Raw genomic sequence first — 42,163 nt, 5'->3', positions numbered from 1 at the left:
CTGGAAATCGGCACTCAATCAGTTTACGATCATCTTCGGCGACAGGATGCCGACTTATTAACCGACAAACCCATTTACACAAAATCCTTTACAGGCCCAGATCGCACGGACCAACCAGGAACTAAGAATCCATTTACGCGAAATCACAATACTGCTGCAACTGAATCAGTTGATAAATTCAGCCATGGAAGTCAGTGTCATGTTTGACCGCTGCCTGAATTTACTGCGCGATTTTCTCGGAAACTCCAATCTGGTTCTCTTCCTTTATCAACCGGAGACTGAAGAACTGACAGTGCGCAAAGTCGTTGGTGCAGAAGCAATTAAATACAGCGGTGCCTCTTTCAAGCTGAGTGAAGGGGTTGCCGGCAGCGCAGCACAAAGTAAAGAACTCCTTTATGTACCGGATGTCGAGAAAGAGGAGCGTTATCTCCATTACAAGAGCTCGGCCCGAGACCAAGGCTCACTGGTTGCGGCGCCGATCGTTGCTAATGGTCGTTTACTCGGTGTTCTCAACCTGCACAAACCGGAAATCGAAAATTTTAACAAAGTTGAACTCAATCTTATCCGGGCGACGACCAATCAACTGGCTATAGCCATCGAGAATTCACAACTACACGAAAAAATGCGCTCCCTCACAAATACCGATGAGCTCACCAACATCCCCAACCGTCGCTATTTTCATGCAATTCTCCGGCGTGAGCTTGCTCTGGCACAGCGTTATAACTCGGCTTTTAGCATCATCATGGTCGATATCGATCACTTAAAAGACTATAACAACACCTTCGGGCACTTGAATGGTGACCTTATTTTAACCGGGGTCGCAAATATTCTCTTGCAGAATACCCGTGGTGTCGATCTGGTGGCCCGCTTTGGCGGCGAGGAATTCATTCTCCTGCTGTCAAATACCAACAAAGAGGGGGCGTTCCTGGTTGCGGAAAAGCTGCGTAATGCCGTAGCTGAAAAGGAGTTTCTCCTTTCTGTAAATTCGGACAAAGGAGCAGGAATCACAGAAAAGGTCAAAATCTCTTTAGGGGTGGCCGTATATCCGACCGACAGCAATACAGTTGATGCTCTCATCGAAAAAGCAGACAGTGCCCTTTATGCCGCAAAAGCCGGCGGACGGAATTGCACGGTTTGCTGGAGAGAAGACCTGTAGCACATCCCCTCCCCTGCTACTCTATCTCCCCGCCAACAGTTCATTCCCATCCTTTTGTCGCTGGCATAAACGCAAGGCCTGACGAATCAAGGGTACACTCTCCGGCAAATGCCAAAGCAGTAGCGCCTTCTGCATCTGCCGTTCTTCGTGACCGCGCGGCACATAAATCTCTTTGCCGGTATACGGATCGCGACCGGTGTAATACAGACAGGTCGACAGCGTCCCCGGTGTCGGGGTAAATTCCTGGACCTGTTCCACTTTGAGCTTATGACGCACCAGATAAAGGGCCACATCGATCATTTGCGTCAGGGTTGTGCCCGGATGCGCCGCAATCAGATAAGGAACGACACCCTGCCTCTTGCCACACTCCTGGTTCAGCTGATGAAACTCCTTAAGAAACCATGAAAAAATATCCGGCGGCGCCTTGCGCATCGTTTGCAATGTAGCCGGAGCGAACGATTCCGGTGCCACCTTGAGCAGTCCACTGACGTGATGCTTGATAAGACGCTGGAAATAAGCGGGCTGCTGCGGCAGGAGGTCGAAACGCACGCCGGAGGCCACAAAGAGATGCTTGACCCCCGGTCGCTGTTGCGCCTGCGCAAGTAACTTCGTTGCCGCCTCATCACTGCAGTTGAGATGGGGACAACGGTGCGGCCACAGACAGCTGGGGCGACGGCATTGCTGCTGCGCCATGGTGTCGTTGCAACTCAATCCATACATATTGGCACTCGGCCCGCCAAGATCACTGATGGTACCGCGGAATTCCGCAGCCGAGGCAAGGGTGTCGACTTCGGCAAGGACCGATTGTTGGGAGCGGGACTGGATTGTCTTCCCTTGATGCATACCGATCGCACAGAAAGCACAGCCGCCAAAACAGCCGCGGTGGGTAGTTATTGAAAAACGGATCTGTTCGTAGGCGGGAATTTTTTCGCGATAGGAGGGGTGGGGACGCCGGAGAAAGGGCAGAGCGTAGAGTTTGTCGAGCTCAGTTGCTGTCATGGGCAAGGCAGGGGGATTGACAACCACGCAGCGGTTACCGTGGGGCTGCGCCAGTCTCCGTCCACTAAGGGGATTCAGCTCTGCCTCAGCGAGCCGGAAGGCTTCTCCGAAAGCTTTTTTATCAATAGAGACCTGATCAAAAGACGGCAGGTGAACGGCATTGACAGGGAGGGAAGCTGACAGGTAAGTGGTGCCGCGCAGATCATGGATCTGCCCGGGTAACTCGCCGCCGGCAACCCGACGAGACACCTCAAGAATAGCCTTTTCAGCCATCCCGTACAGGAGGAGGTCGGCTTTGCTGTCGAGCAGAATTGATCGACGCACCCTATCGTCCCAGTAATCATAATGAGCCAGACGGCGCAGACTTGCTTCGATGCCGCCGATGATGACCGGCAGGCCCCGAAACGCCCCCTTGACCGCCGCGACATAAGCGATCACCGCCCGATTCGGGCGGGCGCCGGCGCGATTCCCCGGCGTATAAGCGTCATCATTGCGCCGTTTTTTGGCAGCAGTGTAATGATTGACCATCGAATCCATCGCCCCGGCCGCAACCGCGGCAAGGAGACGCGGTCGGCCCATGCCGGTGAAGGCGTCCTTATCACGCCAATCCGGCTGGGCAAGAATGCCGACGCGATATCCTTCAGCTTCAAGAAGACGGGCTAATAGTGGCACCCCGAAGGCAGGATGATCAACATAGGCATCACCGGAGATAAAGAGGATGTCGAGTTCATCCCAGCCGCGCGCGACCATCTCGGCCCGACAGGTGGGGATGAAGTGCTCTGGCGTTTTCAGACAATTAATCCTTTAAAGCAACGCGATCTAGGGGAAGAGCGGGACAACTTCGAGCCCCTGTGTTTCCGGAAGGCCAAGGAGCAGGTTCATATTCTGGATCGCTTGGCCGGCCGCCCCTTTGACGAGATTGTCGATGGCTGAAACGACGACGACGCGATTGGTGCGGGGATCGACGACCAGGCCGATATCACAATAATTGGCGCCGCGGACGTAGGCGATATTCGGCAGCTCGTTCTCAGGAGCGATGCGTATAAAGGCTTCCCCGGTGTAAAATTTGCGGTAATGCTGTAAAAGAGCGGCGGTTGTTGTGTCCTGTCGTAGGGACGCATAACAGGTCGTCAGGATACCGCGATTGACCGGCAGCAGGTGGGGGGTGAAGCTGACGATGACCTGTTGTCCGGCTAGGTCACTCAAGGTTTGCTCAATCTCCGGAGTGTGACGATGATTGCCGACGCCGTAGGCTTTAAATCCCTCGTTGACCTCACAATAAAGGCTGCCGACCTTGGCAGAACGGCCGGCGCCACTTGTTCCAGACTTACTGTCGATGATCAGGGTGGCCGGGTCGATCCAGCCACCTTTAAGCAGTGGCGCCAGGGCGAGGGCAACACTGGTTGGATAACAGCCGGGATTGGCGATAAGCCGGGCGGTTGGAATCACTGCTCGGTAAAGTTCCGGCAGGCCGTAAACGGCTTCAGATAACAGCTCCGGACTGGTATGAGGTGCGTACCAGGACGCGTAAACATTCGGATCGCGCAACCGATAATCGGCAGAGAGGTCAACAACCTTACAACCGGCAGCGAGGAGACCGGGGATAACTGCCATCGCCGCTTGATGCGGCAGGGCGGTAAAGACCAGATCAGCGTTAGCAGTGACTGCCGACACATCGAGTGAAGAGCAAACCAGGTCAATGCGGCCGGCCAACGACGGGAAGAGGGTTGCCACTTCTTCGCCGGCATTCTGGTTGGCGGTGACACAGCTGATTGTGACATCAGGGTGATTCAACAACAGACGTAACAGCTCGACACCGGTATAGCCGCTGGCACCAACGACCGCAATTTTCATCATCGCAACAACCTCCTACAATGGCAAAAGGGGAACCGTATGCGGGTTCCCCTTTTGCTGATCCAGTAGTCTGTAAAAAACCGCGATTAACGCTTCGAGAACTGGAAGCTGCGACGGGCAGCTGCCTTCCCGTATTTCTTACGCTCTTTGATACGGCTGTCACGAGTGATAAATCCGGCCTTCTTGAGGACGGCGCGCAATTCCGGATTCACTTCCAGCAGAGCCTTGGTGATACCGTGCTTGACTGCACCGGCCTGCCCGGAAGGACCGCCACCGAGAACCGTCGCAACAACATCAAACTTTCCGACATTGTCAGTTAGTTCGAGAGGCTGGCGAACCACCATCTGCGAGGTCTCACGACCAAAATATTCTTCAACCGGACGGGTATTGACAATAATCGCCCCGGTTCCAGGTTTAATCCAAACACGGGCAATCGAAGTTTTTCTTTTACCGGTCGCGTAAAATTTCTGCTCGGCCATTCGCTTCTATCTCCTGATCCGCTAATTAAAGAGGCAGCGTTTTCGGCTGCTGCGCGGCATGGGGATGATCGGTGCCGGCATAGACCTTAAGTTTTTTAAACATCTGACGGCCCAACTTGTTTTTGGGGAGCATCCCCTTGACCGCCTTACGAATGACATCTTCCGGCTTGCTGGCCAAAAGTTTCTCCGCCGTAATTTCTCTGATCCCGCCGGGAAAACCGGTGTGGCGATAATACTTTTTATCAGCCATTTTGTTACCGGTCAGACAAACTTTTTCAGCATTCAGGATAATGACAAAATCCCCGGTATCAACACTTGGGGTATAGATCGGCTTATGTTTCCCGCGCAGGACACTGGCGATCTTGGTCGCAACGCGCCCCAAAACCTGTCCGTCGAGATCGACGATAAACCAGTTCCGATTGACCTCTGACTCTTTAGCCACTTCAGTTTTCATGGACTTCCTCTCTTAAATGGTTCCCTGTGAATTTTCGGGGCTCACAGAAGCCGCTAAAATATCTGCACAAGGCTGTGGTGTCAAGTAATTTCTGCGAAAACATTCATAAACGGAGCAGATTTTTCCGTCCCTCTGTTCCTGTCCTTTCAGCTGAGATCACGCTCAATCCGGACAAAACGACTGACATCACGAATCATCGGTGAAGTGTCGATCTGAGCCAATGCGCCACGGATATCGGCTTCCCGCGCCTCGTGTGTGACAAAGACAATCGGTACGGCTCCGCCGATCTGCCGTTCCGGCTGAATCATCGCCGCAATACTGATATTGAACTGGCCAAGAACCCCGGAAATATGAGCAAGGACACCGGCCTGATCAGTGGCGGCAAAGCGCAGATAATATTCGCTGACGATCTCATCCATCGGCTTAAGCGGCAGATCCCGCAGGGCTGCCGCATTCACCCCCAAAGCCGGAGTGCGCAGCACGGCTCCGACACGGAGATTACGGGCAATCGCCAGAACATCACCGAGGACGGCACTGGCCGTCGCTTCCATCCCGGCGCCCCGCCCGGAGAACATTACCGGACCGGAAAAATCACCGACCAGACGGATGCCGTTAAAGACGCCGTCGACATCGGCCAGAGGATGGTTGAGGGGGATCATCGTCGGATGAACCCGGGCCTCGATCCGTCCATCGTCATCGACCTTTCCGACCGCCAACAGCTTGATCTTGAAACCGAACTGACGGGCAAACTGGATATCAAGAGCCGAAATCCGACTGATCCCTTCGGTAAAGATTTCCTTGAGGGGGACGCGGGTGCCGAAACAGAGGCTGAGAAGAAGGGCCAGTTTATGGGCAGTATCGACCCCTTCAATATCGAAAGTCGGGTCGGCCTCGGCGTAGCCGTGCGCCTGCGCATCTTTAAGGACCGTCGCGAACTCGGCGCCTTCGTCGGTCATGCGGGTGAGAATGTAATTGCAGGTGCCGTTAAGGATACCGCAGAGACTGTGAAAACGATTGGCACAAAGGTTCTCTTTAATCGCTGAGATGACCGGGATGCCGCCGCCGACCGCCGCCTCATACATGACATCGACCCCGTGCTGCGCGGCAGCAGCAAAGATCTCTTCGCCGTGCACCGCTAAAAGGGCTTTGTTGGCAGTCACCACGTGCTTGCCGCTGGCGATGGCGCGTAGGACAAAGGTGCGTGCCGGCTCATAGCCGCCGATCAGTTCGATGACGATATCGATGCTCGGGTCACCCAGAAGGTCATCGATGCGGGTCGAGAGGATATCGGGAGAGACGGTAACGCCGCGATCCGTGGTGATATCAAGATCAACGACCCGGGCCAACTCCAGCTGCGCGCCGAGGCGTTCGACCAGCAGTTCCTGATTCTGTTGCAGCAGCTTGATGACCCCTGTGCCGATCGTCCCAAAGCCGATCAAACCCACACGAAAAGTTTTCATGATCTTTATACCCTCAAAGGATTCAGCCGGGTTGCCGGCAGGTACGGGAGATGCGATCAAGGATCCCGTTAATAAATGCGGGGGTCTCTTTGGTGCCGTAACGTTTGCCGATCTCCACCGCTTCATTAATAATGACATTAACTGGAATATCATGGCGATACATCAACTCGTAGGCACTCAGCCGCAGCAGGGCGAGATCAACGCGCGCCATGCGCTCCAGCGACCAGTTGGTCGAATAAGAATGCAGAGTCTCGTCGATCGTTTCGAGTTGATCATAAACGCCCCGCACCAACTCCTCGGCAAAGGCCCGCACCTCGGGCGACACGCTCTGATCGGCTTCTTCAAGAGCGTCTCCAAGGATATCGTCACGAAAACGGAAAGCCCGCCAGAAATCGTCAAGCGCAATTTGCAGCGACTGGTCCTGGTCAAAGAGGCTGTAAATCATCTTCAGGGCAATCTCCCGCCCCTGCCGTCTACTTCCTGCGCCCATATGCCTAGATCGCCTTTAACAAGTTGACCATCTCAATGACAGAGACAGCGGCATCAAAGCCCTTGTTCCCGGCCTTGGTCCCGGCCCGCTCAATCGCCTGCTCAATCGTCTCGGTCGTCAGGATCCCGAAAGCGATCGGCAGCCCACTTTCGAGACTGACCGTGGCAATCCCTTTCGAGACCTCGGAAGCGACGTAATCAAAGTGCGGGGTCGCACCACGAATGACCGCACCAAGGCAGATCAAGGCATCGTACTCGCCGGTGGCCGCCAACCGTTTCGCCACCAAGGGAATTTCAAAGGCCCCGGGGACGCGCACAGTGGTAATCGACGTCGGATCAGTGCCGTGACGATGCAGCGCATCAAGGGCACCTTCAACCAAACGCTCTCCGATAAAGCTGTTGAAACGGCTGACGATGATGGCGAAACGCAATCCGGAACCGTCCAGCTTCCCTTCCAAAGTTCTGTTCATGGTCACACTCCCTTAAGCTTAAATGTTTTCAAGAAGATGCCCCATCTTTTCCCGTTTGGTTTGTAGATAGCGGCGATTAGTGCAGGTGGATGGAACCTGAATGGAAACCCGCTCGACAATTTCGATACCGTAGCCTTGCAAGCCGACGATCTTCTTCGGGTTATTGGTCATGAGCCGGATCTTTTTCACCCCGAGTTCAGCAAGAATCTGCGCGCCGATGCCGTAATCACGGAGATCGGCATTAAAGCCCAGGGCTTCGTTCGCTTCGACCGTATCCTTTCCCTTGTCCTGCAGAGCGTAGGCCTTGAGTTTGTTAACAAGACCGATGCCGCGGCCTTCCTGTCGCATATAAAGGATCACACCATTCCCTTCCGCCTCAACCTGCGCCATGGCATTATGAAGCTGTTCGCCGCAATCGCAACGCTGCGAACCAAAGACATCACCGGTCAGGCATTCCGAATGGACACGCACCAGAACCGGCTGATTCGGATCGATTACCCCCTTGACCAGCGCCACATGCTCGGCATCATCAACATCATTATCATAAACAATTGCCGTAAAATCACCAAAAGCCGTCGGCAGAATCGTTTGTGCAACCCGCCGTACCAGCAGCTCTTTACGCATCCGGTAAGCGACAAGATCGGCAATCGTCACAATCTTGAGATCGTGGCGCGCGGCAAAGCTCGTCAACTCTGCCAAGCGGGACATGGTCCCGTCATCGTTCATGATTTCGCAGATCACTCCGGCCGGTTTCAAACCGGCAATACGAGCAAGATCGACCGATCCTTCAGTCTGACCGGTGCGGACCATCACCCCGCCTTTTTTGGCGCGCAGCGGGAAGATGTGGCCGGGCCGCGCCAGATCGGCGGCGGTCGACTCATCAGCAATAGCAACACGTATGGTCTGGGCGCGATCCGCCGCAGAGATGCCGGTGGTCACCCCTTTACGGGCTTCGATGGAGACGGTAAAGGCGGTACCGAAAGAGGAGGTATTATCGCGGACCATCAGCGGCAAATCGAGAAAGTCAGCCCGATCCTCCGTCAAAGTCAGACAGATCAAGCCGCGTCCTTCCTTGGCCATGAAGTTGATTGCTTCCGGCGTGACCAACTCAGCGGCCATGGCCAGATCGCCTTCGTTTTCCCGATCCTCGTCATCGACGAGAATCACCATCTTGCCATTACGAATATCTTCTAACGCTGCTTCGATCTTTGCAATCGGCATAAACCGTCACTTTCTAGAGGAGAATGGGCACAGGGCACACTGCCTGCCCGCAAAGAGGTGGAACTATCTCACAGAAAACCGTGCTTGGCAAGAAAGTCCAGACTCAGTGCCGGACGGTCGGCAGGCGTCGTTTCACGCCCTCCCGGGAAGAGCCGCAGCACATATTTGGCGATCAGGTCGGTTTCAATATTGACCCGTTGGCCGATCTTCATCATTGCCAGCGTGGTGTTCTGCAGGCTATGGGGGATAATGGCGACAGAGAAGCTGTCAACATCGACACTGTTAACGGTCAGACTGATGCCGTCAATCGCCACCGACCCCTTTTCAACGAGAAAACGATTGCAAACAGGATCCAGGGCAAAGGTCATACGCTGCGCATTGCCATCGTTACGGAGGTCAGCCAGAGTGGCAACGGTATCGATATGGCCGCTGACAATGTGCCCGCCGAGACGATCGCCAAGCCGCAGGGCCCGCTCAAGATTGACCTGCTGTCCCGCCTTAACGGTGACCAGAGTCGTACAATTCAGGGTCTCCGGTGAGACGTCGGCTTGGAAGCCGCCAGCACCGAAAGCAACAACAGTGAGACAGGCTCCGTTGACCGCAATACTTTCACCGAGGAGATAGGAATCATCGGCAAAAGGGGCAGAGACGCTGAGAATACCGCTCCCGGCGGTACGGCGCAAAGAGCGGACAACGCCAATACTTTCAATTAATCCGGTAAACATGATGACTCCAGCTCTCCATGCAGCAGCAGGTCGTCGCCATAACGTTCGACGTGCAGTTGCCGCAGGCGAAAGGCGTCCTTCAGATTACTAACGCCTGGACCACAAAAGACGGGAAGGCCATTCCCGCCAAGGAGCAGCGGCGCGACAAAGACGCAAAGGCGATCAACAATCCCGGCGTGCAGGGCGCCATGATGGAGCCTCCCTCCCCCTTCGAGAAGGATGCTCTGGATGCCGCGCGCCCCGAGTTGGCGCATGGCCTCGGCAAGATCGATCGCTCCGGGATGACCGGGGACGCGGAGGATCTCGACCTGCTCTGACCGCAAGCGCTCCGCATCGGCAGAGCTGGCGGAGGCGCTGGTCAGGATCAGGGTCCTTCCTGCTTGTGCCAGCAAAGACGACGATGACGGTGTCCGCAGGGTGCTGTCGACAACAACCCGCAAGGGATTCTTGCCCTCCCCTTGATCCAGACGGGTGGTGAGCCGGGGATTATCAGCTAAAACCGTCCCGATCCCGACCATGATCGCATCATGGGTATTGCGCAGATGATGGACAGCAGCCCGACTCTCGGCGCCGGTGATCCATTGCGACTCGCCACGGGCGGTGGCAACGGCGCCGTCGATGGTCATCCCGGCTTTCAGGGTAACATAGGGTCGTCCGGTGCGAATATGTTTGGCAAAAGGAGCAATAAGGCGCCGACACTCATCTTCGAGAATACCGCTCAGCACCTCAATCCCGGCTCCCTGCAACTGGGCAAAACCGCCACCGGAGACCTGGGGATTGGGATCGCGACACCCCGCCACCACCCGGACGATACCGGCAGCAATGACAGCCGTCGCACAGGGCCCGGTCCGGCCGCGATGACAGCAGGGTTCCAGGGTGACATAAAGCGTGGCTCCCTGTGCCGCGAGCCCGGCCTGACGCAGGGCAAAGATCTCGGCGTGCGGCTCTCCGGCAGCAGGATGGAATCCTGCACCGACAATGACGCCGTCCCGAACAATCACTGCCCCGACCGCCGGATTCGGCGCAGTGCGCCCCTCAGCCTGGCGCGCCAGCTCAAGGGCGCGGCGCATATAGCGCTCGTCCTCGCCCTGCAAAGCAACAACAGCAGCGTCAGCCACCGTTATGCCCTTCACCTTTGGCAAGGATCTCCTTGAGTTCGCTCATAAACTCGTTGATATCCTTGAACTGACGGTAGACCGAAGCAAAGCGGACATAAGCCACCTCGTCGAGATTGCGTAAAGCCGCCATAACCGCTTCACCGATCCGGCTCGATTCGATCTCCCGCTCACCACTCTCGAGAAAGGAGAGTTCAAGGCGATCGATAACCTTCTCGATCGCCTCACTCGACACCGGCCGCTTTTCACAGGCACGCTGGATACCGGCCAAAATCTTTACCCGGTCAAAGGGCTGGCGTCGGCCATCCTTCTTGACGACCAGGGGTTGCACCTCCTCAACACGTTCATAGGTGGTAAAGCGCCGTTCGCACTCGACACACTCACGACGCCGGCGGATATTATTCCCCTCTTTTCCCAACCGCGAGTCGATGACTTTGGTGTCAGTATAAGCGCAAAAGGGACACTTCATGGTTCTTTCACTTCCATATTCTCGACAATCAATCCGGCTTCGTCGAGCATCGCTTTTGCCAAGGGATCGGGATAGCCATCGGTGCAGACGATCCGTTTGACTCCCGAATTGATCAGCATCTTGCTGCAGATGATACAGGGCGAATGGGTGCAATACAGCACAGCACCGTCGATGTTGACACCATGTTTGGCCGCCTGAATAATGGCATTCTGTTCAGCATGGAGACCGCGGCAGAGTTCGTGGCGCTCGCCGGAGGGGACATTCATCTGCTGCCGCAGACAGCCGACTTCCGAACAGTGGCGGATCCCCGAGGGGGTGCCGTTGTAGCCGGTGGCCAGGATATTCTTGTCCTTGACCATCACCGCCCCGACCTGACGTCGCAGACAGGTCGACCGGCTCGCCACCAGCCGGGCAATCTCCATAAAATATTCATCCCAGGACGGGCGATTCATCGTCACCCTACTTGAGGCGATGCGCGTAAAGGGGGTAGGACTGACAGAGATCCTGTACTTCGCCGCGGATTCGGGCCAAAAGCTCCGGCTGATCGTGGCCTTTAAGCGCCCGATCGATCCAGCCTGCAACCAGCAGCATATCCTTCTCCTGCAGACCGCGGGTCGTGGTCGCCGGCGTCCCGATGCGGAAGCCGCTGGTGACAAAGGGCGAACGCGTATCAAAGGGGACAGCATTTTTGTTGACCGTAATGCCGGCAAGTTCAAGAGTCGCTTCGGCAAGTTTGCCGGTCAGTTCGGTGCCGGAGAGATCGACAAGCATGAGATGGTTATCGGTGCCGCCGGAGACAAGGTTGAAACCTCGCTCCATCAGCGCTCCGGCCAAAGCCTGGGCATTCTTCACCACCTGCTGCGCATAAAGCTTAAACTCCGGCTGCAACGCTTCCTTGAAGGCCACGGCCTTGGCGGCGATGACGTGCATCAACGGTCCGCCCTGAATCCCCGGGAAGATGTTGCTGTTGAGTTTCTTGGCAAACTCTTCCCGGCACAGGATCATGCCGCCGCGCGGGCCGCGCAAGGTCTTGTGAGTGGTCGTGGTCACATACTCGGCATCCGGGACCGGATTGGCGTGAACGCCAGCGGCAACGAGTCCGGAGATATGGGCCATATCGACCATAACCACCGCCCCGACCTGATCGGCGACCTGACGGAAAGCTTTGAAATCGATGGCGCGCGGATAAGCGCTCGCGCCGACAACGATCATCTTCGGCCGATGCTCCTTAGCGAGAGCCTCCACTTCGTCGTAATCGATCCGGCCGGTTTCACGCTTGACCCCGTAGGGGACGACGTTAAAAAGTTTTCCGGAAAAGTTGACCGGAGAGCCGTGAGTCAAATGCCCGCCATGCGCCAGATTCATCCCGAGGATCGTTGCACCGGGCTGACACTCGGCGAAATAGACAGCCATGTTTGCCTGCGAACCGGAATGGGGCTGGACATTGGCATGCTCGGCACCGAAGAGCTCCTTGGCCCGGTCGATCGCCAGATTCTCTGCGATATCAACGATATCGCAACCCCCATAGTAACGCTTTCCGGGGTAGCCTTCCGCATATTTATTGGTCAGGACTGAACCTTGTGCTTCCAGAACATTTTCGCTGACAAAATTCTCTGAAGCGATAAATTCAAGGTTGTGCTCCTGGCGCTCGGTCTCGTGATGGATCGCCGCGTCGATCTGCGGATCAAATTGCTTCAGACGGTCAGACATGGTCTGTCACCTCCGGATAAGGGATTGATAAAGGGGAAACTGCCTTGAATAAGAAAAGGCAGGCCGAAGCCTGCCTTGACAGGCGAAACCTTGCAAAATCTAGAGACGTCCGTGCCGGACATCCTCTTCAATTTGCGCAATTTTGTCGAGACGTCCCTGATGGCGACCGCCGGCAAAGGCGGTATCGAGCCAGATTCCGACCATACGGCAGGCATCATCGACAGCAAGGACCCGTCCGCCGAGCACAAGAATGTTGGCATCATTGTGCTCTTTGGCCATCTGCGCGGTAAAATCATCCCAAACCAGGGCGGCACGAATACCAGGGAATTTGTTAGCTGCGATCGACATACCGATGCCGGTGCCACAGATCAGAATACCTTTAGCGATGGCCTGACTGGAGACGGCTTGCGCCACCCGCGCCCCGAAATCAGGGTAATCGACCGATTCTTCATTATTGGTACCGAGGTCATCGACTGTCAAGCCGCGACCAACTAGATAATTTCTGATGGCGTCTTTGAGCTGCAAACCACCGTGGTCACTGCCAATGGCAATCATCTTCAGACCTTCTTAAAGATTATAGTCGCGTTGGTGCCGCCAAATCCGAGGGAATTACTCACCGCGACATTCACCTTCGCCTGACGGGCGGTATTGGCAACATAATCGAGATCACAGTCAGGATCAGGCGTTGTGTAGTTGATCGTCGGCGGAACGACACCACGCTCCATGGCGAGGAGAGAAAAGACCGCTTCAATGCCACCGGCAGCGCCGAGGGCGTGCCCGGTCATCCCTTTAGTCGAACTGATCATGACTTTACGACTATGGGCACCAAGGGCTGATTTAATCGCCAGAGTTTCATAATAATCGTTGAAAGGGGTCGAGGTGCCATGGGCATTGATATAATCGACCTCTTCCGGATTGAGGCGAGCGTTATGCAAAGCCATCTTCATGCAGCGGGCCGCCCCTTCACCTTCTGGGGCAGGGGCAGTGAGATGATAAGCATCGCCAGACAGGCCGTAACCGACCACTTCGGCATAAATTTTCGCGCCGCGCGCCTTCGCCCCTTCGTACTCTTCGAGGATAAGAATACCGGCGCCTTCGCCCATGACGAAACCATCGCGATCCTTGTCAAAGGGACGACTGGCGCCCTGCGGATCATCGTTGCGGGTCGAAAGAGCTTTCATGGCATTGAAGCCGGCAATCGCCAGCGGAGTGATCGTCGACTCGGCGCCACCGGTAATCATCGCATCGGCATCGCCACGGCGAATGACATGGTAGGCTTCACCGATCGCGTGCGTCCCCGCCGCACAGGCAGAGACGGCTGAGAAATTGGGACCCTTGGCACCATAACGGATGGAAATCTGCCCGGGGGCGAGGTTGATAATAAGCATCGGAATGAAGAAGGGCGTAACCTTCTTATAGCCGCCTTCGCCGAGGGCTTCGTGATATTTTTCGATGGTCGGCAAACCCCCAAGGCCGGAACCGACAAGGACACCGACCCGCTCGGCATTCGCTTCATTAATCACCAAAGCAGAATCTTTCATCGCCATATCCGCTGCTGCCAGCGCATATTGAATAAAGAGATCCATCTTCTTGATCTCTTTTTTATCGATAAACTCTTCGGCGTTAAAATCTTTAATTTCACCGGCGATCTGGGTTGGAAGATCCGAGGCATCAAAGCGGGTAATGCGGTCTACGCCGGAATGACCCTGCAAAAGTGCATCCCAGTTCTTTTCAACCCCGGTTCCTAGGGCGGAAACAACTCCAATGCCCGTCACGACAACTCTGCGCATGCTCCTACATCCTCCCTTTAAGGGTATGAATAAGGCCGTCGACAAGACGTACCGAACTTAAACGCGAAAGAGGGAGGCTGACTGCGCCTCCCTCTCTCATGACTTTTTTAGGAGTGCTCAGTGATGTAGTCGATAGCATCCTGAACGGTCTGAATCTTCTCGGCATCTTCATCGGCGATTTCGATGTCGAACTCTTCTTCGAGAGCCATGACCAACTCAACAGTATCCAGGGAGTCAGCGCCGAGGTCTTCCATAAAGGAAGATTCGTTGCTTACCTGATCTTCTTCAACACCCAACTGCTCAACAACAATCTGTTTCACTCTTTCAGCAATCGAAGCCATTACTTCACCTCCAGTTTTTTGTTTGTGTGATCAAGCCGACTACAGGTCGGATTGCGGGTTAACTACATGTACATGCCGCCGTTGACGGCAATGACCTGGCCAGTAATATAAGCAGATTTTTCTAAAGCTAAAAAGACGACCGCATTGGCGATATCATCGGCGCTACCAAGGCGGGCCAACGGAATCTGGGCGGTCAGTTCATCCCGGACCTTTTCCGGCAGAGCATCGGTCATCGCCGTGGCAATAAAACCGGGCGCTACCGCATTCACCGTGACATTCCGTTTCGCCAGTTCCCGCGCATTCGATTTGGTCAGACCGATAAGACCGGCTTTACTGGCGCAGTAGTTCGCCTGCCCGGCGTTTCCCATCTGCCCGACGACCGAAGCAATGTTAATGATCCGGCCATAACGCTGCTTGGTCATCACCTTGGCGGCAGCTCGGGAACAGAGGAAGGCGCCCTTGAGATTCACGGTCATGACCGCATCCCAGTCTTCATCCTTCATGCGCATGAGCAGGCCGTCGCGGGTGATCCCGGCATTATTCACCAGAATATCGACGCGGCCGAAAGCAGCCATCGCGGCATCGATCATCTTTTCCGTATCCTCGGTCACTGTCACGTTGCCGATTACGGCAATCGCTTCTGTCCCCATTTCCTTCAACTCGGCGACAATCGCCTCCGTGGCAACCGGATCAAGATCGACAGCCACAATCTTGGCGCCGGCTTCAGCCAGAGCCAGGGCAATGCTGCGACCAATGCCGCGGGATGCGCCGGTTATAACTGCAACTTTATCTTTTGCCATAATAATATATTCCCTTTCAATCAGGATATACGGCGGTCAACTGCCGGAGTGACTAAAGAAGAGCCAGACTGCTGCGATCTTCGACGTTAGCAAGTTGCACGTCTTTACTGATACGTTTGACCAGGCCGGAAAGGACCTTCCCTGGACCGATCTCAATGAAACGGGTCACCCCACTCCGGATCATCGCATTCACCGACTGTTCCCACAGGACCGGAGCACAAACCTGAGCCACGAGAAGATCCTGCACACGGGTGCAATCGACATTAGCGTGGGCTTCAACATTCGTCACCACCGGCAACTGCATCTTCTGGTAGGTCAGTCCGTCCAGTACCGCCTTGAGCCGGTCCGCCGCCGGTTGCATCAACGCACAATGGAAGGGAGCGCTGACCGGCAGCAACATCGCCTTGCGGTAGCCCTTCCCTTTGGCAATCTCCATCGCCCGCTGCACAGCAGAGGCATGGCCGGCAATGACAATCTGCCCCGGGGAATTATAGTTGGCCGGGGCGACAACTTCGCCCTGAGCCGCTTCGGCACAAATTTCGACCAGTGCATCCGCTTCGGCCGAGAGGATCGCTGCCATGGCACCGACGCCGACCGGCACCGCTTCCTGCATAAAGGTACCGCGTAAACGGACCGTCTTGACCGCCGCCGCGAAATCGATGGCGCCACTACAGACCAAAGCCGAATATTCACCAAGAGAGTGGCCGGCAGCAAAGGACGGACGCAGACCTGTCTCAGTCTCCACGACCCTCAGGGCAGCAATACTCATGGTCAATATTGCCGGCTGGGTATTTCTGGTCAGTTTCAGATCATCCTCGGGCCCATTAAAACAAAGGCCGGCGAGATCAAATTCCAAAACTTCATTGGCTTCTTCGAAGACCTGCCGGGAAACGCTGAAACTCTCGAAGAGATCCTTTCCCATGCCGGGAAACTGCGCCCCTTGCCCCGGGAAGATAAATGCGTTCATTTTTCCGATGACTCCATGAAAAGGCAGAAACTACCAGCGCAACAGAATGGCGCCCCAGGTAAATCCACCGCCAAAAGCATCAAGCAGGACGTAATCGCCTTCCTTGATTCTCCCACCGCGATTCGCTTCATCCAGAGCCAGAGGGATCGATGCGCTCGAGGTATTGCCGTAACGCTCGACGTTACAGAAGACCTGATCGGCATGAAAGCCGACCCGCTTGGCAGTGGCATCGAGAATCCGCTGATTCGCCTGGTGGGGGATAAAGAGATTGATATCCGCGACTGTGAGTTGATTGGCAGCGATCGCCTCAAGAGCCACATCGGAAAGAGAACGCACTGCCACTTTGAAGACTTCCGTCCCCTGCATCTTCAAAAAAGGGAGACCTTCTTTCAGTCCCTGTTCTGATGCCGGATGGACGGATCCGAATCCCGGCTGATACAGAAGCTCGGCGTAGGAGCCATCCGAGTGCAGATGCGAGGAAAGGATCCCCTGCTCCCCTTCTTGCGCTTCAATAACAACCGCACCGGCCCCGTCGCCGAAGAGGACACAGGTGTTGCGATCATTCCAGTCGACAGCGCGGGTAAAGACTTCGGCACCGATGACCAGAGCCCGCTTCACTGTCCCGGCGGTGATAAAGGCGCTGGCGTTGGCAAGAGCGTACACAAAACCGCTGCAGGCTGCGGAAAGATCAAAGGCAAAGGCATTGGTTGCTTTGAGTTTTTCCTGGACAACACAAGCGGTCGCCGGCCAGGGATAATCGCCGGTAATCGTCGCAACGATAATCAGATCGATCTGGTCAGCGGTCAGGCCGGCCATCTCCAGCGCCCGTTCGGCAGCTTTAACAGCAAGATCGGAAGTATATTCACCCTCGGCAGCAACATGACGTTCACGAATGCCGGTACGGGTGGAAATCCATTCATCGGTGGTGTCTACAAACTTTTCCAGATCAAAATTGGTCAGGATCTTTTCCGGTGCGTACGAGCCGGTACCGATAATCCGCACTCTCTTCATCTTCAGACTCCGTCCTGCGCGGCAAACTCCCGCCTGATAACTTCTGACTCACCCATTCAACTGGGCGACAAGCTTGTCATTGACTTTGAGTTGCGCTGACTCGTGCGCCATGCGGACCGCATTCATCACCGCCTTGGCACTGGAGCCGCCGTGACAGATCATGCCGGTGCCATCGATGCCAAGCAGGGGGGCACCGCCGTATTCAGCGTAATCGACCCGCTTTTTAAAAGCAGCAAAAGCGGGTCGGGCCAGTAAATAACCTAACTTGGCCAGGGGGTGAGCGGCAAATTCCCGTCGCAAAATGGTCATCAAGGTATCAGCCAGACCTTCAGCTGCTTTGAGCACAATATTACCGACAAAACCGTCACAGACGACAACGTCGACCTGGCCCCTGAAGATATCCCGTCCTTCAACATAGCCGATATAGTTATAGGGCGCATCTTTCAATAGCGCATGGGTTTCGCGGGTCAGCTCATTCCCCTTGCACTCTTCTTCACCGTTGGACAACAGTCCAACCCGCGGACGCTCCTTATGGAGGACATTGCGCGCGTAGACCTCGCCCATCATCGCAAACTGAACCAGATGCTGCGCCTTGCAATCGACATTGCCACCGGCATCAAGAAAGAGAGTCTGATCGTTGAGGTTCGGAAAGATCGTCGCGATCGCCGGACGATCGATCCCGGGAACCCGCTTGAGCACAAACATCCCCGCCGCCATGGTCGCGCCTGAATTCCCGGCACTGACAACCGCGTGCGCTGCTCCGCTCTTGACGAGCTCAAACGCAACGCGAATGGAAGAATCCCGCTTTTTACGAATAGCATCGGAAGCAGAATCCATCATCCCGACAACTTCACTGGCATGATGGATGGTGATATCGAGTCCCTTGCTGTTGTGTTTGGCAAGCTCCGCCTTAACCCGGTCGGCATCTCCAACCAGTATCAGGGGGATATTCCAGCGACGCGCCGCCGCTACCGCACCTTCGACCTCAATGGCCGGAGCATTATCCCCCCCCATGACGTCCACGGCAACAACAAAACGAGACATGTCAAGCGACCTATTCAGCCGCTGCTTTGATCTCTTTTTTACCCTTATAAACGCCGCAACTCGGACAAACACGATGCGACTGCTTCGGCTCTTTACATTCCGGGCAAAGGGAAAGTCCCGGGGGGGTCAAAGCGTCATGGGCACGGCGCATGTCGCGTTTTGATTTGGAAGTCTTCTTCTTAGGAACTGCCATGGGTTCATCTCCTGTTCATGGGGAGTCATAAATTTGCACTCCCGGTCTTTATTTTTGTCCTGACCCGGAAAGCAAGGATCAGGTCATCGTGATTACCGTTAATTAATTTTCACATTCTTGAGCGCGGAAAATTTGTTTGCAAAATCAGGAGGAGCACAATTGCACTTCCTGTCATTTAAATCAATGCCGCAGTAAGGACAAAGTCCCTGACACTCCTCCGAGCAAAGCGGACGAACCGGTAGAGCCAAAAAGAACTGTTCTGCAATGGTTTCAGTTAAATCGATAGAGTCACCGATAAAAGGGATCAGACCGAGTTCTTCTGCACTTAACTCTATCCCCTCTTCATCATCGACCCCGTCCTCATGAACTGTCAGGGGTTCGTTGGTAAAGGTCAGAACAAAAGTTTCATCAAGATCAAAGTAAAAAGACTTCAGGCAGCGACCGCAGGACGATGCGATTCTGGTCGCGATCTGCCCTCTGACCTCAATCAACCCGCCGATACGGTTGAGCGTGAGGTCAATCTTGATCGGTTCATGCAATTTAAAATCCCCTGATTCCTCCCAGGCTGAGGCATCCGGGAAATCGTGGGGAGCAAGCTGATACTGACGGGATAGGCCCTGATCTTTAATTTGATCGAGCTGAATGATCATCCTGGATCGATCCTGCCAAAGGCGCCTAGTATATGCAGAGGACGCCCGGTGTCAAGGGAAAAGGGGACTCGAAGCAAAGAGCCAAAAAAACGAGGACATTCTTTAGCCTATTCCAAAACAATTTGCAAGCAGTTAATAGAAATGAACAAAACTGTATAAATAACAGATTTTTACACATCTATTAATCATTACCCTGTCGGTTCGATCAACCCTCAGCCTGATCCCGGGATTTATCGGTAACGACTAAATTTCACTTCATTTTTCCCTGAAAACGCGCCGGCAGTTCCGCAAGGCTGACCGCGTCAGGATAACGGTGTCCCTCCTTTTTAAGTCGGGTGATCCGCTCCTGCAGCGGTGGATGGGTTGAGAACCACGACCCCTTTTTGACACTGGTCGCTTCAATCTTCTGCAAACGTTCGAGAACCCGAATCATCGCTATAGGATTATAGCCGGCGCGATAGCTGGTCTCCATCGCCGCCAGGTCAGCCTCAAACTCCATACTCTTATCAAGCCCCTGATCAAAGAGCGCACCCTGCAAATCGCCGATCAACGCCTGATATTCCATCCCCTTGCCGCCACTGGTCGCCGCGGCAATCGTCCCGACCCCTTGGAAAAATTGCGCACGCCGGGTACTTTTCAGTGCGTGTTTGCCAGCAACATGGCCGATTTCATGGGCTAGAACCGCGGCGAGTTCCGCCTCGTCGGCCAATGTCCCGAGGAGCGCTTTACTGATAAAGATCACCCCGCCCGGTGCCGCAAAGGCATTCTGGACAGGGCTGTCCAGAACGGTAAAGCGATAAGGGATGGTCGAACGTAAACTGCTTTGCGCCACGACCGCACCGACAAGATTGACATAGCGCTGCAAACTCTCATTGTCGACCGGGCGCCCGAAACGCTGCATACTCTCCAGGGCCAGGGCTTCACCGATCGTTCGTTCCGTTGCGTAGTCGATCTCTTTACTACTGCTAAGCACTTGTGTGGTACCGGAAAGGATCTGGCGTTCTTTGGACTCAGGGTCAGCGAGCTTCTGCAACTGGTCCATCCAGGCGGCGTTGGCGGTGACAGCGATCCCCAGACAACAGAGTAGCAGAAAATATCTTTTCATCTTCATCATCCTCTCCTCACTGCGCATACTCGCCAAGTTTGCCGGCGCGCATAAAAGCGGTGACTTCATCCTGACTCACCTGACGCGCCAGAATCCGGTCAAGAGCCTGACGATACTCCTGCGGAGTCCCCCGCTCCCGGGCGTAGTTTTCCGTCTCCGCCGACAAACCGCGAATGCTGCGGGCACTGTCCGCCTGCGCAACTTCAATCTGGCTCTGCCGGGCTGAAGCGGAAAGGAGATCATCGCTGATTGCAACCTCAGCGACCGGCGGGGTCAAAGCCAGCCGGCCGGCAAAGACCCAACCGGTTTTTTGCGCCGCCGTCTGCACCTTTAACCAGCGACCGGCATTCTCCAGCACCAGCACCTGAGCTCCGACCGCGAGGGGAGCAATATCGGCAGACGTTGCCACCGCGTCAGACTTCAAGGTGGTGCCGGCACTGACAACCCAGCGGCTCGCAGCGGTCGAGGGGGGCGCTGGCGAGAGATCCCCGGCCGTGGCCGCACAACCGGACAACAGCATACAGATACCAGCAATCACGATGACATTGCGCATAACCTTACTCTCCTTTGCAGCAATGAGCCCTGCACCTGCGTCACATCACGACTTGATCTTTTAACCGCCTTTGCGGTTCTGAACGCGTACGGTCAAATTTTGCCCAGGCTGCAGAATATGTTCGCTGCCGAGATTGTTCCAGGACAGAACCTGCGCCGGGTTGACCGCGTATTGCCGGGCAATCCCGTAAACAGTATCCCCCTTCTTCACCTTATGCACGATCTTCTTGCCCGCGGACGATGCCGGCTTTTTTGCGATTTGCGAACCAGCCTTTTTTGTCGTAGTTTTCGCCTTGGCCGTTGATGATTGAGCCGCTTTCTTGCCCGGTCCGACCCGCAGGACCTGCCCGATCTGCAGACGACTTCGGTCGGTCAGGCGGTTCCAGCTCTTCAACTGCGCCAGGGTCGCACCGCTGTTCCGGGCGATTTTACTTAAGGTATCCCCCTTCTTCACCTTGTAGCTCCGGGACTTGGCAATCTTGCTCACCACCGGATCGTCGAGCAGGTCTTCCCGCGGAATCACTTCCACCCCCGCCCGCAACGGAATGGCGAGATTGCGACCGACCTTGACGGCTTTGGCCGTGGATAATGAATTGGCCCGCAAGATGTCATTCACGCTCAAGCGGTACTGCTTGGCCAAACCTTTCAAGGTCTCGCCTTTGGCGAGTTTATGAACTTTATAGTCGCGGCGCTGTGTCGCCGGGAGTTCCGCATACGCTGCCAGAAAATCATCTTTCGTCCCGAGGGGCAGATTGATTTGATAGTTTTGCTGCTTGGGGGGGGTACACCAGCGCTTCAACTCAGGATTCAGGGCCTTGATCTCACCGTAGCTGCTGTCGGCAAGACGGGCGACCACGGCAAGATCAACCGGACCTTCAACCGTGACCGTGTCGCAGGCGATCGGCTCAAGAAACTGCGTATCGGTAAAACCGTATTTTCCCGGCTGCTTGGCGATCAGGAGTACCGCCAAAAGCTTAGGGACGTAATTCCTGGTCTCAAGCGGAAGGTGCAGGTTATGGGAAATCATCCAGAAATCGCTACTGCCGCTGCGCTCAATCGCCCGTGCTACCGCACCGGGACCGGCATTATAGGCGGCTACTGCCAGATACCAGTTGCCGTTAAAGACTCCGTACAACTCTTTGAGAAAACGGGCAGCCGCATAAGTCGATTTTTCAAAATCCCGCCGTTCATCCCACCAGTAATCCGCTTCCAGACCGAAAATTTTGCCGGTGCTCGGGATAAACTGCCAGGGGCCGGAAGCATGTGCCCAACTGTACGCCTTGGGGTTAAGCCCGGACTCGACAATCGAGAGATAGACCAGGTCACGCGGCAGTCCTTCCGCGGCAAAGACCTCCTGCATATAAGGGAGATAGCGGGGTGAACGCTCCAGCCAGCGACTAAAGACGTTGCGGCCGGGACCGGTGAAGTAATCGATGTAGTACTGAACCTTCTGGTTTTCAACAACCGGGAAATCGAATTGTAGCTCGGTCACGGCGATGGTTGCCCCTTCGTCCTCCGGCGGACTTGTTTCGTCCTCGGTGAGAATCAGGGCTTCCTCAATCGCTTCCGGATCGACCAAAGTCAGTAGATCCTCATTCTCTTCAGCGTCGTCAGCCCCCTCTCCCGCTGCAACATCATCAGCGGACAAAAGGGAAGAAACGTCTGCGGGTTGCAACCTGCCCGGCACCGTCTCCAAAGCCGGAACAGCAGCTTCATTCTGTTGACGAATTGATTGCGGCAGCTGCAACGAGGGGCTGACAGTCCGCTCTCCCCAACTTTCCGGAGCAGAGGAAGGGACAGCCAGCAGATCCCCGCCCCAGAGTGACAGGACGAACAGGACCAGGAAGGGAAGACAACGGTTCAACTGCATGTAAAATCTCCAGGCAAATTGATTGAAAACAGAGTAAAGAAAGTCGCTCTTCGGGTCAAGTCTCCAGGGTTGTCAGCCCTGCTTGCGGATCCGGCCAGCAGCGCCGCTCCAACTCCGCCAGCAACGGTCCGAAGCTCTTACGATCACGGGCCGCAACCGGCAGCGCGGCATAACGCCGGCAAAGCGGCTCGATTTCCCCGGGGGGGACACGATCAATCTTGTTAAAGACGAGGAGCCGGGGGATCTTGCCGAGATCCAACTCGTCAAGAATTGCCTCGACAGCGGCAATATGATCGGCAAAACGGGGATGAGAAAGATCGACCACCTGGAGGAGGAGGTCGGCATCCTCCAACTCTTCCAGGGTCGACTTGAAGGCCCCGACCAGACTCTTCGGCAGCCGGCGGATAAAGCCGACCGTGTCGGTAATAATCACCTCCCGCTCCAGGGGGAAGCGCAACCGCCGGCTCGAGGTATCAAGAGTGGCAAAGAGGAGATCTTCGGTAAAGATCTCACTCTGGGTCAGGGCATTGAGCAGGGTCGACTTGCCGGCATTGGTGTAGCCGACGATGGAGATGATCGGCACACCAGCGCGAATGCGTTTTTGCCGGCGTTGAAAACGCCCCTTGGAGAGCTCCTCCAGCTGCTTTTCAAGACGACTGATACGGTCGCGGATCCGGCGGCGATCGACCTCAAGCTTGGTCTCCCCGGGGCCGCGGCCCCCAATCCCCCCCATCAGCCGCGACAAAGCGATCCCCTTGCCGCTGAGGCGGGGCAGGATGTACTTGAGCTGCGCCAGCTCCACCTGCACCTTGCCGTCGCGGGTATGGGCACGCCTGGCAAAGATATCGAGAATCAGCTGGGTGCGGTCAATAACCTTGAGTTCGGTGACCTCCGAGATCGAGCGCACCTGCGACGGGGAGAGATCCTGATCAAAGACCAGGAGGGTCGCTCCCTGCTCCAGGGCACTGATCACTACTTCCCGCAGCTTCCCTTCCCCCAAAAGATATCTCGGATTGATCTGGCGAGTGCGCTGCAGAACCCGATCGAGAATCACCAGATCGGCAGTACGCGCCAGCTCGGCGAGTTCATCGAGAGAATCCTCCGCTTCCTCGCGCGCCTCGTTACTGACGGAAATGAGGATGGCGCGCTCACGGGGGTCGCCGAGATCGACAGTCTCGGCAAGACGCTTCTCCATCTCCCCTTCGAGGGCGCGGATGAACTCCTGCGGATCGATCGCCAGCTCATAGATCGACGGGGCGGAGGCGACTTCAGTCTTCTCCTTCTCCCCCTGCGTCGGGAGGAGAAAGGCATAATCGATGCGGCCAGGCAGACCGGCGGCTGTCACCTGCAGCGCCAGCATCATATCAAGACGCAACAGCGAGAGGTCGGCGAGGTCATCGCGGCTGAGGGGTTCATCATGCAGATGGGTATGGAGACAGCGCACCCCGCGCAAACGACTGCGGCCGAGACTTAACGCCGAGAGGTCGGGGATGACGATCTGCCGGTCGTCACCGACAATCACGTGGCGGATCGCTCCGAAACGATCGATAATCAGACCGATCTGGCGTTTCAGCTCAAAAGAACGCTCGGCAAGCTCGCGGGCCAACTCCGGGGTGAGGAGTTGACTGGCCGGCAGACGCCGCTGGTAAAGACGTTCGAGATTGAGAATCTGCGCGGCCCGCAGACCGGCCAGGTTGCCATGCACAACCATCTAGCGCCCTCCCCCAGACGCAAAAAGAGCCCGGAGGGGCCCTTTTTGTGAAACAGAACAACAGTGGGAAAAACTGATCATCCGGAAACGACGACAAAGTTGAAGCCGGCGTCGACATAATGGACTTCACCGGTGACGCCGCTCGACAGATCGGAAAGGAGGTACAAAGAAGATTTGCCGACTTCATCCTGGGTCACGGTCCGGCGCAGCGGCGCGTAATCGTCCATCAACTTGATTTTCGCCTTGAAGTTGGCAATTCCCGAGGCGGCCAGAGTCTTGATCGGGCCGGCGGAGATGGCGTTGACGCGGATCCCCTTCTCGCCGAGTTCCGCGGCCAGATAAAGGACCGAAGATTCCAGCGCGGCTTTTGCCACACCCATGACGTTGTAATTGGGGACATAGCGGACCGCTCCAAGATAACTCATGGTGAGGATGCTGCCGCCTTCGTTCATCACCGGGATGGCATAACGGGTCACGGCGACCAGCGAATAAGCGCTGATATCAAGGGCAAGGAGGAAGCCTTCGCGACTCGTCTGCGAAAAAGGCTGTTTCAGGTCTTCGCGATTGGCATAAGCCACAGCATGCACGACGAAATCGATCTTCCCCCAGCGCTTGCCGATCTCGGTGAAGACTGCTTCAATATCTTCATCTTTGGCGACATCGCAAGGGAGGATCAGCTCCGAGCCGAGACTCTCGGCCAGGGGACGCACCCGCTTTTCCAGGGCTTCATTGAGGTAGGTAAATGCAATTTCAGCCCCATGCGCCCGCAATTGCTGCGCAATTCCCCAGGCAATACTCATATCGTTGGCAACACCAAAGACCACGCCGCGTTTCCCGCTCATCAAACCCATCTAATACTCTCCTTCTACACTAAAATCGGTGGTCACTTTTAACAGAAGACTGCGAAAAAATCAACCGGCACTTACTTCCCCGCCGCGGGGAGAGTCACGTTCGACCCGAGAATCTTGAGAAGATCAGGGGCTTTTTTATAGCCGGGCAGAATCGTACCGTCCGGCAGGATCAGCGTCGGGGTCGAGGTAATCCCCAATTGCTGGGCCGATGCCAGGGTTTCATCGACCTTGGTGGTCGGACAGGCAGAAGGAGCGACCGGCGCCCCGTGAAAGACCGCTTCCAGGACGGAAAGGGGATTGGTCGAACAAAGGATGGTCTTGGAGAGACCGTAAGCATTCGGGTGCATCTTCAAGGGCATCAGCTTAATCAGGAACGCGATATTCGGATCGGCCTTGACGACTTCCTGCATCTCGCTGTGCACTTTTTTACAGTAGGGACATTCGGGATCGGTAAAGACGATCACCTTGGATTTGGCATCGGCTCTGCCGAGGAGAATGGCATCATCGACAGGAATCGACTTGATGTCGACTTTTTTGGCAACAGCACTGGACGGAGCGGCAGCAGGATTCCCCTTGTTCAGCTGAGCCATGCGTTGCTGGGTCAGGTCTTCGCCGGTGGCAATCTTGATGATGCTGCCGGCCAGGACATATTTTTTCGAAAAATCGACAAAGATGGGGAACTTCTGCCCGGCCTTTTCGGCATCGACGGTCCAGAAACCGGGAAGCTCCGAGAATTCGACCGCCAGGACCTTGTCAATCCCCTTGAGCAGGGTGGTGGCTTCTTTCAGTGAAAGACTGTGGCAATCGCTGCATTTGCCGGCGCCACAGCCCATCCCCCCTTCTTGCGAAAAGGCAAAGACCGGAACAGTCAGCAAGGAAAAGGCCATGCACAGAATCACTATTTGACGGACCATTTTGTTGACTCCTTGGCAAAGTTTGAAAAATTGACGCCGTAACCAGCGGCTACATTACCCTGTTTATGCACTTTTGGCAACTCCGTCGCCGGGCTCCGGCCCCTTCGCCAGCAAACGCAGATCTCCGGGCAGACTCGTTTCGCCGAAGTAAAGGGTGCGGTGCGGAAAGGGTATTTCGATCCCCTGCGCGTCGAACGCCATCTTGAGACGGCGCAGGAATTCGCGGCCCGTGACCCATTTCTGCATCGGCCTGGTCTTGATCCGTCCCTTGATCACTACCGCCGAATCGCCAAAGCTGTCGACACCGAAGATCTCCACCGGTTCGAGAATAAAAGCATCGAAAGCAGGGTCCTGTTGCAGGTCAGCGCCCACCTCGCGGATCACTTCGATGACGCGATCGGTATTTTCCTTGTAAGCGACGCCGATTTCGAAGACGTAGGCCGACCATTCATTGGTCATGTTGCTCAAGGTATTGATGGTGCCGTTGGGAAAGATATGGACCGTACCGGATAGATCCCGCAGCACCAGGGTGCGGAAATTCATCTCCTGCACCAAACCACCGGTGCCGTTCACCACCGCAACGTCGCCGACCCGTACCTGATTCTCCATGATGAAAAAGAAGCCGGAAATGATGTCGCGGACCAGGGCCTGGGCTCCGAAACCGACGGCCAGGCCGAGCACTCCGGCGCCGGCCAGAATCGGGGCGATCTGTACCCCGAGTTCGCCCAACACCATCAACAGCACCACGGCGAGCAACGCCAATCTCGCCCCTTGCCGCACCAGACGCATTAAAGTGTCGATGCGCTTGCCGGCCTCGCTCAGCGGCTCCCCTTCCTGTTCGCTCTTTTTGAGCATCGTATCCTTGGCCCTGAGAATGATTTTGTCGAGAAGGAAAAAACCGACCCAGGCAACCGCCAGCACCAGACAGATGCTCCAGGCTGATTTGATCATGCCGTTCCAGTCCAACACTTCCATACCTCTACTCCTTTAATTTTAGAGACTTCGCTACCTTGCCGGCGCCGGAGACGCCTCCTTGATCGACAGACCGATACGCTTGCGCGGCGTATCGACGCTGAGAACCTTGACCTTGACGATCTGCCCGACCTTCACCGCCTCGTTCGGATCACGGATAAAGCGGTGCCCGAGGTGACTGACATGCACCAATCCGTCCTGATGTACACCGACGTCGACAAACGCGCCAAAGGCGGTGACGTTGGTGACCACCCCTTCCAGGATCATCCCTGCGCGCAAATCACTGAGCTCCTTGACGTCGTCGCGAAAACTCGCCATCTGGAAGCTGGCGCGCGGATCGCGGCCCGGCTTTTTGAGCTCGGCAACAATGTCGCGCAAGGTCGGCAGGCCGACTTCGGCGGTGACATAGCGCAGCAGATCGATCTGCCCCGCCAGCGCCGGTTCCCTGGCCAGCAGGGCGACACTGCTGCCGAGATCAGCGGCCATGACCTTAACCAGAGGATACCGTTCGGGATGGACCGCAGTATTATCCAGGGGATCACTGCCGCCGCGAATACGGAGAAAGCCGGCGGCCTGTTCAAAGGCCTTGGCGCCGAAGCGGGGGACCTTGAGCAGCGCCTTGCGGGTGGCAAAGGGGCCGTGCTCATCGCGATAACGGACAATCGCCTGGGCGAGGGAATCACCGATGCCGGCAACGTAAGCCAGGAGCGCCCAGCTGGCGGTATTGAGATCTACGCCGACCCAGTTGACGCAGCTTTCGACCACGGCGTCGAGGGCCTTCTTCAGGGCAACTTGATTGACATCATGCTGATACTGGCCGACACCGATGCTCTTGGCATCGAGCTTGACCAGCTCCGCCAACGGATCCTGCAGGCGGCGGGCAATGGAGATAGCGCCGCGCACGGTGAGATCGAGCTCGGGGAACTCTTCACGGGCAATATCCGAAGCCGAATAGATACTCGCCCCGGACTCACTGACCGCGACAACCGGCAGGCGCAGCCCCGCCTCAACGCAGGTCACCTTGACGAACTCTTCCATCTCGCGGCCGGCGGTGCCGTTGCCGATGGCGACCATCTCCACCTGATGCGCGGCAATCAGACGCAGCAGCTCTTTCTTTGCCGCCGCCACCCGTGCTTCGCCGGTGTGGGGGTAGATAGTGACATGTTCGCAGAATTTACCGGTGGCATCGATGACTGCCAGCTTCGAACCGGTACGCAGACCGGGATCGACACCGAGAACGCGCAGATTCCCCACCGGCGGCGCCAGCAGGAGGTTGCGCAGATTGCCGGCAAAGATCGCAATCGCACCTTCGTCAGCACGTTTTTTCGCTTCCAGGCGCAGCTCAACCTCGATCGAAGCCGAGATCAGACGCTTGTAGGCATCGCCCGCCACGGCGCAAAGAAAGGGCGCAAAGACACTTGCCCCCTTGAGCAGGCGCCCCTGCAGATAAAGGAGTATCTCTGCCTCCGGCGCTTCCAGAGCCAGACGCAGCACTTCCTCGACCTCGCCGCGGCGCATGGCGAGCATGCGGTGCGAAGGGATACTCTTCAGCGCCTCGCGGTAATCGTAGTACATCTCGAACTTGCTGACCGTACCGAGCTTCTCGGTTGCCACCCGGCTGGTGATGATCCCGGCGTCCCAGGTCAGCTGCCGCACCCGGGCCCGGACGTCGGCATCTTCGGCCAGGCGCTCGGCGAGAATATGACCGGCACCGGCCAGGGCAGTGGCCGCATCGGGCACCTCCTTGTCCGCATCGACAAAGGGGGCGGCAAGCTCAGCCAGAGTCAGGGTCGTCGCTTCCTGCGCCGCAAGAAGGTCGGCCAAGGGCTCAAGGCCGCGTTCGCGGGCAATGATCGCCTTGGTGCGGCGCTTCGGCTTGTAAGGGAGGTAAAGGTCTTCGAGTTCGGTCTTTTGCCGGGTAAGGGCGATGCGGTCCGCCAGTTCATCACTGAGCTTCCCCTGCTCGCGGATCGACGCAAGGATCGTTGCCTTGCGGTCGAGGAGTTCGCTGTAATAGCAAAGGCGCTCCTCGATGCTGCGGATCTGCACCTCATCGAGCTCACCGGTCTGTTCCTTGCGGTAGCGGGCAATAAAGGGGACGGTGCCGCCTTCATCAAAGAGCCGGGCGGTCTGTTGCAGCTGTTGCGGACGCAGACCCGTTTCATCGACGAGCCAGGGGAGAATGTGCGGAAGGAGCGCTGTAAAGGTCTTGGTCATGAAGACTGCCGTTTCGAGTGAATTGGCGGCGGATAGTAGCACAGCCTGATCCGGAAGAAAAGCCATCCGGCCAGGGAAGGCACCCCTTCAGCTTTAGAGAAAACCCTTCACCGCCACCACCAGCAAGGTCAGCAGCGTGACCAACACGATCCGCCGGTGCCGCTGCCCCTTGCGCAACTGCACCATGCGATAGGCAGCAAAGAGGATCACCGTCTTCGCCATCACCATCAAAAGATCATAGCGTTGCAAGAAATCCTGAGGGAGGAGCGGCACCGAGACCACGAGGAAAAAAAGGAGATACTCCAGCGGCGATTGCATCAGATGGCGCGAGCGGCGATCGATATAAAGTCGGAGAGCACAACACAGCAGCAGCAGCAAAAAGAGGACGTGGGAAAGAGCCAAAAGCGGGAGTCCGGCGAAGTGCGCAGCCTTGCCGTAGTTCTCGAGCAGAAAGAGGAGATAAGCACCGTCGACATAAAGAAGGAAATGGAGGAAAGGGTTGCCCCAGTCGCGCGTCATCGCCAGAACGGTGAGGGACAACAGCAGCAGCAGCAGTGCAACGATCGGGGCATTGATCGAAAGGTCGGCCGGGAGAAAGACCGCCAGGGCGACCGCGATCAGTACCAGATATTTCACCATCGACAGGATATTTCCGGAATAAAGGAGCAGGAGCCGGTAGGCGGGACTCTGCCGCAACGACTCATCGCTGCGCAGCAGCGGAAGATTATCGAGTAGCTGCGGGTTGATGTAGTGATGCAGAAACGCCAAAACGAGGATAATCGGCACAAGGAACCCCAGCTGCTGATAATCCGGCAAGCGACTGAGCCCGATAGCGACAATCGCCATGCAATAACTGAGGGAATAGAGAATGATCACCGTCGCTTTGTGGCCGAAACCGACCCCGAGCAGACGATGATGGATATGGGTATTATCCGGGGAAGAGAGGGCCAGACCACGGCGCCAGCGGCTGACCATGACAATAAAGGTATCGACGATCGGCACCACCAGCAGCAGCAGCGGAGTGATTGCGGAAATATGGCTTTCAGCGCCGCCGCACAGGATGACGGCAAAGAGCGCAAGGCTGTAGCCGATAAAGAGGCTGCCGCTGTCGCCCATAAAGATGCGGGCCGGATAAGTGTTGAATTTGAGGAAGCCGAGGAGGGCGCCGAGGAGGGCGACAAGCAAATAAAGGAGTTGCTGGTGACCGGCCATATAAGCCAGAAGGGCCAGGGCAACAGCGGCAATGGTGGAAATACCGCCGGCGAGGCCATCAAGACCATCGAGCAGATTGATGGCATTGGTGACCCCGACAATCCCCAGCACCGTAAAGGGAATGGCCAGCCAGCCGAGATGAAGATCGCCGGTGCCGACCAGATTTCCGAGGTTGTTAAGAGCGACATCACCGATGAGCACGGCGGTCAGCGCGGCCAGGATCTCCCCGAGCAATTTCCAGCGCGGCCGCAGACCGATGAGATCGTCATAAAGCCCGGTGGCAAAGATAATGACCCCGCCGGCGAGAAAGCCCCGAACCGGACGGGTAATGTCGCAGAAAAGGAGAATCGAGAACAACACCGCAAGGAAGATGGCGATACCGGCAAGACGGGGAATTTTACCGCTATGGATCTTGCGCGCGTCCGGGATATCGACTTTATCGAGAGTGATCGCCAAACGGGTGATGGGCGGGATCAGGATCAGGACAACGAAGAGAGCGGTCAGCAGGATATAAAAGAGGGTGATTGAAGGCATTCAGGAACCCCATCCAGGTATAATTAAAGCGCCGCAGCGCGGCCCGACTGAAGCGGGCGCTGTCAACGTGTTCAGATAAGAGCGGTACGAAGGATTAATAGCACAGGAAGAGAACGCCGCAAAGTATTTTGCGAGGGGATCGCAACAGGAGGGCAACAAAGCCCTCATTCATCGCACGCGGATCAAATCTGATCACTTCTGATTGAACCAATCAATTAGCTTTGTGTTTAAAATCATGCCTTTTCAGATTTTAACTGCGTCCAATAAGTCTTTAAGATATTGGTAACTGCAAGCGAGACAGATTTTCATAGATTCTCGCCGCGGCGAAGGGTTATGGCCTTGGGATGTTATCCGATTCCAACATCAATAAACGTCATCATGACTGCCGACGTTCACCAAAACGATCATCTCGTCATCGAGAAAAAACTCCAGGGTCATTCGATAGCTGATGTTGATCGATACTGAATGCAGATCCCGCAAAGCCCCACCAAGACGATGCAAGCGAAGAGACGGGTGTGACGGGTTGAGTTCCAGCAGTTTCAGGGTTTTTTCATACTGAGGGAGAATTTCGGGATGTCGCTTGATAAACTTTGTAGCGCGCTTCAGATAAGCATCGGTATAGATGATCCGAAAGCTCATCTCGCCGCCGTCCGGATCCGCGCGATATGCTCATCCACGCTCTCCTCGACAAACGCGCCGGCTGCAAACTCCTGCCGCGTTTCGTAGAGGGCTGATTCAAGTTCGCAGACCCTCAACCGGTTATACTCGTCCAGATTCATGACCACATAACGCTCTTGGCCACGCACCGAAATAATCGCCTCCGCACCCTTCGCTAAAGCCGACTCAATCGAAGCAACACCCTTGGTCTTCAATTCGTTGGCTGAAATCGTATTCATACCTCACCTCCCATAAAGCGCTTAACAACACCATGAATAGTACGATTGGCAGTGCGGTATGTCAACGCAAAACTCAAAATCACCCATCGCCGCACGCGGATCAAATCTGATAAGTTCTGATAATATTACTTCACAAACAAATTAGCCGCGGTGAAAATCTGTCAAGGTCTGTTGGTTTAACCAAAAACAAGCTTTTAGCTTTCGCCCTGACAGATTTTCATAGATTCTCACCGCGGCAAAATAGTTCTGACCTTAGCAGTAACAACAATCATCGCACGCGGATCAAAATCTGATCACTTCGCTTCCGCCAAACGAACCGAGAAACAAATTTTCAACTTAAGATTTTTCCGGATGTCATGATATATATTCATCCAAAGCGTTACGCATGACTTCGAAGGAGATAACCACGATGCCGCAAATAACCGCTGAAGACTTGTTTTCCTTAAGTATCCCGGAGCGGATTCAATTGGTAGAAGATATTTGGGATAGTATCGCCATCCAACCAGAGAAGGTTGAACTAACATCGGACATAAAATACGAATTAGATCAACGTCTTGAAGAGTACGCACAACAACCCCAGGAACAATCATCCTGGGATGAAGTCCGCTCCCGTTTATGGCGTAGGGTATGAACCTCAAAATTGTTGTCCGGAAGCAAGCTGAAGCGGATATAGCGGCAGCGGCTATCTGGTATGACCAGCAAAATCCTGGACTAGGAACGGAGTATCTTCGGGCCGTTGACGTTTGTATTGCCTCTATTGCCCGCAATCCCGCCATGTATGCCACTGTTTATCGCACTGTAAAAAGGGCATTACTGCGCAGGTTCCCATACGGGATTTTTTATATCATCACCAACGAGAACATCGTCATCATTGCCTGTCTCCATGGGAAACAAAATCCCAACCGCATCAAATCCCGCAGTTAGATCACGCCTTGTTCACTTTCCATCAAGGTCGCCGGTTCCGGCCGGCCGCCGGGCAACCCGCAAATCATAATCCGTTTGCAGATTCAGCCAATGTTCCGGAGACACCCCAAAATAAAGCCCCAGCCGCAAGGCGGTATCAGCAGTGATAGAGCGCTTGCCAAATTCACCAAGCAGTCAGGACATGTTTGTACTCAAGGATTTTTCGATCGCAGGTAATAAGCGGTATGGCCAACCGCCGGGCGAGAGAGATAATCATTCGATCCGCTGGGTCTTTATGAAAATCACCGGGAAGTTGAGTGCTGGCAATAGCATCGACGGGCGAAAGTGGCTCAATCACTGTTGCTGGATAACTTCTTGCCAACTCATACCACTGCAATATCTCCATGGGAATAGCTAGTCTGCCCGATTGGACCTTGACTGCCACCTCCCAGATAGAGATAGAAGAGAGGATAAGCGCTCCTAATTCTTGCTCTTGCTCAATTAACTTAACAGCAGTCGGTGATAATTTGGCAGGATCATGCAACCACCAGAGCCAGACATGCGTATCAAGCACAATCATGACTCTAACGCCTCCCACAATTCCGGAGCCGGTTCATCAAAATCGTCAGCAATGGAAATGGCAATACTCCGCAGGGGAAAGCGTTTGCTTTCATCCAGAGAGGCATCGGACGGGATTGGCGTCAGTTGGGCAACAGGCTTTCCTTTACGACTGATAATGATGGTTTCGTGCTTGGTAAAAACATCATCAAGAAGGGACGGCAGTTGGCTACGCGCTGATGATACGGATAAAGATCTCATATTGACCTCCAGTAAACGTGATGTACAACGTATCACGTACATCTTATCAGGTCAATCGATCTTCCATTCAGTCAGTTCCAAGATCAGTAGCCGCCAGAGAACAGGGACTGTCTTCTTGTGGACTCATTAAAGGGTGCCTGTCCCCTTTGACCTTCCTCCCCCTCAACCTTGCGACACGCACCAGGTAATGCTAGTATTACCAAAAAGGAGGTCATAACCATGGCAACGGCGACAAGCAAAATCACATCAAAATATCAAGCAACCATTCCGGAACCGGTCCGCAAAGTACTGCACCTGAAAGCCGGTGATGCCATTGCCTTTGAGATTGAGGGTCATCAGATACTCCTCAGAAAAGCAAGACCTGTGGATCTGGTCTTTGCCGAGGCACTGAAAGGGACGTTGAACGAATGGGAATCAGCTGCCGATGAAGAGGCCTACCGTGAACTTTGATGCCTTCGATGTGGTTGTTGTCCCCTTCCCCTTTACGGACAAAAACACAACCAAGCGCCGACCGGCATTGATTCTCTCCGATGCTCAGGTCTTTAATTGCCAAGTTGGCCAGGCCGTCATGGCGATGATTACCAGTGCCAAAAATTCAGGTTGGCCCCTGGATATTGAAATCCAAAATCTTGATTCTGCCGGCCTGCCCTCCCCTTCCGTGATACGGATGAAACTCTTTACCTTGGACGAAAAGTTGATTATCAGAAAAGCTGGAAAACTCGCCAGCCCGGATCAGGATAAAATAATAGCAGCCCTTCGCCAACTGCTCCCCTTCGTATCAGACCGGAAATAAAATAAAAAACGTGTCTCCCAAACAATCTATGCGGCGACTGCCGGCTGGCTCCTTTTGGCTTTATTAAAAGGTGCTTGTTCCCTTTAGCGCTTTGAAGAAGAACGCCGGTTCCGGGCTCCCTTCTTCCGGAGCCCAGCTCGCCATGTCACTTTTGTGGCTGGGATCAAAGGGACCAGGTTTGGCTTCGTAAAAGACCGAGCCGGCTTCGAGGCTGACCACCGTATGCCAGGGACAGAGGACTCGGAGAGAATCTTGAGAACGAGCCTCTACTTGTAATCTTCTCGTGCCTCATGGACCATTGCTGACTGCTGCCAATCTGGCCGTTTGCCGGTGACCCGTTCATACAGAGTTTCCGGGGCAACATCAAAACCGCATGGCCACGCCAGCGTCGGCCATTCATCCAGGTAAAACTTTTTGAATTCATTTTGATCAATGAGCGGTGCGGCCACTTTATACTTGAGCAATAAATCCTTAAGATCAGCAACGCCGCTTTCGCCGGTGTTGAATCTTAACCAAACTTTGTATTCTTCCTGATATGCCGCCTCAAGTACCTCGATCATGGCAGGCCTCCTAGACAAGTGGTTTAATTTTATGAAATTCTTGTGATTCCCACATGCTCAGCAATTCATCCTGATGTAACTCTGCCCATTCTTCAATAAGCCCGCGGACACGGGCAGGGAGATGACCGTCCAGAATGTTGAGGGTTTATATCGCTACGACTGCTTTATGTTCATTATACTTGACGTGAAAGAGTGGCGGGTTGTGTTCATCAAAATACATACTGATAACAATACCAAGAAAGCGACATATTTCAGGCATGACAACTTCTCCTGGGAAAATGGGACCATTCGCTTTTAAACACCGCACGAAAAGCTTTGTCTCGCACGTTCGCTTGGCTCACTCGCCTCGGGGCGCCTACTTCTGGCGAGATCGACTTCTGATAATATCTTCTCAGGCCGATGAGCCGCGGTGAAAATCTGTCAAGGTCTGTTGGTTTAACCAAAAAAGCTATGGCTTCCGTCCTAACAGATTTTTACAGATTTTCACCGCGGCAAATTGATTTTGACCTCCGATTCATCGCTGCAAAAACTGCCGCAACTTGCGTAGCGGTTTCATCAGCAGCGTCCACGGGTAAGGCTTCAGCCCATTCACCTCCCAGGCACGGCGATCCATCAGGTTCGCCGTGATCCGGTTTTTCAGACTCGCATTGCTAACCCCCCCTACCCTCATCTTGACCAGAACTTGCGTGATATAGACCGCCTTGATCTGGTGCTTGAAAAGAAGACGGAGCATCAGCTCATAATCAGCCGCAGAACCGAGGTCGAGGCGGAAAGTACCGTACTGTTCATAGATCTCTTTCCGCACAAAGAAAGTCGGGTGCGGCGGCATCCAGCCCCACAGAAACCTTGACCTGCAAAAGGGATCGGACTGCCAGTGCCGGACAACTTTAAAGCATTCCGTTGGTTTTTCTCCCACACCCCCCTGAACATATTGCAGATCGCCGTAACAGGCGGCAACGGTCGGGTCTGCAAAGACCGCTGCCACTTGGGCGAGAACATCGGGGGAGGCATAAAAATCATCGGCATTGAGGATGCCGATAATGTCGCCGCTGGCCAGACGGATTCCCTTGTTCATGGCGTCGTAAATACCGCGGTCAGGTTCGGAGAGGATACGGGCGTGCGGACTGATTTGCCGGACGAGTTCAAGGGTGTTATCGGTGGAAGCGCCGTCGATGATGAGATGCTCGACCGGCGTGGTCTGAAAGTTGATGCTTTTGAGGCAGTCGGTGATGGTGGCACCAGCATTGTAGCTGGCGGTGATGATGGAAATCTGCACAACTAAGACCTTATCTTCCGTTCTTTGACTTTCATCGCAGGGTTGCCGACATAAATACCATATGCGTCCGTATCCTTGGCGATGACCGAACCGGCCGCGACGATGGAATGACTCTTGATTGTTACTCCCGGAAGGACTGTTGCTCGCGCCCCGACCCAAGCACCGTCTTCAATTACTATCGGTTTGACGATCAGGCCGAAGGCGGGGTCAGTCCAATCGTGGTTGCCGGTGCAGAAGTAGACACCTTGGGAGATACAAACGTTACTGCCGATGGTGATAGGGGCAAGAGAGTCGAGCCAGACATTCTCACCTATCCAGGAATAGTCGCCGATCTCCAGCTTCCAGGGATATTTGACGTTAATGCTCGGTTTAAGCACAACCCCCTGCCCTATTTTTGCACCGAACATGCGGAGGATTATTATCTTCAGTTTTGATGACGGGTTGAGAGGGGATTGCAGGAAGACTGCATTGACATAATGCCAGAGTGTGCGAACAAAAAATCCACAGCCAGGATTGTACCAAGAGTTATTGAATCTGGAAAGGTCAACACTCATCCCCCTACCTCTTTCTTTTTAATAGGACATCCTCGTAAACATCTGTCATTTCCCGTGCCGCCTTATCCCATGTGAAATTATTCGCGACAAATTTTAGCCCCTTCGTTCCCATTTCCCTGCCCACTTTCGGGTTTTTTAATAACATAATCAGCGCATCTGCAATGCGAGGCGGATCACACGGGGTTACAATTCCCGCACCTGCCTGTTCCACTTCCCGGCAAATATTGACTCTATCAGTAATAACCACCGGTTTGCCGCATGCCATGGCTTCAACAATCGCCATGCCGAAGCTCTCCAAATAGGATGAAGCCACGAACATGTCGGCCCGCGAAAGAGCAGCCAGCTTTTCCCTCCCCAACAACATGCCGGTAAAAGTCACGTTTTGTTCGCAGCCGCCGTCCCTAATCCATTGCCTAACCTTGACTCCATAGCCGTCATCATCCGGACCGGCTATGACGAGGTGCGCATCGGGAAGATCTCGCACCACCATAGGCCAAGCCTGCGTCAACAGATCTAGTCCCTTGATATAGTTGAGCCGCCCGAGAAACAGAACAATCTTTTTACCGTAAAGTTCTGGGAATTGCTGATCAAATTCCGCAATATCCGGCAGATCAGCGTATTCGCTCAAGTTGATGCCGTTATAAACCACGACATGGCGTTTGTTCCAACCAGATTGCCACGAATTCGCCTCTTCCCCGTAAGACGTGAAGTGTAATGCTGCTGCCCCTGCGAGATGTTTTTTCTCAATGAGCGATAAATAAAGTTTTTTCTTCAACTCCCCCTTCATGGCCACAGCATTACTGTCCAGCATCCCCCTCGAAGAGAGGATATAGGGAACGTTTTGCCGCAAGCACTGCCGGGCAGCGGTCAGGGTCGGGTAGACGTAAAGCCAGTTGATATGCACCAAATCGAACTGGTGGATCTGTTCGGCCAACGCGCGATTCAAGCCTGGCGAGCGGAAATAGGAGCGTGGTTTTTCAACGGAGAAATAGTGGACCTTCACCCCGTCCAAAAGGACTACGCTACCAATCGGGACATCGAGATCATCCGGCCCATCTGCATTTGTGGTAAAAACCGTCACTTCCGCTCCGAGCTCAACCAACTTTCGGCTGAGCTCATGAACCGATTTTACCGGCCCGCCATAGCGATGGGCGGGGAGGTAGCAAGGAATGACCTGAAGGATTTTCACTTTAAAACTCCTGCACACCCACAGTTAAGAAATCACCTTGGCTAGCTCTATTTTCAATGCCTCTCCCACCCGGAAGATGTCCTGTAGGGTCATATGTGGCGAACTAGGAAGATTAAACCCCCGCGCCGACAATGACAGGGTATTAACTAACTCGCTAGTACCATCAGCCCCCACACACCGGCACCCCTGGTAAGGAGGCATTAGATGAATCGGATAAAAATAGGGACGGGTATCAATATCATGGGTGCGCAGCGAACTGCATATCTGGTCGCGCGTTCCGAGGGGAAGAGCATTAGGCAAGAGAGCGCAGACTAACCATGGGGCCGGCTCAGCCCAACTCAGCTTAGGATTGATTGCCAAACCAAAGGTCTCATTTAAACCCAGTTGCCGGTATGCAAGGAGAATATCAGCCCGTTTTCGACTAACTTCCGCAAATCGGCTTAGCTGGGCGACCCCAAGGGCGGCCTGAATGTTGGTCATCCGATAATTGAAACCGACTTCCGGGTGCCAGTATCTCTTCTTTGGATCCATGGCATGATCGCGCAGAAAACGCACTCGCGCATCGTCTTCCTCTGCAGAGGAAAGAATCATCCCTCCTTCTCCGGTGGTCATTATCTTGTTACCATAAAAAGAAAAGGTCGCCATGTGCCCTAGGCTGCCGACTCTCCGCCCCTTGTAGCTAGCTCCATGAGCTTCCGCAGCGTCTTCCAATAGCAAAAGGTTATGTGCTTCAGCTATCTCGAGCAAAGGATCCATGTCGGCAGGATGGCCATAAAGGTGCACGGCAATAATCGCCTTTGTCCGGTTAGTAAGAGCCGCCTCCACCGCCTTGGGATCTATAACGCCGACATCAGCAATGCAATCAACAAAGACTGGAGTAGCACCTGCATGCATCACCGCAGCAGCCGTAGCAACAAAAGTAAGGGAGGGGATAATGACTTCATCACCCGGACCGACTCCTCTGGCAACCAAAGCTAGATGGAGTGCAGCCGTCCCATTGCACACCGTTGAAGCAAAGGGCATTTGACAGAAATTGGCAAAATTTTTTTCAAATCGTCCGATAAATTCCCCCAGAGAACTGACCCACCCCGACCGCACTGCCTGCAAAATCATCTCTTCTTCTATTTGACTCAAATCAGGTTCAGCAATTGGCAGAAAGCTACTCTTCATACGCAATCCTCTTTCTTAAAAATTTCTGTATATAGTTCACAATTTTTTTCGCGAAAATCCTCATAAGAAAAAAACTGCCGGGCTCTCTTCGTTGCCCCCACTCCTAGTTTATGCAGGAGTTCTCTGTCTGCAACCAATCGACCAATAATGCCAGCATGGGCATCCAGATCGAAGGGGTCAAGAACAAAACCATTCTCACCCGTGGCAACCGCTTCCTGAGACCCATCATGATTTCCGACCAGAATCGGCACCCCACAAGCCATCGCCTCAAGGGGGGTCAATGGGATTCCCTCGCCACGCTGCAGCCCTCGATCGCTTACCAGAGAGAAGAGATGTGCCGCCCGGTAGACGTCGGCCAAATCTCCATCATGCACCATCCCTGTAAAGATTACACGATCGTTCACCCCCAAGCTCGCCGCCTGCCTGCGCAACTCTTCGCACATGTCCCCCTTCCCCGCAATAATGAGGCGGCATTGGGGGTATAGTGGTGCCACAATCGCGAATGCCTTGAGAAGGCGTTCATATCCCTTGTGCGCGGCGGAAAAACTCAGTCGGCCCAGAGTCATCAGATTGAAATGTAGCTCAGGATCGGGGATGCCATAACGAGCTAGCACCACAGGGGATGGACCCCCTGGAGAGAACTGATCCAAGTCAACACAATCCCAAATCACGGAGGTGCTCTTTGCCGGACGAAGCCCCTCATTTTCTAGATAACAGGCTGTATAATAACAGTCTGAAAGCACATGTTGCATTTTTCGCAATCCTAATGCCGCATCGGGACTGAGACCGCTCCAGACTTCCAGTCCATAGGTATTCAATAGTGTCTTAGCATTGGAAAGATGCGCTAGGCCCCAAGCAAGACCGCTCAGGTTCACATGAGCCACATGCACCACATCCGGCCGCCACAACAAGATCTCCTTGGCAAGTCGCAGTGCAAATCGCACTTTTGCGGCCATTCCAATACCCCCAGCAGACCAATGGACCTTAAAATCTTCTTCAAAAGAATCGCAGTTTTGGCCAAGAAGAGAAAAGACTCGTACCGCTCCCTCTCCCCACAAATCTCTCAATGCACTGATTTGATAACGGGAATAACGGCTGATGCCTCCCTTGTCAAAACAACCCGGCGTGACAAATAGTATCTTCATTTCCCTACCACTCTTATCTCATCTCTTCCAATGGTAACAGTCTCATCAGGTTCTTCCCTCCTTACCTTGAGAAACCGAGCGAGCAGCCACCAAGTTATCAATGCCTGAAAAATTCCGCCAAAGATCATGGTGATGTTCGACTCCACCTTTTCCAAATGCCAGAGGATGTTGATAAAGGCCAAAGCATTCAGATCTCCAACGCCGTAAGCGACTTTACCCAGACACCAACGATACAGCCCTCCTTGAAAAAAACTCAGAGCGACCATGCCGACGAAGCCGAAGTTGATAAACATCTCCACCAGCATTGGAAAGTTCATGGCAGCCTTGGAAAAAAGTCCTTTGCAACCATATTCTTCCGCCAAAAGAGTCGCATGATAGTTCGGAGGTTTCCAAGGGAAAATCGCACGGGGAACGGGAGTCAGCGGCAACCACCAAAAAGTCTCCCCGTATTTTAACGGTTTAGCCTGATCTTTCACAAGATATACACATTGCCCCAGATAGCTGATGTTTTCAAAACGACTGGAGGCCTGTGTTTCAACCGAAGCACCCAAATTATCCCAATCCGAGAAGCTGTAGGATTGCATCAGGTACCCGCCACCTTTTCCAATCAACTCGGTAATCCCCAACTTTTCGGCGCCGGCAAGGCCGTACCAACGGTTATGAGCTTCCATTCGAAACAGCATTCGAGAATTAAAAACTGGAAAGACTAAAACAAAAGTTAATGCGATTACCATCCAAGGGATTTTCTTCCGCTCAAGGATGTAAATGATAATCATTCCCGCGATGATGTAAATAATTTTGCTGAAAAGAGTCTCTGAAACACGCAGGAGAATTTCCAAAAAAAAATAGGTCGATACCGGCACCAAAATGACAAGCTCACGCCCTCCTCGCAGGTAATAAAGAAGACCGGCACAAATTGCTAAAACAGGTGCAAAATCAATAATTTGAAAAAGTTGCCCAAAGGGCCCCAGCACCCAAGACAGATAATAATCGATCCCACGAGACAGGACACCAAACGCGATCATAATCAGAGCTACGCGGCCTAGTGCAGGACGAGAGAGCTGAAAATTGAGAGATGAAATAGGTCTACCCGTTGAGCGACGAAAAATAGAATAAAATCCCAGAACCAAAGCACAGATACTCAGTGCTGAGTACATGGCCATATCGGGGAGATGATCATAGGGGATCACCCTATAGCTGTGCGTCGGCAGATTTTCATAAAGATACGGTCCGAGAAAATAGAGCCAGGTCATGATAGTAGGAATAAAGAGACAGAGGTGGCTCATCTGCCGGGTGGTGAGAAAACGAGAAAGGGGTAACAATGCCACAACCAAGGAAAGCAAAGCCCAAAAAGCCAAATCCCAGTTCTCGGGAGAAATGGTTAAAGCCAACCCAAATACTACTATAAGGGGAAGAGAAAAAATTCTGAACGGATTTTTTTTATATATCATTGAGCACATGACCTGACATGAAAATAGCTGGGAAAACCTGTTTTCCGCCCGAAGACTTATCCCAAGACCTGT

Annotated in this window: 49 protein-coding genes and 2 pseudogenes (1 of these 51 only partly in view); 6 read left to right on the top strand and 45 right to left on the bottom strand. The window is 54.4% G+C overall.

The window, feature by feature from the left end:
- Positions 1–169: 169 nt before the first annotated feature.
- The gene (locus tag CVU69_02605; protein PKN13580.1) at positions 170–1,156 is read left to right on the top strand and encodes a hypothetical protein; all 987 of its coding nucleotides are present in this window, start codon (positions 170–172) and stop codon (positions 1,154–1,156) included.
- Between the two features lie 21 nt (positions 1,157–1,177).
- Here the strand turns inward: CVU69_02605 and CVU69_02600 are convergent, their stop codons facing one another.
- From CVU69_02600 to CVU69_02440, 33 genes are all read right to left on the bottom strand, one after another.
- Positions 1,178–2,905 (bottom strand): YgiQ family radical SAM protein, encoded by a 1,728-nt coding sequence (locus CVU69_02600; GenBank protein ID PKN13579.1) that lies wholly within the window; start codon positions 2,903–2,905, stop codon positions 1,178–1,180.
- Between the two features lie 69 nt (positions 2,906–2,974).
- Complete coding sequence (locus CVU69_02595) at positions 2,975–4,012, bottom strand: N-acetyl-gamma-glutamyl-phosphate reductase (protein ID PKN13578.1); 1,038 nt, start codon at positions 4,010–4,012, stop codon at positions 2,975–2,977.
- Positions 4,013–4,095: 83 nt separating this feature from the next.
- A complete protein-coding gene (locus CVU69_02590) occupies positions 4,096–4,488 on the bottom strand; it encodes a 30S ribosomal protein S9 (protein ID PKN13577.1) in 393 nt (130 codons plus the stop codon).
- Positions 4,489–4,513: 25 nt separating this feature from the next.
- Positions 4,514–4,942 (bottom strand): 50S ribosomal protein L13, encoded by a 429-nt coding sequence (locus tag CVU69_02585; GenBank protein PKN13576.1) that lies wholly within the window; start codon positions 4,940–4,942, stop codon positions 4,514–4,516.
- A 146-nt stretch (positions 4,943–5,088) separates the two neighbouring features.
- Positions 5,089–6,402, bottom strand: coding sequence for a homoserine dehydrogenase (locus CVU69_02580; GenBank protein PKN13575.1), 1,314 nt, complete (start codon positions 6,400–6,402; stop codon positions 5,089–5,091).
- Between the two features lie 22 nt (positions 6,403–6,424).
- On the bottom strand, positions 6,425–6,892 hold the full coding sequence (nusB, locus tag CVU69_02575; GenBank protein PKN13574.1) for a transcription antitermination factor NusB: 468 nt from the start codon (positions 6,890–6,892) through the stop codon (positions 6,425–6,427).
- Between the two features lie 4 nt (positions 6,893–6,896).
- A complete protein-coding gene (locus tag CVU69_02570; GenBank protein PKN13573.1) occupies positions 6,897–7,361 on the bottom strand; it encodes a 6,7-dimethyl-8-ribityllumazine synthase in 465 nt (154 codons plus the stop codon).
- An 18-nt stretch (positions 7,362–7,379) separates the two neighbouring features.
- A complete protein-coding gene (locus CVU69_02565; protein PKN13572.1) occupies positions 7,380–8,582 on the bottom strand; it encodes a bifunctional 3,4-dihydroxy-2-butanone-4-phosphate synthase/GTP cyclohydrolase II in 1,203 nt (400 codons plus the stop codon).
- A 68-nt stretch (positions 8,583–8,650) separates the two neighbouring features.
- A complete protein-coding gene (locus CVU69_02560) occupies positions 8,651–9,307 on the bottom strand; it encodes a riboflavin synthase (GenBank protein PKN13571.1) in 657 nt (218 codons plus the stop codon).
- Positions 9,292–10,377, bottom strand: a complete 1,086-nt coding sequence (gene ribD / locus CVU69_02555; GenBank protein PKN13596.1) for a riboflavin biosynthesis protein RibD — start codon at positions 10,375–10,377, stop codon at positions 9,292–9,294. The genes CVU69_02560 and ribD overlap by 16 nt, the downstream gene beginning before the upstream one ends.
- A gap of 40 nt (positions 10,378–10,417) precedes the next feature.
- On the bottom strand, positions 10,418–10,891 hold the full coding sequence (locus CVU69_02550; protein ID PKN13570.1) for a transcriptional regulator NrdR: 474 nt from the start codon (positions 10,889–10,891) through the stop codon (positions 10,418–10,420).
- A complete protein-coding gene (locus CVU69_02545) occupies positions 10,888–11,343 on the bottom strand; it encodes a cytidine deaminase (GenBank protein ID PKN13569.1) in 456 nt (151 codons plus the stop codon). The genes CVU69_02550 and CVU69_02545 overlap by 4 nt, the downstream gene beginning before the upstream one ends.
- Positions 11,344–11,350: 7 nt before the next feature.
- Complete coding sequence (glyA, locus tag CVU69_02540) at positions 11,351–12,601, bottom strand: serine hydroxymethyltransferase (GenBank protein PKN13568.1); 1,251 nt, start codon at positions 12,599–12,601, stop codon at positions 11,351–11,353.
- A 99-nt stretch (positions 12,602–12,700) separates the two neighbouring features.
- Positions 12,701–13,156: a ribose 5-phosphate isomerase B gene (gene rpiB, locus CVU69_02535; GenBank protein ID PKN13567.1), complete on the bottom strand. Its 456-nt coding sequence runs from the start codon at positions 13,154–13,156 to the stop codon at positions 12,701–12,703.
- Between the two features lie 2 nt (positions 13,157–13,158).
- Positions 13,159–14,391, bottom strand: coding sequence for a beta-ketoacyl-[acyl-carrier-protein] synthase II (gene fabF / locus CVU69_02530; GenBank protein PKN13566.1), 1,233 nt, complete (start codon positions 14,389–14,391; stop codon positions 13,159–13,161).
- A 107-nt stretch (positions 14,392–14,498) separates the two neighbouring features.
- Positions 14,499–14,732, bottom strand: coding sequence for an acyl carrier protein (locus CVU69_02525; protein ID PKN13565.1), 234 nt, complete (start codon positions 14,730–14,732; stop codon positions 14,499–14,501).
- 62 nt (positions 14,733–14,794) lie between these two features.
- Positions 14,795–15,532, bottom strand: coding sequence for a 3-oxoacyl-ACP reductase (locus CVU69_02520; GenBank protein ID PKN13564.1), 738 nt, complete (start codon positions 15,530–15,532; stop codon positions 14,795–14,797).
- Between the two features lie 52 nt (positions 15,533–15,584).
- Entirely contained in the window at positions 15,585–16,499 is a 915-nt protein-coding gene (gene fabD / locus CVU69_02515) for a [acyl-carrier-protein] S-malonyltransferase (GenBank protein PKN13563.1), read from the bottom strand.
- A gap of 30 nt (positions 16,500–16,529) precedes the next feature.
- Complete coding sequence (locus CVU69_02510) at positions 16,530–17,510, bottom strand: 3-oxoacyl-ACP synthase (GenBank protein ID PKN13562.1); 981 nt, start codon at positions 17,508–17,510, stop codon at positions 16,530–16,532.
- A 48-nt stretch (positions 17,511–17,558) separates the two neighbouring features.
- Entirely contained in the window at positions 17,559–18,554 is a 996-nt protein-coding gene (locus CVU69_02505) for a phosphate--acyl-ACP acyltransferase (GenBank protein PKN13561.1), read from the bottom strand.
- Positions 18,555–18,564: 10 nt separating this feature from the next.
- Positions 18,565–18,747, bottom strand: a complete 183-nt coding sequence (locus CVU69_02500; GenBank protein PKN13560.1) for a 50S ribosomal protein L32 — start codon at positions 18,745–18,747, stop codon at positions 18,565–18,567.
- 98 nt (positions 18,748–18,845) lie between these two features.
- On the bottom strand, positions 18,846–19,397 hold the full coding sequence (locus tag CVU69_02495; protein ID PKN13559.1) for a hypothetical protein: 552 nt from the start codon (positions 19,395–19,397) through the stop codon (positions 18,846–18,848).
- Between the two features lie 250 nt (positions 19,398–19,647).
- Complete coding sequence (locus CVU69_02490) at positions 19,648–20,502, bottom strand: peptidase M48 (protein PKN13595.1); 855 nt, start codon at positions 20,500–20,502, stop codon at positions 19,648–19,650.
- Between the two features lie 16 nt (positions 20,503–20,518).
- The gene (locus CVU69_02485; protein ID PKN13558.1) at positions 20,519–21,055 is read right to left on the bottom strand and encodes an SH3 domain-containing protein; all 537 of its coding nucleotides are present in this window, start codon (positions 21,053–21,055) and stop codon (positions 20,519–20,521) included.
- A 60-nt stretch (positions 21,056–21,115) separates the two neighbouring features.
- The gene (locus CVU69_02480) at positions 21,116–22,924 is read right to left on the bottom strand and encodes a lytic transglycosylase (GenBank protein ID PKN13557.1); all 1,809 of its coding nucleotides are present in this window, start codon (positions 22,922–22,924) and stop codon (positions 21,116–21,118) included.
- A gap of 55 nt (positions 22,925–22,979) precedes the next feature.
- Positions 22,980–24,635, bottom strand: coding sequence for a GTPase HflX (hflX, locus tag CVU69_02475; protein PKN13556.1), 1,656 nt, complete (start codon positions 24,633–24,635; stop codon positions 22,980–22,982).
- Positions 24,636–24,712: 77 nt separating this feature from the next.
- The gene (locus CVU69_02470; protein ID PKN13555.1) at positions 24,713–25,486 is read right to left on the bottom strand and encodes an enoyl-[acyl-carrier-protein] reductase FabI; all 774 of its coding nucleotides are present in this window, start codon (positions 25,484–25,486) and stop codon (positions 24,713–24,715) included.
- A gap of 71 nt (positions 25,487–25,557) precedes the next feature.
- Positions 25,558–26,400 (bottom strand): protein-disulfide isomerase, encoded by an 843-nt coding sequence (locus tag CVU69_02465; GenBank protein ID PKN13554.1) that lies wholly within the window; start codon positions 26,398–26,400, stop codon positions 25,558–25,560.
- A 63-nt stretch (positions 26,401–26,463) separates the two neighbouring features.
- On the bottom strand, positions 26,464–27,375 hold the full coding sequence (locus CVU69_02460) for a mechanosensitive ion channel family protein (protein PKN13553.1): 912 nt from the start codon (positions 27,373–27,375) through the stop codon (positions 26,464–26,466).
- Between the two features lie 30 nt (positions 27,376–27,405).
- On the bottom strand, positions 27,406–29,589 hold the full coding sequence (locus tag CVU69_02455) for an RNA-binding transcriptional accessory protein (GenBank protein PKN13594.1): 2,184 nt from the start codon (positions 29,587–29,589) through the stop codon (positions 27,406–27,408).
- Between the two features lie 93 nt (positions 29,590–29,682).
- Complete coding sequence (locus CVU69_02450) at positions 29,683–31,335, bottom strand: hypothetical protein (protein PKN13552.1); 1,653 nt, start codon at positions 31,333–31,335, stop codon at positions 29,683–29,685.
- 363 nt (positions 31,336–31,698) lie between these two features.
- Positions 31,699–31,974, bottom strand: a complete 276-nt coding sequence (locus CVU69_02445; GenBank protein ID PKN13551.1) for a plasmid stabilization protein — start codon at positions 31,972–31,974, stop codon at positions 31,699–31,701.
- Positions 31,971–32,231 (bottom strand): prevent-host-death protein, encoded by a 261-nt coding sequence (locus CVU69_02440; protein ID PKN13550.1) that lies wholly within the window; start codon positions 32,229–32,231, stop codon positions 31,971–31,973. Before CVU69_02440 ends, CVU69_02445 begins: the two co-directional genes overlap by 4 nt.
- Before the next feature lie 409 nt (positions 32,232–32,640).
- On the opposite strand from CVU69_02440, the gene CVU69_02435 reads away from it, so the two are divergent.
- Together CVU69_02435 and CVU69_02430 are read left to right on the top strand one after the other, a co-directional pair.
- Positions 32,641–32,862, top strand: coding sequence for an addiction module protein (locus CVU69_02435; protein PKN13549.1), 222 nt, complete (start codon positions 32,641–32,643; stop codon positions 32,860–32,862).
- On the top strand, positions 32,859–33,155 hold the full coding sequence (locus CVU69_02430; protein PKN13548.1) for an addiction module toxin RelE: 297 nt from the start codon (positions 32,859–32,861) through the stop codon (positions 33,153–33,155). The genes CVU69_02435 and CVU69_02430 overlap by 4 nt, the downstream gene beginning before the upstream one ends.
- Positions 33,156–33,167: 12 nt before the next feature.
- Here CVU69_02430 and higA read toward each other — a convergent pair.
- The 3 genes and pseudogenes from higA to CVU69_02415 form a co-directional block, all read right to left on the bottom strand.
- A pseudogene (higA, locus tag CVU69_02425) lies at positions 33,168–33,314 on the bottom strand (addiction module antidote protein, HigA family).
- Positions 33,315–33,318: 4 nt separating this feature from the next.
- On the bottom strand, positions 33,319–33,714 hold the full coding sequence (locus CVU69_02420; protein ID PKN13547.1) for a PIN domain nuclease: 396 nt from the start codon (positions 33,712–33,714) through the stop codon (positions 33,319–33,321).
- Complete coding sequence (locus CVU69_02415) at positions 33,711–33,995, bottom strand: prevent-host-death family protein (GenBank protein ID PKN13546.1); 285 nt, start codon at positions 33,993–33,995, stop codon at positions 33,711–33,713. Before CVU69_02415 ends, CVU69_02420 begins: the two co-directional genes overlap by 4 nt.
- A 177-nt stretch (positions 33,996–34,172) precedes the next feature.
- Here CVU69_02415 and CVU69_02410 point away from each other — a divergent pair, with 177 nt between their 5' ends.
- Entirely contained in the window at positions 34,173–34,403 is a 231-nt protein-coding gene (locus CVU69_02410) for an AbrB family transcriptional regulator (protein PKN13545.1), read from the top strand.
- On the top strand, positions 34,393–34,746 hold the full coding sequence (locus CVU69_02405; GenBank protein ID PKN13544.1) for a transcriptional regulator: 354 nt from the start codon (positions 34,393–34,395) through the stop codon (positions 34,744–34,746). The genes CVU69_02410 and CVU69_02405 overlap by 11 nt, the downstream gene beginning before the upstream one ends.
- A 266-nt stretch (positions 34,747–35,012) precedes the next feature.
- On the opposite strand, the gene CVU69_02400 is transcribed toward CVU69_02405, so the two are convergent.
- From CVU69_02400 to CVU69_02365, 8 genes and pseudogenes are all read right to left on the bottom strand, one after another.
- Positions 35,013–35,306 (bottom strand): DUF2442 domain-containing protein, encoded by a 294-nt coding sequence (locus CVU69_02400; protein ID PKN13543.1) that lies wholly within the window; start codon positions 35,304–35,306, stop codon positions 35,013–35,015.
- A 10-nt stretch (positions 35,307–35,316) separates the two neighbouring features.
- Positions 35,317–35,565: pseudogene (locus CVU69_02395) on the bottom strand (hypothetical protein).
- Between the two features lie 255 nt (positions 35,566–35,820).
- A complete protein-coding gene (locus CVU69_02390) occupies positions 35,821–36,582 on the bottom strand; it encodes a glycosyl transferase (GenBank protein ID PKN13542.1) in 762 nt (253 codons plus the stop codon).
- A gap of 2 nt (positions 36,583–36,584) precedes the next feature.
- A complete protein-coding gene (locus CVU69_02385; protein PKN13541.1) occupies positions 36,585–37,136 on the bottom strand; it encodes a colanic acid biosynthesis acetyltransferase WcaF in 552 nt (183 codons plus the stop codon).
- A gap of 4 nt (positions 37,137–37,140) precedes the next feature.
- Entirely contained in the window at positions 37,141–38,343 is a 1,203-nt protein-coding gene (locus CVU69_02380; protein PKN13540.1) for a hypothetical protein, read from the bottom strand.
- 6 nt (positions 38,344–38,349) lie between these two features.
- Positions 38,350–39,495, bottom strand: a complete 1,146-nt coding sequence (locus tag CVU69_02375; GenBank protein PKN13539.1) for an aminotransferase DegT — start codon at positions 39,493–39,495, stop codon at positions 38,350–38,352.
- On the bottom strand, positions 39,492–40,640 hold the full coding sequence (locus CVU69_02370; protein ID PKN13538.1) for a hypothetical protein: 1,149 nt from the start codon (positions 40,638–40,640) through the stop codon (positions 39,492–39,494). The genes CVU69_02375 and CVU69_02370 overlap by 4 nt, the downstream gene beginning before the upstream one ends.
- Complete coding sequence (locus CVU69_02365; GenBank protein PKN13537.1) at positions 40,637–41,893, bottom strand: hypothetical protein; 1,257 nt, start codon at positions 41,891–41,893, stop codon at positions 40,637–40,639. The genes CVU69_02370 and CVU69_02365 overlap by 4 nt, the downstream gene beginning before the upstream one ends.
- On the opposite strand from CVU69_02365, the gene CVU69_02360 reads away from it, so the two are divergent.
- The gene (locus CVU69_02360; GenBank protein ID PKN13536.1) at positions 41,892–42,107 is read left to right on the top strand and encodes a hypothetical protein; all 216 of its coding nucleotides are present in this window, start codon (positions 41,892–41,894) and stop codon (positions 42,105–42,107) included. The genes CVU69_02365 and CVU69_02360 overlap by 2 nt on opposite strands.
- A 40-nt stretch (positions 42,108–42,147) precedes the next feature.
- On the opposite strand, the gene CVU69_02355 is transcribed toward CVU69_02360, so the two are convergent.
- Positions 42,148–42,163: the final stretch of a hypothetical protein gene (locus CVU69_02355; protein ID PKN13535.1), read on the bottom strand. 1,148 nt of this gene lie beyond the right edge of the window; only the last 16 of its 1,164 coding nucleotides appear in the window; the start codon falls outside the window, past its right edge — the gene reads right to left on this strand; its stop codon occupies positions 42,148–42,150.

The organism is Deltaproteobacteria bacterium HGW-Deltaproteobacteria-4 (genome assembly GCA_002841765.1).
Classification (GTDB): domain Bacteria; phylum Desulfobacterota; class Desulfuromonadia; order Desulfuromonadales; family UBA2197; genus UBA2197.
Note: the sequence above shows the minus strand (reverse complement) of the source record. Positions and strands in the feature narration are given on the sequence as shown.

What these genes read in the sequence shown, in the direction of transcription:
- CVU69_02600 (PKN13579.1), bottom strand. Translation starts at nt 2,905, where the DNA reads ATGGTCGCGCGCGGCTGGGATGAACTCGACATCCTCTTTATCTCCGGT.
- CVU69_02595 (PKN13578.1), bottom strand. Translation starts at nt 4,012, where the DNA reads ATGATGAAAATTGCGGTCGTTGGTGCCAGCGGCTATACCGGTGTCGAG.
- CVU69_02590 (PKN13577.1), bottom strand. Translation starts at nt 4,488, where the DNA reads ATGGCCGAGCAGAAATTTTACGCGACCGGTAAAAGAAAAACTTCGATT.
- CVU69_02585 (PKN13576.1), bottom strand. Translation starts at nt 4,942, where the DNA reads ATGAAAACTGAAGTGGCTAAAGAGTCAGAGGTCAATCGGAACTGGTTT.
- CVU69_02580 (PKN13575.1), bottom strand. Translation starts at nt 6,402, where the DNA reads ATGAAAACTTTTCGTGTGGGTTTGATCGGCTTTGGGACGATCGGCACA.
- nusB (PKN13574.1), bottom strand. Translation starts at nt 6,892, where the DNA reads ATGGGCGCAGGAAGTAGACGGCAGGGGCGGGAGATTGCCCTGAAGATG.
- CVU69_02570 (PKN13573.1), bottom strand. Translation starts at nt 7,361, where the DNA reads ATGAACAGAACTTTGGAAGGGAAGCTGGACGGTTCCGGATTGCGTTTC.
- CVU69_02565 (PKN13572.1), bottom strand. Translation starts at nt 8,582, where the DNA reads ATGCCGATTGCAAAGATCGAAGCAGCGTTAGAAGATATTCGTAATGGC.
- CVU69_02560 (PKN13571.1), bottom strand. Translation starts at nt 9,307, where the DNA reads ATGTTTACCGGATTAATTGAAAGTATTGGCGTTGTCCGCTCTTTGCGC.
- ribD (PKN13596.1), bottom strand. Translation starts at nt 10,377, where the DNA reads ATGCGCCGCGCCCTTGAGCTGGCGCGCCAGGCTGAGGGGCGCACTGCG.
- CVU69_02550 (PKN13570.1), bottom strand. Translation starts at nt 10,891, where the DNA reads ATGAAGTGTCCCTTTTGCGCTTATACTGACACCAAAGTCATCGACTCG.
- CVU69_02545 (PKN13569.1), bottom strand. Translation starts at nt 11,343, where the DNA reads ATGAATCGCCCGTCCTGGGATGAATATTTTATGGAGATTGCCCGGCTG.
- glyA (PKN13568.1), bottom strand. Translation starts at nt 12,601, where the DNA reads ATGTCTGACCGTCTGAAGCAATTTGATCCGCAGATCGACGCGGCGATC.
- rpiB (PKN13567.1), bottom strand. Translation starts at nt 13,156, where the DNA reads ATGATTGCCATTGGCAGTGACCACGGTGGTTTGCAGCTCAAAGACGCC.
- fabF (PKN13566.1), bottom strand. Translation starts at nt 14,391, where the DNA reads ATGCGCAGAGTTGTCGTGACGGGCATTGGAGTTGTTTCCGCCCTAGGA.
- CVU69_02525 (PKN13565.1), bottom strand. Translation starts at nt 14,732, where the DNA reads ATGGCTTCGATTGCTGAAAGAGTGAAACAGATTGTTGTTGAGCAGTTG.
- CVU69_02520 (PKN13564.1), bottom strand. Translation starts at nt 15,532, where the DNA reads ATGGCAAAAGATAAAGTTGCAGTTATAACCGGCGCATCCCGCGGCATT.
- fabD (PKN13563.1), bottom strand. Translation starts at nt 16,499, where the DNA reads ATGAACGCATTTATCTTCCCGGGGCAAGGGGCGCAGTTTCCCGGCATG.
- CVU69_02510 (PKN13562.1), bottom strand. Translation starts at nt 17,510, where the DNA reads ATGAAGAGAGTGCGGATTATCGGTACCGGCTCGTACGCACCGGAAAAG.
- CVU69_02505 (PKN13561.1), bottom strand. Translation starts at nt 18,554, where the DNA reads ATGTCTCGTTTTGTTGTTGCCGTGGACGTCATGGGGGGGGATAATGCT.
- CVU69_02500 (PKN13560.1), bottom strand. Translation starts at nt 18,747, where the DNA reads ATGGCAGTTCCTAAGAAGAAGACTTCCAAATCAAAACGCGACATGCGC.
- CVU69_02495 (PKN13559.1), bottom strand. Translation starts at nt 19,397, where the DNA reads ATGATCATTCAGCTCGATCAAATTAAAGATCAGGGCCTATCCCGTCAG.
- CVU69_02490 (PKN13595.1), bottom strand. Translation starts at nt 20,502, where the DNA reads ATGAAAAGATATTTTCTGCTACTCTGTTGTCTGGGGATCGCTGTCACC.
- CVU69_02485 (PKN13558.1), bottom strand. Translation starts at nt 21,055, where the DNA reads ATGCGCAATGTCATCGTGATTGCTGGTATCTGTATGCTGTTGTCCGGT.
- CVU69_02480 (PKN13557.1), bottom strand. Translation starts at nt 22,924, where the DNA reads ATGCAGTTGAACCGTTGTCTTCCCTTCCTGGTCCTGTTCGTCCTGTCA.
- hflX (PKN13556.1), bottom strand. Translation starts at nt 24,635, where the DNA reads ATGGTTGTGCATGGCAACCTGGCCGGTCTGCGGGCCGCGCAGATTCTC.
- CVU69_02470 (PKN13555.1), bottom strand. Translation starts at nt 25,486, where the DNA reads ATGGGTTTGATGAGCGGGAAACGCGGCGTGGTCTTTGGTGTTGCCAAC.
- CVU69_02465 (PKN13554.1), bottom strand. Translation starts at nt 26,400, where the DNA reads ATGGTCCGTCAAATAGTGATTCTGTGCATGGCCTTTTCCTTGCTGACT.
- CVU69_02460 (PKN13553.1), bottom strand. Translation starts at nt 27,375, where the DNA reads ATGGAAGTGTTGGACTGGAACGGCATGATCAAATCAGCCTGGAGCATC.
- CVU69_02455 (PKN13594.1), bottom strand. Translation starts at nt 29,589, where the DNA reads ATGACCAAGACCTTTACAGCGCTCCTTCCGCACATTCTCCCCTGGCTC.
- CVU69_02450 (PKN13552.1), bottom strand. Translation starts at nt 31,335, where the DNA reads ATGCCTTCAATCACCCTCTTTTATATCCTGCTGACCGCTCTCTTCGTT.
- CVU69_02445 (PKN13551.1), bottom strand. Translation starts at nt 31,974, where the DNA reads ATGAGCTTTCGGATCATCTATACCGATGCTTATCTGAAGCGCGCTACA.
- CVU69_02440 (PKN13550.1), bottom strand. Translation starts at nt 32,231, where the DNA reads ATGAATACGATTTCAGCCAACGAATTGAAGACCAAGGGTGTTGCTTCG.
- CVU69_02435 (PKN13549.1), top strand. Translation starts at nt 32,641, where the DNA reads ATGCCGCAAATAACCGCTGAAGACTTGTTTTCCTTAAGTATCCCGGAG.
- CVU69_02430 (PKN13548.1), top strand. Translation starts at nt 32,859, where the DNA reads ATGAACCTCAAAATTGTTGTCCGGAAGCAAGCTGAAGCGGATATAGCG.
- CVU69_02420 (PKN13547.1), bottom strand. Translation starts at nt 33,714, where the DNA reads ATGATTGTGCTTGATACGCATGTCTGGCTCTGGTGGTTGCATGATCCT.
- CVU69_02415 (PKN13546.1), bottom strand. Translation starts at nt 33,995, where the DNA reads ATGTACGTGATACGTTGTACATCACGTTTACTGGAGGTCAATATGAGA.
- CVU69_02410 (PKN13545.1), top strand. Translation starts at nt 34,173, where the DNA reads ATGGCAACGGCGACAAGCAAAATCACATCAAAATATCAAGCAACCATT.
- CVU69_02400 (PKN13543.1), bottom strand. Translation starts at nt 35,306, where the DNA reads ATGATCGAGGTACTTGAGGCGGCATATCAGGAAGAATACAAAGTTTGG.
- CVU69_02385 (PKN13541.1), bottom strand. Translation starts at nt 37,136, where the DNA reads ATGAGTGTTGACCTTTCCAGATTCAATAACTCTTGGTACAATCCTGGC.
- CVU69_02375 (PKN13539.1), bottom strand. Translation starts at nt 39,495, where the DNA reads ATGAAGAGTAGCTTTCTGCCAATTGCTGAACCTGATTTGAGTCAAATA.
- CVU69_02370 (PKN13538.1), bottom strand. Translation starts at nt 40,640, where the DNA reads ATGAAGATACTATTTGTCACGCCGGGTTGTTTTGACAAGGGAGGCATC.
- CVU69_02360 (PKN13536.1), top strand. Translation starts at nt 41,892, where the DNA reads ATGATAGTAGGAATAAAGAGACAGAGGTGGCTCATCTGCCGGGTGGTG.
- CVU69_02365 (PKN13537.1), bottom strand. Translation starts at nt 41,893, where the DNA reads ATGACCTGGCTCTATTTTCTCGGACCGTATCTTTATGAAAATCTGCCG.